Source organism: Candidatus Pantoea soli (assembly GCF_007833795.1).
GTDB classification, from domain to species: Bacteria; Pseudomonadota; Gammaproteobacteria; order Enterobacterales; family Enterobacteriaceae; genus Pantoea; species Pantoea soli.
The window spans coordinates 459,729-516,955 of sequence record NZ_CP032702.1 but is presented as its reverse complement, the minus strand read 5'-3'; the positions used below and the strand labels follow the sequence as shown (position 1 = coordinate 516,955).

Genomic DNA, 57,227 nt, shown 5'->3' with positions numbered 1-57,227 from the left:
TCCGGGCGGCGCGATTACCGCGGCCTGCTTCCTGGCCCGTTTTGCCCGCAAATACAACTGGGCACACCTGGATATCGCCGGCACGGCGTGGCGCTCTGGCAAGGCCAAAGGCGCGACCGGCCGCCCGGTGCCGCTGCTGTCGCAGTTCCTGCTGAACCGTGCCGGACTGAACGGCGACGATTAAGCCCGGCCCCGTAAGTTGCTTCGCAGGCAGACGATAACGCGGTTAACCCGAATCACTGATGCACGTCAGTGATTCGGCAAAACGCCAGCCCGTCAGCGCACCAGCAGTACAAAGTATGACGGGTATGGTGCACAATGCGCCCCACTGCCCTAAATGGAAAGACACCCGCCATGAAAAACGCCACCTTCTATGTGATGGAGTCCGAAAGCGCCAGCGACGGCTTAAGCGCCATCGAAGCGCTGGTGTGCATGCTGGCTGCCGCGCGCTGGCGTGACGGCAAACGCATTCTGATTGCCTGCGAAGATGAAGCGCAGGCAAATCGGCTGGACGAAGCCTTATGGCAGCTGCCGGCAAATGCGTTTGTGCCGCACAATCTGGCCGGTGAAGGCCCGCGCTACGGCGCACCGGTGGAACTGGCGTGGCCGCAGCGCCGGGGCAGTTCGCCGCGCGATCTGCTGATCAGCCTGCTGCCGCAGTTCGCAGATTTTGCTACCGGTTTCCATGAAGTGATAGACTTCGTACCTTATGAAGAATCCCTGAAACAACTGGCGCGTGACCGCTATAAAGCGTATCGCAGCGTTGGTTTCCAATTGAATACGGCGACGCCACCCCCGCCGCAAACGACATAGCAGAAATGGAAAAGACATATAACCCGCAAGATATCGAGCAGCCGCTCTACGAGCACTGGGAACAGCAGGGCTACTTTAAACCGAATGGCGATACCAGCCAGGAAAGCTTTTGCATCATGATCCCGCCGCCGAACGTCACCGGCAGCTTGCATATGGGTCACGCCTTCCAGCAGACAATCATGGACACCATGATTCGCTACCAGCGTATGCAGGGGAAAAATACCCTGTGGCAGGCGGGCACCGACCACGCCGGTATCGCCACGCAGATGGTGGTTGAGCGCAAAATTGCGGCCGAAGAGGGCAAGACGCGTCAGGATTACGGTCGCGAAGCCTTTATCGACAAAATCTGGCAATGGAAAGCGGAATCCGGCGGCACCATTACCCGCCAGATGCGCCGTCTGGGTAACTCGGTTGACTGGGAGCGCGAGCGCTTCACCATGGACGAAGGTCTGTCCAATGCCGTGAAAGAAGTGTTTGTTCGCCTGTATAAAGAGAACCTGATTTACCGCGGCAAGCGCCTGGTGAACTGGGATCCAAAACTGCGCACCGCTATCTCTGACCTCGAAGTGGAAAACCGCGAGAGCAAAGGCTCTATGTGGCACATCCGCTATCCGCTGGCAGACGGCGTGAAAACCGCCGAAGGCAAAGATTACCTGGTGGTTGCTACGACGCGTCCGGAAACCCTGCTGGGCGATACCGGCGTGGCGGTTAACCCGGAAGATCCGCGTTACAAAGATCTGATCGGTAAAGAGGTGCTGCTGCCGCTGGTGAACCGCCGCATTCCGATTGTGGGCGACGAACACGCCGATATGGAAAAAGGCACCGGCTGCGTGAAGATCACCCCGGCGCATGACTTCAACGACTATGAAGTGGGTCGTCGTCACAAGCTGCCCATGATTAACATTCTGACGTTCGACGGTGATATCCGCGAGCGGGCAGAAGTGTTCGACACCAACGGGGAAGTCAGCGACGTCTGCAGCGATGAGATTCCGGCGCAGTTCCGTAACATGGAGCGCTTTGCCGCGCGCAAAGCAATTGTGGCCGCTGTCGACGAACTGGGCCTGCTGGACGAGATCAAACCGCACGATCTGACCGTTCCTTACGGCGACCGTGGCGGTGTGGTGATCGAGCCGATGCTGACCGACCAGTGGTATGTGCGCACCGCACCGCTGGCAAAAGTGGCGGTTGAAGCCGTTGAAAACGGCGACATTCAGTTTGTGCCGAAGCAGTACGAAAACATGTACTTCTCCTGGATGCGCGATATTCAGGACTGGTGTATCTCACGTCAGCTGTGGTGGGGTCACCGCATCCCGGCGTGGTATGACAATAACGGCAACGTCTATGTGGGCCGCACCGAAGACGAAGTGCGTCAGGAAAATCAGCTGGGCGCCGACGTGGCGCTGCGCCAGGACGACGATGTGCTGGACACCTGGTTCTCATCCGGCCTGTGGACCTTCTCTACCCTCGGCTGGCCCGAGAACACCGAAGCGCTGCGTACCTTCCACCCGACCAGCGTGCTGGTAAGCGGCTTCGATATCATTTTCTTCTGGATTGCGCGCATGATCATGCTGACCATGCACTTCATCAAAGATGAAAACGGTAAGCCGCAGGTGCCGTTTAAGACTGTCTACATGACGGGTCTGATCCGCGATGAAGAAGGGCAAAAGATGTCGAAGTCGAAAGGCAACGTCATCGATCCACTGGATATGGTGGACGGCATTTCGCTGGAAGATCTGCTGGAGAAACGCACCGGCAACATGATGCAGCCGCAGCTGGCGGAGAAAATTCGCAAACGCACCGAGAAGCAGTTCCCGGACGGTATTATGCCTTCGGGCACCGATGCACTGCGCTTCACCCTCGCCGCGCTGGCGTCGACCGGTCGCGACATCAACTGGGATATGAAGCGTCTCGACGGCTATCGCAACTTCTGTAACAAGCTTTGGAACGCCAGCCGCTTTGTGCTGATGAACACGGAAGATCAGGATTGTGGCCAGAACGGTGGCGAGCTGAAGCTGTCGCTGGCGGATCGCTGGATTCTGACCGAATTCAACAGCACGGTAAAAGCCTACCGTGAAGCGCTGGATAGCTATCGCTTTGATATTGCCGCTAACATTCTGTATGACTTCACCTGGAACCAGTTCTGTGACTGGTATCTGGAGCTGACCAAGCCAGTGATGAACAGCGGCAGCGAAGCAGAACTGCGCGGCACCCGCCATACACTGGTTACGGTGCTGGAAGCGCTGCTGCGCCTGGCGCACCCGATCATTCCGTTTATCACGGAAACCATCTGGCAGCGCGTGAAAGTGCTGAAGAACATCGATCACGACACCATCATGCTGCAGCCGTTCCCGCAGTATGACGCAGCGAAAGAAGATGCAGCGGCGAAAGCGGATATCGAGTGGATGAAGCAGGCGATCGTTGCCGTACGTAATATCCGTGCGGAAATGAACATCGCGCCAGGTAAACCGCTGGACGTTCTGCTGCGTGATTGCTCTGCTGCGGCGCAGCGTCGCGTGGAAGAGAACCGCAACTTCCTGTCGCGTCTGGCCCGCCTCGAAAGCCTGACCATTCTGCCGGCCGGCGAGAAAGGCCCGGTTTCGGTGACCAAAATTGTCGACGGTGCCGAGCTGCTGATTCCGATGGCGGATCTGGTCAACAAAGAAGCCGAGCTGGAGCGTCTGGCAAAAGAGCTGGTGAAGCTGGATGTGGAAATCGAGAAGATCCAGACCAAGCTGGCTAACGAAGGCTTTGTGTCACGCGCACCGGAAGCCGTGGTCGCGAAAGAGCGCGAGCGCGTGGCGGAACTGGAACAATCGAAAGCAAAACTGATTGAACAGCAGGGCGTGATTGCGGCATTGTAATCGCTTCAGTCCTGATGCTTAACCGAAGCCGGGCTCTGCCCGGCTTTTTTTTACCGGAAGATTACGATGACCACCGTCCTGCCCCTGAACCTGCAGGTGCGCCCGATTACCGCCGCCGATAATCCGCTGATTGCCCGGGTGATCCGCGATGTGTCCGCGGAGTTTGGCCTGACCGCAGACAAAGGCTACACCGTTTCCGATCCCAACCTCGACCGGCTGTTTGAACTCTACAGCGAGGCGAACAGCGCCTACTGGATTGTTGAGCATGAAGGCCGCGTGGTGGGCGGTGGCGGCATCGCGCCGCTGGCGTGCAGCGCGCCGGATATTTGTGAACTGCAGAAGATGTATTTTCTGCCGCAGGTGCGCGGCTTAGGGCTGGCGCGCGGGCTGGCGTTGCAGGCGCTGGACTATGCACGCCAGCAGGGCTTCCGCCGCTGCTATCTGGAAACCACCGCCAGCCTGACGCGCGCCATCAAGCTGTATGAGTCGCTGGGCTTTGTACTGATAGACACAGCGATGGGTTGTACCGGCCACGGCGATTGCGAAGTGCGCATGCTGCGCACGCTGTAACAGGCTGGCCGGCGTCAGAAGGCGGGGACGCCGCTGTGAAAGCGCAGCTCGTTATCCGGCTCGCTGATTAAGCGCCCTTCCGCTTCCCCGATCGCCTGTACGCGCGGTGCGATATCTTTCGGCGAGATCTGCGCCGCCAGCGTCAGGTAATCCTGATAGTGGCGCGCTTCGGAACGCAACAGCGAAATGTAGAACTTCTCCAGCTGTGCATCCAGGTGGGGTGCCAGGCTGGCAAAGCGCTCGCAGGAGCGCGCTTCGATGTAAGCGCCGCAAATCAGCTTGTCCACCAGCGTGTCCGGCTCGTGCGTGGTCACCTCCCGCAGCAGCCCTTTGGCATAGCGGCTGGCGGTGATTTTACGGTACGGCAAGCCACGCGCCTGCATGATCTCCCATACCTGATAGAAATGGTGCAGCTCTTCTTTGATCAGCAGCACCATCTTTTCCACCATCTCATCCGCCCACGGCAGCGCGTTGCGCACGATCACGCTTTTGGTCAGGCCACGGTGCGCGTGGATCACTGCGCTGTCGTGATGCTCGCCAAAGGTGAAATCTTCATAGGGTTTCAGCCACGCCAGAATGGCGTCACCGCTCGGTTTGTCGGCCACGTATTTGCGAATCAGCCATACCGCGGTCTGGGCGGCTTTCAGCTCGCATACCATGTGGTCGGTGAGCAGCAGCGTGAGGTTTTCCGGCTTGCGGGCTTCGTCAATCCACGCCTGTGGCGTGCGGCAGTGCAGAAACTGGTGGATAGGATCTAACAGCGGAGCGTAATTCATCGGGCTTCTTTTATCGGGCAAAATTCACAGGGCGGCGCGTGCCGCCCGTCAGTGCTTAGTGGCGCACACCGTTATCTTCATCGTCGTCGATGTCGTCGCCGTCGTCGTCTTCATCTTCCGCGTCCGGGTCTTCGAAGTAGGTGCCCCAGCCGTCGTAGTCGACGTTGAATTTACCGGCGAGATTAACCAGCTGCTCAACCTGCGCGTCAATCAGCTCAGCGTTCAGTGCGCCCTCGCTCAGGATATCTACGCACATCACCACGCCGCCCTCTTCCAGCTCCAGCTCTTCCGGCTCGCTGACTTCATAACCCAGCTTGAAGGCTTCAACCGCGACTTTTTCCAGCGAGTCGAAATTATTGCAGGAGAGATGGTGTTCAATGGTGTAAAGCGCATCCGGATCGCTGCCGTCTTCCAGTAACTCTTCAATGATCAGGCGCGTCTCTTCGCGCTGTTCTTCCAGCAATGCTTCGTATGCCATGGGCGTGTCCTCAAAATAGTGGCAGTGAATGCAATTATTTTCCCACACTGCCTCGCGCGCCACTACACAAAACAGAAAGTTTCTTAGCGCTGGGGTTGAAAATGCATATTCATACGGTTAGATTGAATTTTAATTCATTATCACTGCTATGCGGAGTGCAGTATGCATCAGCTTTATTCAAGACATTTCCTGAGATTGCTGGATTTCACCCCGGCGGAAATCACCAGTCTGTTAACCCTCGCCAGTGAATTAAAACACGCGAAGAAAAATGCCAGCGAAACCCAATACCTGAAAGGCAAAAACATCGCGCTCATCTTCGAAAAAGACTCGACCCGTACCCGATGCTCTTTCGAAGTTGCCGCTTACGATCAGGGTGCCAACGTCACCTACCTCGGCCCGAGCGGCAGTCAGATTGGCCATAAAGAGTCAATGAAAGACACCGCACGCGTGCTGGGCCGCATGTACGACGGCATTCAGTACCGCGGTTACGGTCAGGCGCTGGTGGAAACGCTGGCAGAATACGCCGGCGTGCCGGTGTGGAATGGCCTGACCACCGAATTTCATCCCACGCAGCTGCTGGCGGACCTGCTAACCATGCAGGAGCATCTGCCAGAGAAAGCGCTGAGCGAGATGACGCTGGTTTACGTGGGCGATGCGCGCAATAACATGGGCAACAGCATGCTGGAGGCCGCCGCGCTGGTGGGGCTGGATCTGCGGCTGGTGGCGCCAAAAGGCTGCTGGCCGGACGAGACGCTGGTGGCGCAGTGCCGCAGCGCCGCGCAGCAGACCGGCGGTAAAATCACCCTGACGGAAGATATCGCTGAAGGCGTACAGGGCGCAGATTTTATCTATACCGACGTCTGGGTTTCTATGGGAGAGGCGAAATCCGTATGGGAAGAGCGTATCGCCCTGCTGCGTCCGTATCAGGTCAACAGCGCCATGCTGGCCCTGACCGGCAATCCGCAGGTGAAGTTCCTGCACTGCCTGCCTGCCTTCCATGACGACCAGACCACGCTGGGCCAGCAGATGGCCGAACAGTACGGCTTGCATGACGGTATGGAAGTCAGCAATGCGGTGTTTGAATCAGCACACAGCATTGTGTTTGATCAGGCAGAAAACCGCATGCACACCATCAAAGCGGTGATGGTGGCGACGCTGGGCCAGCGCTGAATGATCGCCAGGCAAACGTTTACTTTCCGCTTGCTGCCGCGTGGTGAATGCGTATAATGCGCCACAATTTGCCGGAGGAAACATGCAACAGCGCAGCGCACAATTTGACGCTCTTCTTCGCCTGACCGCAGGCGGCGCACCCGTTTCTTTCCGTCAGATATCGATCGCCAGAAAGCCCCTGTAAAGGGGCTTTTTTTTGTCCGCAATCCGGCAGCGCTGAGGAGAGAGCTATGGCCAACCCGCTATATCGTAAGCACATTATTTCCATTAACGATCTCAACCGCGACGAGCTGGAGCAGGTGCTGCACACAGCGGCACGGCTGAAAGCCCAGCCGCAGCCGGAACTGCTGAAACACAATGTGATTGCCAGCTGCTTCTTTGAAGCGTCAACCCGGACGCGCTTATCCTTTGAAACGGCGATGCACCGCCTGGGAGCATCAGTAGTGGGCTTCGCCGACGGCAGCAACACCTCGCTGGGCAAAAAAGGCGAAACCCTTGCGGACACCATTTCTGTGATTGGCACTTACGTGGATGCCATCGTGATGCGTCATCCGCAGGAAGGGGCCGCGCGCCTAGCCACCGAATTTTCCGGCGGCGTCCCCATCCTCAATGCCGGCGATGGCGCGAACCAGCATCCGACGCAGACGCTGCTGGATCTGTTCACAATCCGCGAAACGCAGGAGCGGCTGGATAATCTGAATGTGGCCATGGTCGGTGATCTGAAATATGGCCGCACCGTGCATTCGCTGACCCAGGCGCTGGCCAAGTTCAGCGGCAATCGCTTCTACTTTATCGCCCCGGATGCGCTGGCCATGCCGGCATACATTACCGATATGCTGGATGAACAGAACATTGCGTGGTCGCGCCATGACAGTATTGAAGAGGTGATGCCACAGCTGGATATTCTCTACATGACGCGTGTGCAGAAAGAGCGCCTTGACCCGTCCGAGTACGCGAATGTCAAAGCGCAGTTTATCCTGCGCGCTGCCGATCTGGCGGGCGCCCGCGCCAACATGAAGGTGCTGCACCCGCTGCCGCGCATTGATGAGATCACCACCGACGTGGATAACACGCCACACGCCTGGTATTTCCAGCAGGCGGGCAACGGCATCTTCGCGCGCCAGGCACTGCTGGCGCTGGTACTGAATAGCGAACTGGCACTGTAAGGAGCAGCGTGATGACACAGGATAATAAACTGCAGGTTGAAGCGATCAAACGCGGCACGGTTATTGACCATATTCCGGCGCAGGTCGGCTTCAAATTACTCTCCCTGTTCCGTCTGACAGAAACCGATCAGCGCATTACCATCGGCCTGAATCTGCCGTCGGGCGAAATGGGCCGCAAGGATCTGATCAAAATCGAAAACACCTTCCTGACGGACGATCAGATCAACCAGCTGGCGGTTTATGCGCCACACGCCACGGTGAACCGCATCGACGACTACGAAGTGGTGGCCAAGATCGCTCCGGCCCTGCCGGAGCGCATTGAGCGCGTGCTGACCTGCCCGAACAGCAACTGCATCAGCCGCAGCGAACCGGTGTTCTCCAGCTTTGCGGTGAAACAGCGCGCCGATGACGTACACCTGAAGTGCAAATATTGTGAGAAAGAGTTCGCGCGCCACGTGGTGCTGGGTCACTGGTAATCACCTCTGTCGTCCCTATAATGGAGCGACCATTTTCGCGGCGGGCAGCGGCCTGCCGCGCACTTTTAAGGAGAAATGATGTCTCGCGAAATCAGTACTGAAAAAGCCCCGGCAGCGATTGGCCCTTACGTGCAGGGCGTGGATCTCGGCAGCATGATCATCACCTCCGGCCAGATCCCGGTTGATCCGGCCACCGGGGCAGTGGCAGAGGATGTGGCGGCGCAGGCGCGTCAGTCGCTGGAGAATGTCAAAGCGATTGTTGAAGCCGCCGGTCTCCGCGTGGGTGACATTGTAAAGACCACCGTGTTCGTAAAGGATCTGAACGACTTCGCCACCGTTAACGCCACCTATGAAGCCTTTTTCACTGAACATCAGGCCAGCTTCCCGGCACGCTCCTGCGTGGAAGTTGCGCGCCTGCCAAAAGACGTGAAGATCGAGATCGAAGCGATCGCTGTGCGTCGCTGAACCTGATTCGTTCAGAGGCTGGCGCAGGAAAGTGCGCCAGCCGATAAGGCGTAATGCATGGCGTTGTGAAAATACCGCGCGTACATTGCGCCGCTCTCTGTCCCGCCCTGCTTCTGAGCGACACACACCGCTCCATCGCAGCACGACGGCGGGTGTTGCAGTTTGCGCCGCCTGGCCGTGCGCCTGGCACTATGCTGAGCATCCAATCGTCTCTTTGCTCCCTTACCCCTGCCAGCCCACCGGCGGGCAATTCGCCCGACGTACACCTTTTCGCCGCCTGACAAAAACCCTGCGCCGCACCGTACGGGCTTCCCCGCCGCTGCCTTGCGTCAGGTCAACATCCGGGTGATTAAATCACTCTGAAACACTACATACAGGCATTAAACTGCACCGAAACATCAATATGTAGTATCAGGGAGTGAGTATGGCAACGGTTGTAATTAAACGTGACGGCTGTAGGGTGCCGTTTGACCCCCGGCGTATTGAAGCAGCAATGTGCGCCGCCGCCCGGGCGGCGCAGGTGGATGCGGCGGATGAATGCCTCCGCATGGCTGCGCAGGTCAGCGAACGGTTAGGGACCCGGCCGGAAGTGGATATCCATGAGATTCAGTGCGCCGTCGAAGAGGTGCTGATGGCCGGACGCTGGCCGCAGCTGGCGCGGGCGTATATTGAATACCGTCACGATCGCGATCGGGCCCGCGAGCAGCGCGGCAGGCTGCACCATGCGATCCGCGGGCTGGTGGAGCAGACCGATGCGGCGCTGCTGAACGAAAACGCCAACAAAGACAGTAAAGTGATCCCGACGCAGCGCGATTTGCTGGCCGGGATCGTCGCGAAACATTACGCGCAGCAGCACCTGTTGCCGCAGGATGTGGTGCAGGCGCACGAGCGCGGTGAAATCCATTACCACGACCTCGATTATGCCCCCTTCTTCCCGATGTTTAACTGCATGCTGATTGATCTGCACGGCATGCTGACCCGCGGCTTCAGAATGGGCAATGCCGACATTGCGCCCCCCAGGTCGATCGCCACCGCTGCCGCCGTGACGGCACAGATCATCGCCCAGGTGGCCAGTCACATTTATGGCGGCACTACCCTTAACCGTATTGATGAAGTGCTGGCACCGTTTGTGAATCTCAGCCTGGCGCGGCATCGCCGCATTGCCGCGGAGTGGCAGATTGCCGATGCCGAAGGCTATGCCCGGGCGCGCACCGAAAAAGAGTGCTACGACGCTTTTCAGTCGCTGGAGTATGAGGTCAATACGCTGCATACCGCCAACGGACAGACGCCGTTTGTTACCTTCGGCTTTGGTCTGGGCACCGACTGGGCATCGCGGCTGGTGCAGCAATCCATTCTGCGTAACCGGATAGCGGGTCTGGGCACCCGACATAAAACCGCCGTCTTCCCCAAACTGGTGTTTGCCATCCGTGACGGCGTGAACCGCCGCCCGGGCGACATCAATTACGATATCAAGCAACTGGCGCTGCGCTGCGCCAGTCAGCGTATGTACCCGGATATCCTTAACTACGACAAAGTGGTAGAGGTCACTGGCTCGTTTAAAACGCCAATGGGCTGCCGCAGTTTTCTGGGCGTGTATGAAGAGAATGGCCAGCAGATTCACGACGGGCGCAATAACATTGGCGTGGTGAGCCTGAATCTGCCACGCATTGCGCTGGAGGCCGGCGGCGATGACACCCGCTTTATGGCGCTGCTGGATGCGCGTCTGGCGCTGGCGAAGCGGGCGCTGATGACGCGTATCGCCCGGCTGGAAAAAACCAAAGCGCGCGTGGCACCGATTCTGTATATGGAAGGGGCCTGCGGCGTCAGGCTGCAGGCGGAGGAGGAAATCGGGCCGATTTTCCGCAACGGTCGCGCCTCCATCTCCCTCGGCTTTATCGGCCTGCATGAAACCCTTATTGCCCTCAGCGGCAATGCGGTGCATCCCTATGACGATGCGCAGCTGCGGGCAAAAGGCGTGGCGATTGTCACGCATATGCGCCGCGCCACAGACCAGTGGAAAGCCGAGACCGGTTACGGTTTCAGCCTCTACAGTACGCCAAGTGAAAATCTGTGCGATCGCTTCTGTCGTCTGGATGCCGCCCGGTTTGGCGTGGTGCCTGGCGTTACCGATAAAGGCTATTACACCAACAGCTTCCATCTCGACGTGGAAAAACACGTTAATCCCTACGATAAAATCGACTTTGAGGCGCCTTACCCGGCCCTGGCGAACGGCGGATTTATCTGTTACGGCGAGTACCCTTCGCTGCAGCATAACCTGCGGGCGCTGGAGGATGTGTGGGATTACAGCTATGATCGCGTGCCCTATTACGGCACCAACACGCCGATTGATGAGTGTTACGACTGCGGCTTCCGCGGCGAATTTCACTGTACCAGCAAAGGCTTTACCTGCCCGCAGTGCGGCAATCATGACGCCGCCCGGGTCTCGGTAACGCGCCGCGTGTGTGGCTATCTGGGCAGCCCGGATGCGCGTCCGTTTAACGCCGGGAAGCAGGAGGAGGTACGGCGGCGCGTCAAACATCTCCGGGTGGGGCCAGCACGATGAACATCCAGCGTTACTATGCCGTCGATGTGGTGAATGGCCCCGGCACGCGCTGCACGCTCTTTGTCAGCGGTTGCGAACATCAGTGCCGCGGCTGCTATAACCAGAGCACCTGGCGGCCTGACGCCGGCGTGCCTTTTACGCTTGCCATGGAAGAGCAGCTGATTGCCGATCTCAACGATCGGCGGATTCCGCGTCAGGGCTTGTCGCTGAGCGGCGGCGATCCGCTGCACCCGCGCAACGTCCCGCACATACGCCGCCTGGTAAAACGCGTCCGCCGTGAATGCCCGGATAAAGATATCTGGCTGTGGACCGGTTATCAGCGGGCGGAGCTGAATGCGGCGCAGCGCGCCGTAGTGGCTGAGATTGACGTGCTGATTGACGGGCGCTTTATCGAAGCGGAAAAAGATGCGCGGCTGCCCTGGCGCGGCAGCCGCAATCAGCAGATCTGGTATTTACGCCAGCCACAGGGCGAGCGCGCCGAGAGCGATACCGCTGAACATCACGCCGAAGAGTGCGATGCCCAGCGCCCGCGCCGGGAAAGCCCGGTGCAGCATCAGCAGCGAGGGCACGCTGACCGCGGGTAAGGTAACCAGCAGAGCCAGCGCCGGTGCCATGCCCATGCCGGCCAGCAGCAGCGTCTGCACAATGGGGATTTCCGCGGCGGTCGGGATGACAAACAAACAGCCGGCAATTGCCATCATCATTACCCAGAACAGCGTGTTGCCAACCGCGCCTTCGGCATGGGGGAACAGCCAGACGCGTGCGGCCCCCAGCAGCAGCACCGCCACGATATATAACGGAATAGTGTTCCAGAACAGCTGCCACATCACGCGCAGCCAGCGGGACGGAAAGCCTTGCGCGTCGGCCGGCGGCAGGGCCGGTGCCGGTGCCACCGCTGCCGGGACGCTGCGCTGCACCAGCGAGGCAATCCCGGTGACCATAACGATGCCGGCCACCAGCCGGATGGCCGCAAACGGCCAGCCCAGCACAAAGCCCATAAAAATCAGCGTCGCCGGGTTCAGCAGTGGGTTTGCCAGCCAGAACGCCATTGCCGCACCGGCGGAGACCTGCGCCTGACGCAGCCCGGCGGTCACCGGCGCGGCGCAGCAGCTGCACATCATGCCCGGCAGGCCCAGCGCGGTGCCCGTCAGCGTGGCGCGCGCCCCCGGACGGCCCATCAGCCGCTGCAGCCAGCGACGCGGAATCAGCACCTGTACCAGCGATCCCAGCACCACGCCCAGCACCGCCGCCTTCCATACCGCAAGGAAATAGACCATCGCGTAATCCAGCGCGGCGCGCCACGGGGAGTCCGCCGCCTGCGCAATGATCGACTGGCCAATCGAGTGCGTTTCCGCAGCGGTAAACGCTTTGCCATAGTAGGGCTGCCATTTGACGTACCACAGGCCCGTCACCACCACCGCAAGGAATAACAGCGGTTTCCAGCGGGCGATGCGCAGCGCGGACGGAGAGGAGGCGAATTGAGTCATCACAGGTTCCGTATTCAACTGAATAACGCAGGCCGCATCGGGTGCAGCCGGGACAGCGCATTGTTATGCAGTGCCGCCTTTTCCACCAGATCAGAAGCGGTGAAACTTGATCTGCACCCGGAATTATCTGGATAGCGATCACAAAACTGCGCCTGGCTTGCGTTTCCGCGCGCAGCGTCCAGACTTGTCAGGTCAGACGTGAATACGCGTCAGGTTTGTAACCCGCAAGGAGGAGAAAGATGAGTAAGAAAATCGCGGTACTGATTACCGATGAGTTTGAGGACTCAGAGTTTACCTCTCCGGCCGAAGCATACAGCAAGGCTGGCCATGAAGTGGTCACCATTGAGATGCAGGCCGGCAAGATCGTGAAAGGTAAACAGGGAAAAGCAGAAGTCAAAATCGATAAAGATATTGATCACGTCAGCCCGGCAGAATTTGATGCGCTGCTGCTGCCCGGCGGCCACTCGCCGGATTCACTGCGCGGCGACGATCGCTTCGTCAACTTCACTAAAGAGTTTGTCGCCAGCGGCAAACCGATTTTTGCTATCTGCCACGGTCCGCAGCTGCTGATCAGCGCCAATGGCGTGCGCGGCCGCAAAATGACCTGCGTGAAAGCCATTGCTATCGACCTGCGCAATGCCGGGGCCGATTTTTACGATAAAGAAGTGGTGGTGGACGATGACAAACTGGTCACCAGCCGCACCCCTGACGATCTGCCCGCTTTTAACCGCGAATCGCTGCGGATTCTGAACGCGGCATAATGCTGCTGGTCGCCCTGCCGGGCGGCCTGCGGTCAGCCCGGTGTGTCACTATGATGTTCACGCCGGGTTCAGCGCTGCCAGGTAATCTTTGTGCCAAAGCCCAGCGCGTTATCCGTCATCTTCAGCTCATCAATCACGATCTCCCACAGCGGTGCGGTAACCTTCTTTGCCACCGGAAAACGCTTCTGATAAGCCTGACGCGCCCTCGCCTCGTCAGTCAGCTGAATGCGTCCGCGATACTGCACGCCCTTGATCAGCAGCACCGATTTCGGCTGACCGTTAATGCTGCCGGCAACCTGCGGATTGTGCTGCATTAATGCCCCGTGCCGGGTAGCCGGTTCGGTCATCAGCCAGAACGCCATGCGCGTTTCATCAAACACATAAAAACAGCTGGCACACCACATATCGTCGCCGTGGTGAGCGCACAATGACAGCACGTGCTGCTTTTTCAGATAGCGAATCAGATGGGAAAGATCGGACAAGGGTCACTCCGTGCAAAAATAGCGACAGCCGCGCGGGCGCGCTACACTGCCCGCCAGCCATTTAACGAGGTCAGACAGATGGAAGAGCGCTGGCAGCTGTATATGCTGCAAACCGCCGCCGGTATGCTGTATACCGGCATTACGACGGATGTTAACCGCCGCCTGCAGCAACATCAACAGGGCCGTGGCGCACGCGCGCTGCGTGGCAAAGGCCCGCTGACGCTGGTGTTTTACTGTGACGCAGGCGATCGGGCAGCCGCGTCACGGCTGGAGTACCGGGTTAAACAGCTGAGCCGTGCGCAGAAGCTGCTGCTGGTTGCCCGGCAGCCTGCCTGTCTGCATACGTGGTTCACTCAGACCGGTTAAAGGGCGCGGCGAACGCGATCAGCCCTTCTGCACCGTCGAAGGCATCCGGGGCCAGCTTATACACCTGGAAAGCGGCTTCGCTGCCCGGCCAGCGACAGTGCAGACCGTGCCGTGCCGCCGGCTCAAAACCCAGCGGGTTGTAAAAGGCGGGATCGCCCAGCACGACCACGGCGCTGTAGCTGAACTCGTTCAGTGAATCCAGCCCTTCATACACCAGCTGCCGCGCGATACCCTGCTGGCGTACCGAAGCATCCACCGCCAGCGGTGCCAGCGCCACCCAGTTGCGATCTTCCCCCTGCAGCGTAACCGGACTAAAAGCCGCATAGCCCAATACCTGACCTTCGTCGTCGGTCGCCACCACGCCCAGCGTCAGCAGCCCGTCTTCACGCAGCTGCTGCACCAGTTCGGCTTCTGCCGCGGTAGGAAAACTGCGCTTCAGCAGGCTATCAATACCTGCGGCATCCACACCAATTTCAGTACGAATTAACATGAGTTCCCTGCGCGTGCCTCAGCGGCCTTCGCGTCCTGTGTCATTCCAGCCTCAATAAAGGCAGCCAGCTGCTGCAACCCGGTGCGCAACGGCGTTGGCAGGGTTTCTGGTTCAATCGCATCCATCAGATTCTTCACCTCCAGTCCCAGTTCCGTATCGCCTTCAATCAGCAGTCGTCGCTGAAAGAACAACATATCGGGGTCGGCTCTGCCTGCTGCCACCCGCAACAGATCGTTTGCTTCGCCGCGAAACCAGACGTCTGCTTCGGCATCGCGCGAAACGCTCAGGCGCCCCTGCTGCAGCGTGGTGATCCAGCGCAGATTGATATCGGCGATCTCGATCCCCAGGGTGCGCCCCTGCAGAAAGTCTAACTCACCTTCAGCCAAAGCATGACGAAATTGCCAGTTTAGGAGTTGTTGCAAAGCGGCTTTTTTCACTGCAAACGGGGTAAGCGAAACCGGTAACGCAAGAAATTCAGGGCCTTTATCCACGATCAGGCCGCGTAAGCGCGCAAACATGCACTGCACTCCCTTCAGAAAATTTTACCTATATTGCCACATCGCGGCGCGTTCGCCTCAACCGGGATCAAGGAATCCACGGTCTTACGGGTAAAAATCCCCCCTGCGCTGCACCATTGCCGTTTTCTCTGCCCTAAATCAACATGCGCGCGGTTTGCCGCGCCTACACTCGACGGCGTTCAGATTCCGGAGAGGAGAGGATATGGAACTGCTGTGTCCGGCGGGGAATTTGCCTGCGCTGAAAGCGGCGGTGGAGCATGGCGCAGACGCGGTATACGTCGGCCTGAAAGATGACACCAACGCCCGCCACTTTGCTGGCCTTAATTTTACCGATAAGAAACTGGCAGAAGGCGCGCGCTTTCTGCATCAGCATCGCCGCAAACTGCATGTGGCGATCAACACCTTTGCGCATCCGGACGGTATCCGTCGCTGGCAGTCAGCCATTGACGTTGCCGCGCAAAACGGCGCGGATGCGCTGATTCTGGCGGACATCGCGATGCTGGAGTATGCCACCCGGCACTATCCGCAGGTGGAGCGCCATCTGTCGGTACAGGCTTCGGCCACCAATAGTGAAGCCATTCACTTCTACCACCGTCATTTCCGGCTTAGCCGCGTGGTGCTGCCGCGGGTGCTCTCGCTGCACCAGGTCAAACAGATTGCCCGGGACACACCGGTGCCGCTGGAAGTGTTCGCCTTTGGCAGCCTGTGCATCATGGCGGAGGGGCGCTGTTATCTGTCATCGTGGCTGACCGGTGAATCCCCCAACAGCGCCGGTGCCTGCTCACCGGCAAAGTTTGTACGCTGGCAGCAGACGCCGCAGGGCATGGAGTCACGCCTGAACGAGGTGCTGATTGACCGCTATCCGGCCGGTGAAAGTGCTGGCTACCCCACGCTGTGTAAAGGCCGCTATGAAGTGGACCACCAGCGCTATCACGTGCTGGAAGAGCCCACCAGCCTGAACACGTTATCACTGCTGCCGGCGCTGCTGAAAGCCGGTATCGCCTCAGTCAAAATTGAAGGACGGCAGCGCAGCCCGGCCTATGTGGCACAGGTGACCCGGGTGTGGCGTCAGGCCATTGATCGCTGCAAAGCCGGGCCGCAGCAGTTTGCAGTGCAGGCAGCCTGGATGCACGCACTGGGCGAACTTTCCGAAGGCAGCCAGACCACGCTGGGCGCCTATCACCGTGACTGGCAGTAAGGAGATCCCATGAAATACGCTCTCGGTCCGGTACTGTGGTACTGGCCTGCCGCTACGCTGGCGCAGTTTTACCAGCAGGTAGCGGCCAGCAGCGCAGACATTGTCTACCTCGGCGAAGCCGTCTGCAGCAAGCGGCGCGCGACCGCCTTCGCGCAGTGGATGGAGATGGCCCGCGCGCTGGCAGGCAGCGGCAAACAGGTGGTGCTCAGCACGCTGGCGCTGCTGCAGTCGCCGTCAGAGGTAAAAGAACTGCGGCGGTACGTGGAAAACGGTGAATTTCTGCTGGAAGCCAGCGACATGGGCACGGTCAATATGGCCGCCGCGCGGCGGCTGCCGTTTGTCGCCGGCCCGCAGCTCAACGTATATAACGCACAAACCCTGCGTCTACTGGTGAAAGAGGGCATGACGCGCTGGTGCCTGCCGGTGGAGATGTCGCGCGACTGGCTGATTAGCCTGCTGCAGCAGTGTGAGGAGGTACGCGAACGCTTTGAAGTGGAGGTGCTGGGCTACGGCCATCTGCCGCTGGCGCTGTCAGCGCGCTGCTTTACCGCGCGCGCGGAAAACCGGGCCAAAGATGACTGCCAGACCTGCTGCATCCGCTATCCGCAGGGGCGCCGGGTCCGCTCGCAGGAGGGCCAGCAGGTGTTTGTCCTGAACGGAATTCAGACCCTGAGCGGTTACTGCTATAACCTCGGCAACGATCTCGCCGGCATGCGCGGCTGGATCGACATTGTGCGGCTTTCTCCGCAGGATCAACAGACGCTGGCGCTGATCGATCGCTTCCGCGCCAATGAAACCGGGCTCGCTCCGCTTATGCTGGCACACGGCAGTGACAGCAACGGTTACTGGCATCGTCTGGCAGGCATGGCGCTGGAAAACCGCCAGTAATGGCACGTTCCGGCTATAAGCCTGCCCTTATTAGCAGTTTTAATATGGGGAATGATGCGTAATACTGACTGGTGCAGGTTTACTTTTCACCTGCGCCATCTTTATCTGGAGCACCCATGTCTGAGAAAAAAACTGTTCGTCTGTCCGTACTGGATCTGGCGCCGATTCCACAAGGTTCGACCGCGCGCGATGCCTTCCATAATTCGCTGGCGCTGGCGCGGCAGGCTGAAGCCCTTGGTTTTCACCGTTACTGGCTGGCTGAGCACCACAATATGACCGGCATTGCCAGCGCCGCGACCTCGGTGCTGATTGGCTATCTTGCTGCGAATACGGAAACCCTGCGTCTGGGTTCCGGTGGGATTATGCTGCCTAACCATGCGCCGCTGGTGATCGCCGAACAGTTTGGTACGCTCGAATCGCTCTACCCAGGCCGTATCGATCTCGGCCTGGGCCGTGCGCCTGGTTCAGACCAGCGCACCATGCTGGCACTGCGCCGTCACCTTTCCAGCGCACAGGCGGACAGCTTCCCGGAAGACGTGGCTGAACTGATTCGCTGGTTTGATGCTGAAGCCGGCGAACAGCCGGCAGTACAGCCGGTGCCGGGCCTGGGCCTGAAGATCCCGGTCTGGCTGCTGGGTTCCAGTCTTTACAGTGCGCAGCTGGCGGCCCGTCTGGGCCTGCCGTTTGCTTTTGCCTCCCACTTTGCGCCCGATCTGCTGTTCCAGGCGCTGCACCTGTACCGCGAGAAATTCCAGCCGTCAGCGCGGCTGGAGAAGCCCTATGCGATGGTGTGCGTGAACGTGGTGGCCGCCGACAGCGAACGCGACGCGCGCTTCCTGTTTACCTCCATGCAGCAGCAGTTCATTAATCTGCGCCGGGGCAAACCGGGCCCGCTGCCTGCGCCGGTAGAGAACATGGATAACCTGTGGTCACCTTCGGAGCAGTACGGCGTGCAGCAGGCGCTGAGTATGTCGATTGTGGGTGACAGTGAGAAAGTACGCAGTGGCCTGGCAGCGCTGCAGCGCGAGACGCAGGCGGATGAAATCATGGTTAACGGCCAGATTTTTGATACCCAGGCGCGTCTGCGCTCGTTTGCGCTGGCGATGGAAGCCGCGCGTTCACTGTAAGTTCTACTGCGGTGGGGACAGACTGTCTGCTCCCACCGCCATCATGCGCACGTCACGCGCGGGTGACTGCCCGTAAAACCGGCTGTATTCGCGGCTGAACTGTGAAGCGCTCTGATAGCCAACGCGGTAGCCCGCTGTCCCGGCATCCAGTTTCTCAATCACCATCAGCCGCCGCGCCTCGTTCAGGCGCAGCTGCTTTTGATACTGCATCGGCGTCATGGCGGTGACCGCTTTGAAATGGTGATGCAGCGAAGAGATGCTCATCCCTACGCTGCTGGCCAGCTGGTCCATCTTCAGCGGCTGATGAAAATTCTCGCGCAGCCAGCGCACTGCGCGTGCCACTTTGTTGCCCGGCCGTTCCGCCAGCGCCATATTCAGGATGCGCGGCCCTTCCGGCCCGGTCAGCAGGCGGTAAAAGATCTCTTTTTCAATCAGCGGTGCCAGCGCCGCAATATCCTGCGGCTGATCGAGCAACTCAATCAGCCGGATTAGGGCGTCCACCAGCGCGGGAGCCACCTTATGCACCGTGATACCGCGCTCGCTGGCTGCGGCGCAGCCGAGCTGCTGCAGCGGAAAATGTTCCAGATAGCGCAGCAGACGGGTTTCATTGATGGTGATGCCGACGCCAAGGTTGGGTTTTTCCGGCGTGGCCTGCACTACGCAGGATTGTACCGCCATATCCAGCGTGACCAGCAGCAGATCGCCCGGCCCGTAGTACATGACGTCGTCCCCCATGCGCAGCACTTTCTGCCCCTGTGCCACCAGCGCAAAACCGGCCCAGGTGGAAAGCTGTGACAGGCTGGTCGGTCTGGCGCTGCGGCCAAATGAGAGGAAATCGATGGCGCTGTGATTACGCCCTTCCGCCTGTGCATGACGCGCAATCAGCGCGACTAATTTCTGCCACTGCTCCTGATGAATCATGCGTTACACGCCCCGCGGTGAAAAATGACTCAGCGCGCATTCTCGCCTGGCGCTGCACAGTCGCCTAGCCCCCGCCGGACAGATTTGCAGGATCGTGCAAAAAGCTTGCAGGATTGCGCTACCGGCTCCGGCCTGCACGGCGCATGCTTTACACACCCGAAATCTCAGGTGGAGAGACACAATGAAAGCACTTGAAGGCAAAATTGCACTGGTGACGGGCGCGTCGAAAGGGATTGGCGCAGCCATCGCCATGACTTTCGCCGCGGCCGGTGCCCGGGTCGTGGTCAATTACCGACAGGATGAAGCGGGCGCGGCAGATGTGGTTACTGACATCCGCGCGCTGGGCAGCGACGCGATTGCCGTTCAGGCGGATATTGCCCGTGAGGCTGACGTGGTGCGCCTGTTTGCCCGCAGCCAGGCGGAACTGGGTGCGCCCGATATTGTCGTCAATAACGCCGGCATTTTTCATCACGGTGATTTTACAACGCTGAGCGTCGCTGACATGCAGCAGCAGCTCAGCGTCAATCTGCTGGGCACCCTGCTGGTTTGTCAGCAGGCGGCGAAACACTTTCCGTCGCGCGGCGGCTGCATTATTAACCTCAGCGCGCTGAACAGCCAGCGCAGCATGCCGGGATCGGTGCTGTGGTCCGCGACCAAAGGCGCGATTGATACCCTGACGCAGGGACTGGCCCGTGAACTGGGGCCGCGCAATATCCGCGTTAACGCGCTGGCACCGGGCATTATTCTGACGGAGGGGTTGCTGGCGGCGAAGAAGATGCATCCGGCGCTGCGGGCGCAGCTGATTGCCGCAACGCCGCTCGGGCGCTTCGGTCTGCCGGAAGATGTGGCTCAGGTGGCGCTGTTTCTGGCATCAGAAGAGTCAGCCTATGTCACCGGCGAGCGCGTGCTGATTGCCGGCGGCGTGTAGCCGCAGAAACGCAGCAATAAAAAAATTGCCGCAACGCCACTCGGGCGCTTCGGTCTGCCGGAAGATGTGGCTCAGGTAGCGCTGTTTCTGGCATCAGAAGAGTCAGCCTATGTCACCGGCGAGCGCGTGCTGATTGCCGGCGGCGTGTAATCGCAGACATGCAGCAATAAAAAGCTTGCCGCAACGCCGCAACGCCGCCCGGGCGCTTCGGTCTGCCGGAAGATGTGGCTCAGGTGGCGCTGTTTCTGGCATCGGAAGAGTCAGCCTGTGTCACCGGCGAGCGCGTGCTGATTGCCGGCGGCGTGTAGCCGCAGAAACGCAGCAATAAAAAAAGGACGCCGGAGCGTCCTTTTTTATGCTTAAGCGCTGATCACTCAGGCATCACGGCGACGGGAAACGGCACCCTCTTCGCGACGCGGACCACGGCTACCTTCACGGCTGAAGCGTCCGCCTTCGCGGCCACCTTCACGACGCTCAGAGAAGCGACGCGGTGCGCCTTCGCCACGTGGTGCGCCATCACGGCTACCGCGACGCTCGCCACCGAAGTCACGACCACCGCCACGGCGCTCAGTGCGCTCGTGCGGCTGTGCATCACCCAGCAGCTGCATATTCATCGGCTTGTTCAGAATACGCGTGCGCGTAAAGTGCTGCAGGACTTCACCCGGCATGCCTTTTGGCAGCTCGATAGTGGAGTGCGTACCGAACAGCTTGATGTTACCGATGTAACGGCTGCTGATGTCGCCTTCGTTGGCAATAGCGCCCACGATGTGACGGACTTCAACGCCATCGTCACGGCCCACTTCAATGCGGTACAGCTGCATTTCACCAACGTCACGACGCTCGCGACGCGGACGATCGCCATCACGGCTATCGCGGCTGTCACGGTCACGACGTGGACGATCGCCACGCTCATCACGGTCACGGAACTCACGACGCTGTGGACGTGGTGCATCCGGTGGCAGAATCAGTGGACGTTCACCCTGTGCCATTTTCAGCAGGGCTGCGGCCAGCGTTTCCATATCCAGCTCTTCTTCCGGCTGCATTTTGCTCAGCAGTGCACGGTACTGATCCAGATCGCTGCTTTCCAGCTGCTGCTGGACTTTGGCAGCGAACTGCGCCAGACGGCGCTGGCTCAGGAGCTCTGCGTTTGGCAGTTCCACTTCCGGAATCGTCAGCTTCATGGTGCGTTCAATGTTACGCAGCAGGCGACGCTCGCGGTTCTCAACGAACAGCAGGGCGCGACCGGCACGGCCCGCACGACCGGTACGGCCGATACGGTGAACGTAAGATTCCGCATCCATTGGGATGTCGTAGTTAACGACCAGGCTGATACGCTCAACGTCCAGACCACGAGCCGCAACGTCCGTCGCGATCAGAATGTCCAGGCGACCGTCTTTCAGGCGCTCCAGCGTCTGCTCACGCAGAGCCTGGTTCATGTCGCCGTTCAGTGCGGCGCTGTTGTAACCGTTGCGCTCCAGCGTTTCAGCCACTTCCAGCGTTGCGTTTTTGGTGCGCACGAAGATGATCGCCGCATCAAAATCTTCGGCTTCCAGGAAGCGCACCAGAGCATCTGATTTGCGACCGTAAGCTGTCCAGTAAGACTGCGAAATGTCCGGACGCGTCGTGATGCTGGACTGAATGCGTACTTCCTGCGGATCGCGCATGAAACGCTTGGTAATGCGGCGAATCGCTTCCGGCATGGTGGCAGAGAACAGGGCCGTCTGATGGCCTTCCGGAATCTGCGCCATGATCGTTTCGACGTCTTCGATGAAGCCCATACGCAGCATTTCATCGGCTTCGTCCAGTACCAGACCACGCAGGTTAGAGAGGTCCAGGGTGCCGCGCTTCAGGTGGTCCAGCAGACGACCTGGGGTACCGACCACGATCTGTGGTCCCTGACGCAGTGCGCGCAGCTGCACGTCATAACGCTGGCCACCGTACAGGGCCACCACGTTCACGCCGCGCATGTGTTTAGAGAATTCTGTCATCGCTTCAGCGACCTGTACCGCCAGTTCGCGGGTTGGGGCCAGCACCAGGATTTGTGGTGCGCGGACAGAAGGATCAACGTTGTTCAGCAGCGGCAGAGAGAAGGCTGCTGTTTTACCACTACCGGTCTGCGCCATACCCAGTACGTCACGGCCCGCCAGCAGGTGAGGAATACACTCAGCCTGGATTGGCGAAGGCTTCACATAGCCCATACCGTTCAGTGATTCAAGGATGTCGGCGTTCAGGCCCAGATCTGCAAAAGTGGTTTGAATATCAGTCATGTAGTACACGTGCCTCTTAGATTGCGGCGGCCAGTCTACATAACTCGTCGTGAAAACTTTCAGTCATTTTCATCAAAAAGTGTGAACCGGCTCAAATTAGAAGTTTTGACGAACAGAAAAGCCCTCACCTCTGCAGGTGATGACTTTACAGGTAAAACAGGCAATAAAAGTTCGTCAGCTATTGCTGGTCAGATTCTGATAAATCGTCTTGTGTCTGGCCGAGTTGCGCCAGTTCCAACAATGCGTATCGGTGTTCAACAAAGTTATTCACGTTGTTGGCGACCGCCAGTTTGAACAACGCTTTCGCGTCGTCCTTCTCCCCCAGACTTAGGTAGTACTTACCTAAATAGAAGTTGGTTTCACTGAGATGTTCAGCGAGCGAGGTGTTATCCGTTGCGTCCGCCTTGAGACGTTCCATCAATGTTTTCTCACTGATGTCGCCCAGGTAGAACTCGACAATATTCCATCCCCATTGGTCCTTAGCCGCTTTTTCGTAACGCTGTCTGAGCGTCACTTTTGCCTTGTCGGCGTCCATATCGCTTTCGACGAGATAGAGCCAGAGGCTGCGGAACGGATCGTTAGGATCGTCTTGATAAAACGCCAGCAGATCATCTTGCGCTAACTTGTATCGACCGCCGTAATAGAGGGCGATACCACGGTTTAAATGCGCATAGTTGTAAGTTGGATCAAGCTCAAGTACAGAATCAAACGCTTCATAGGCAGCATCAAAGTTGCCTGCCTGCGTTAAATATATGCCGAGATAGTTAAACACTTCCGGCATATCCGGTCTGATAGACAACGCTTGCGAGAAATCGTTTCGCGCTAATGCCCGCAGACCCAAACTATCATACAACACTCCGCGCTCATATAACAGCTGTGCGCGTTCATCATCGGTCAGGGCTCGACTGGCAAGAATTTGTTCCATTCGCGCCAGAATCACTTCCTGCTGCAGTGTGGGCTGCAAAGGTACTGCCAGAACTTCGTTCTTACGCCAATTGGAGTTGCTGCATCCTGCCAGCGTGAGAGCTGTCGCAACAAAACACCAGCGCAAAAAAGGCTTCATTTCCCACTCCCGAATACAAACATTGGGATAACCATCCTGTCATCCGCCTGCTGTGCACAAGGATTCCCGCCCTCGCGATGATCCAAACACCTCTCCCTGCAACGCAGGGAGAGGCTAATCAGGTGATGCTTACTCAGCCTGAGGCGCATCAGTTGCAGCAGCTGCTTCTTCCGCTGGCTTCTGCTCTGTGGCTTCTTTGATGCTGAGACGGACGCGGCCCTGACGGTCCACTTCCATCACTTTCACCGGTACTTCCTGGCCCATCTGCAGGTAATCGGTCACTTTCTCTACGCGCTTATCAGCGATCTGAGAGATGTGTACCAGACCTTCTTTGCCACCACCGATGGCAACGAACGCGCCGAAGTCAACGATGCGGGTAACTTTACCTGCGTAAATGCGGCCCACTTCGATTTCTGCGGTGATCTCTTCGATGCGGCGAATCGCTTCTTTCGCTTTCAGGCCGTCGGTCGCAGCGATTTTCACGGTGCCATCATCTTCGATTTCGATGGTGGTGCCGGTCTCTTCGGTCAGCGCACGGATAACTGAACCGCCTTTACCAATAACATCTTTGATCTTGTCGGAATTGATCTTGATGGTGTAAATGCGCGGCGCAAATTCGGAGATCTCCTGACGCGGCGTGCTGATAGCCTGTTCCATCACGCTCAGGATGTGCAGACGCGCACCTTTCGCCTGGTTCAGTGCCACCTGCATGATTTCGCGGGTGATGCCTTCGATTTTGATGTCCATCTGCAGCGCAGTAATACCTTCACGGCTACCGGCTACTTTGAAGTCCATATCGCCCAGGTGGTCTTCATCGCCCAGGATGTCAGACAGTACGACAAACTTCTCGTCTTCTTTGACCAGACCCATCGCGATACCGGCAACTGCGGCTTTGATCGGTACACCCGCATCCATCAGCGCCAGTGACGCACCACAGACGGAGGCCATGGAAGAGGAACCGTTGGATTCGGTAATTTCAGATACCACACGTACGGTGTACGGGAACGCGTCCTGCTTAGGCATAACTGCCAGCACGCCACGCTTCGCCAGTCGGCCGTGACCAATTTCACGACGCTTCGGTGAACCGACCATGCCGGTTTCACCCACCGAGTACGGAGGGAAGTTGTAGTGGAACAGGAAGCTGTCGGTGCGCTCACCCATCAGCTCATCCAGGCTCTGCGCATCACGCGCGGTACCCAGTGTAGCGGCAACCAGTGCCTGCGTTTCACCACGGGTGAACAGCGCAGAACCGTGGGTACGTGGCAGTACGCCAGTGCGCACGTCCAGACCACGGATCATATCTTTTTCACGACCATCAATACGCGGTTCGCCGTTCAGGATACGGGTACGGACCACGTTCTTTTCCAGGCTGTGCACGATATCGCCGATTTCGGCTTCATCCAGCGTGTCATCCTCTGCCAGCAGCGCAGCAATGGTTTCGTCTTTGATGACGCCAACCTGTGCGTAACGCTCCTGCTTGTCAGTGATGCGGTAAGCATCGCTGATGCGCGCTTCAGCAAATGCCGCTACGCGTGCAATCAGCGCGTCGTTAGCCGGCTCCGGCTGCCAGTCCCAGCGAGGTTTGCCAGCTTCAGCAACCAGCGCATTGATGTTTTCAATTACCACCTGCTGCTGATCGTGGCCAAAGACCACCGCACCCAGCATTTGATCTTCAGTCAGGATATCCGCTTCAGATTCCACCATCAGTACGGCGTTCTGGGTACCGGCAACCACCAGATCCAGGCGCGACTGTTTGATCTCATCAGCAGTCGGGTTCAGTACGTACTGGTCGTTGATGTAACCCACGCGCGCTGCGCCGATTGGGCCATTAAACGGAATACCTGACAGTGACAGCGCGGCAGACGCGCCGATCATCGCCACGATATCCGGGTTAACCTGCGGGTTAACAGAAACGACGGTAGCAATGACCTGCACTTCGTTGACGAAGCCTTCCGGGAACAGCGGGCGAACCGGGCGGTCAATCAGACGCGCAATCAGGGTTTCGCCTTCGCTTGGACGGCCTTCACGACGGAAGAAGCTGCCCGGGATACGGCCAGCAGCGTAGGTACGCTCCTGGTAGTTGACGGTCAGCGGGAAGAAGTCCTGACCAGGTTTTGCTTTTTTCTGGCCAACAACGGTAACGAATACCGCGGTGTCGTCCATGCTTACCATTACGGCGGCAGTGGCCTGGCGTGCCATCATGCCGGTTTCCAGCGTGACGGTATGCTGACCATATTGGAATTTGCGTACGATCGGGTTCAGCAAAATTTAAGTCCTTAAATTCGGGGCAAAGCCTCATCGGCCCGCCGGGGATTACCGATCTTTAGTTGCATCCTCGCGACTAATGACAACCCTTAACCGCCCCTGCGGTAAAGCCTCTCATTAGCCGCGCGAACCTCTGCAAGCAAAGATCACTCTCAGCAACAATACATGAGTTTGGTCCGGATTGCTGCCGATTGCTCGAAAAAAGGGGCCTTAAAGGCCCCCTTTTCGCGAAACTCGCACAAATCTGATCGCCAGATGCGCCTTTTTGCATACTGCATACGCTACATCGTTGATCAGATTCTTCAGACTTAGCGACGCAGACCCAGGCTTTCGATCAGGCTGGTGTAGCGAGCAACGTCTTTACGCTTCAGGTAGTCCAGCAGCTTACGACGCTGGGATACCATGCGCAGCAGACCGCGACGGCTGTGGTGGTCTTTCTTGTGCTCAGAGAAGTGACCCTGCAGGTGGTTAATCTGAGCAGTCAGCAGAGCAACCTGAACTTCAGTTGAACCGCTGTCGTTAGCGCCACGACCGTATTTGGCAACGATCTCTGCTTTAGCTTCTACGCTTAGAGACATAATAAACTCCAGTAAAAAAATGAATGTATGGGTGCCGATCTCTAATTCAGCAGCCCGCTTTTAAAGCCGCGCTATTCTACTCTTCGCCCGATAGCAACGCAAATGCGCCGTGGCGGCCAGGACGGGCTTTTGATCAGGCGGGAAACTCCACCACCAGTCGACGCGGCGCCACACGCCCGTCGCCGGCGATTTCCGCCATCCCAATGAAGTTTGCCGCGTCACCTTCCGTGACGCGCACCAGTCCGCTTGCCGGCGCTTCTGCCGCCTTTACCGGCATCCCCTGTTTAAACAGGGCAGCGGTGGCTGCCGGCAGATTCACCACCGGAAAAGCAGCGGCCGGGCTGTCCATCGGCAGCAGCAAAGCGTCCAGCGGCGCGTAGTCCGGCGTTTCTGCCGCGTTAACCTGCTCAGCCAGCGTCTGCAGCTGCGCTAATGTCATCATCCGCGCAACCGGATAACGCGCCACCTGCAACCGGCGCAGCATGATCACGTGTGCCCCGCAGCCCAGCTTTTCACCTAAATCGTCAATGATGGTGCGAATATAGGTGCCTTTGGATACGTGGATTTCCAGCTCCAGCTCATTGCCTTCCCAGCGGATGAACTGCAGCTCAAACACGGTAATCGGGCGCGCTTCGCGCGGTACGGTGATGCCTTCACGCGCATATTCATATAACTTGCGGCCCTGGTACTTCAGCGCGGAAAACATCGTCGGCACCTGCAGGGTGTCGCCACGAAAACTTTCCAGTGCGGCATCCAGTTCCTGCTGGCTGAAGCTGACCGGACGCGTTTCGACAAGGTTGCCATCGGCGTCAGACGTGTCTGTACGCTCGCCCAGCCGGGCGATCACCCGATAACGCTTGTCAGCGTCCAGCAGATACTGCGAAAACTTGGTGGCTTCGCCGAGGCAGATCGGCAGCATGCCGGTCGCCAGCGGATCCAGCGCGCCGGTGTGGCCCGCTTTATTGGCATGAAACAGGCGCTTTACCTTTTGCAGCACATCGTTGGAGGATGCGCCCTGGTGTTTATCCAGCAGGAAAACACCGTGTACGTCGCGACCGCGACGACGAGGACGACTCATCAGTCCTCCTTGTCATCTTCCGCCGGGCTTTCACCACGACGCTCAGCGTCATTCCTGATCACATTGGAGACCAGATTCGACATGCGCATCCCTTCAATCAGCGAGTTGTCGTAGAAGAAGGTCAGCTCCGGTACGATACGCAGACGCATGGCTTTGCCAAGCAGAATACGAATGTAGCCGGACGCTTCTTTCAGCGCCTTCAGGCCGTTTTTTACTGCTTCTTCATCTTTGTCGTTGAGGAAGGTCACGAACACTTTGGCATACGCCAGGTCGCGTGAGACTTCCACGCCAGAGACGGTGACCATCATGCCGAGACGCGGGTCTTTGATTTCACGCTGCAGAATAATTGCGATCTCTTTCTGCAACTCCTGCGCGACGCGCTGCGGGCGGCCAAACTCTTTCGCCATAATGATTTCTCCCAAATAATTCGGGAGGCCAGAGGCCTCCCAAATTGCATCACATCGACTTACGATTACTCGATGGTGCGTTTAACTTCAATCACTTCGAACACTTCGATCATATCGCCAACGCGAACGTCGTTGTAGTTCTTCACGCCGATACCACACTCCATGCCGTTACGCACTTCGTTGACGTCATCTTTAAAGCGACGCAGGGATTCCAGCTCGCCTTCGTAGATCACCACGTTGTCGCGCAGGACGCGGATCGGGTTGTGACGTTTGATGTTGCCTTCGGTCACCATACAGCCGGCAATCGCGCCAAACTTCGGTGACTTGAACACATCACGCACTTCGGCCAGACCGATGATCTGCTGTTTGAACTCCGGTGCCAGCATACCGCTCATCGCCGCTTTCACTTCGTCAATCAGGTTATAGATGACGGAGTAGTAGCGCAGGTCCACGTTTTCCGCGTCAATGACGCGACGGGCAGAGGCATCTGCACGTACGTTAAAGCCGAGGATGATGGCGTTGGACGCCGCAGCCAGCGTGGCGTCGGTTTCGGTGATACCACCCACGCCGGAACCGATAATCTTCACCTTCACTTCGTCGGTGGAGAGTTTCAGCAGCGAGTCGGAGATCGCTTCCACAGAGCCCTGTACGTCGGACTTCAGTACGATGTTCAGCTCGGACACTTCGCCTTCAGTCATGTTGGCAAACATGTTTTCCAGCTTGGACTTCTGCTGACGCGCCAGTTTCACTTCGCGGAATTTACCCTGACGGTACAGCGCCACTTCACGCGCTTTCTTCTCGTCACGTACTACAGTCGCTTCATCACCCGCTGCCGGCACACCGGACAGGCCAAGGATTTCCACCGGAATGGACGGACCCGCTTCCAGCACTTCGCGACCCAGCTCATCACGCATCGCACGCACGCGGCCGTATTCGAAGCCACACAGCACGATGTCGCCTTTGTTCAGCGTACCTTCGCGTACCAGCACGGTAGCAACCGGACCACGTCCTTTATCCAGGAACGATTCGATTACCACACCGCTCGCCATACCCTGACGGATAGCGGTCAGTTCCAGCACTTCCGCCTGCAGCAGGATAGCGTTCAGCAGATCGTCGATACCGGTACCGGCTTTGGCCGACACGTTGACGAACATGTTCTCGCCGCCCCACTCTTCCGGGATGATGCCGTACTGCGTCAGCTCGTTCTTCACGCGGTCCGGATCGGCTTCTGGCTTATCAATCTTGTTCACGGCAACCACAACCGGCACACCGGCCGCTTTCGCGTGCTGGATAGCTTCGATGGTCTGCGGCATCACGCCGTCGTCCGCCGCCACAACCAGGATAACGATATCCGTTGCCTGCGCACCACGGGCACGCATGGCGGTAAACGCGGCGTGGCCTGGGGTGTCGAGGAAGGTGATCATGCCGTTGTCAGTTTCAACGTGGTAAGCACCGATATGCTGGGTAATGCCGCCCGCTTCGCCAGAGGCGACCTTGGTGGAACGGATGTAGTCCAGCAGAGAGGTTTTACCGTGGTCAACGTGACCCATGATGGTAACGACCGGTGCACGGCTTTCCTGTGCTGCATCGGTATCACGATCGTCCATTACCGCTTCTTCCAGCTCGTTTTCGCGGCGCAGGATCACTTTATGACCCATCTCTTCCGCGACCAGCTGTGCCGTTTCCTGGTCAATTACCTGGTTGATGGTGGCCATGGCCCCCATCTTCATCATCGCTTTGATGACCAGTGAGCCTTTCACCGCCATTTTGTTGGCCAGTTCGGCTACGGTGATGGTTTCACCGATGATCACGTCACGGTTAACGGCCTGGGCTGGCTTGTTGAAGCCCTGCTGCAGTGAGCTTGGCTTACGGTGTTTGCCACCTTTACCACCACGCACCTGCGCACGCGCTTCTTCACGATCGGTTTTGGCTTCCGCGTGCTTGTTGCCTTTTTTCGCCGGACGCGCAGCTTTGGTGCTACGGGTACGGCCACGACCGCCTTCAACTTCGCGATCGTTCTCGTCTTCCGCCTGACGGGCGTGAGTCGAAGTGGTGACGTGATAGTCGCCTTTATCTTCTTCTTCCGGTTTTTCCCATTCAGCCGCTTTTTCTTCGGCCAGACGGCGGGCTTCTTCAGCCACGCGGCGCGCATTTTCTTCAAGCTTACGGCGGGCTTCTTCTTCTGCTTTACGCTTCAGTTCAGCCGCTTCGGCTTCACGACGGGCTTTGTCAGATTGCGCAGCCTTGGTCATTTCGTCGGTAGGTTGATTAGTCACTTTCTCATTTTCCGCTGCTTCACGCTTAGCCTTTTCAGCGGCTTCGCGCTTGGCTTTCTCTTCGGCTTCACGTTGCGCTTTTTGTTCAGCTTCGCGACGGGCCTGTTCTTCTGCCTCGCGACGCGCCTGCTCTTCCGCTTCACGCTGCGCCTGGGCTTCTGCTTCTGCCTGAGCTTGCTCAGCCTCAGCATCGCCTTTCACGTATGTGCGCTTTTTGCGGACTTCGATTTGCACCGATTTACTTTTACCCCCGGTGCCTGGAATATTCAAGGTGCTGCGCGTCTTGCGCTGCAACGTCAGTTTACCTGAACCGGTCTGACCGTGTTCACGATTCAGGTGGGACAGTAAGGTCTCTTTCTCTTGCTGGGATACCGCATCGTTCTCAGACTTACGGATCCCCGCATCAGCAAATTGCTGTACCAGGCGATCGACCGGAGTCTGAATTTCGGCGGCCAGCGATTTTACGGTTACATCTGTCATGCTGTTCCTTCCTGTTATTACGCGTCATCGCCGAACCAGCAGATATTACGTGCAGCCATAATCAGCGCACCGGCCTTCTCATCATCCAGCCCTTCAATATCTGTCAGATCGTCAACACCTTGCTCAGCGAGATCTTCCAGCGTGCAAACGCCTTTCGACGCCAGGCGATACGCCAGCGCACGATCCAGGCCCTCGAGATTCAGCAGGTCTTCAGCAGGTTCCTGATTACCAAGGCTCTCTTCTTTCGCTAATGCCAGGGTGGTTAACGCATTTTTTGCTCGTTCACGCAGGGCTTCAATGGTCTCTTCATCGAGGCCGTCGATTTCCAGCAGCTCGTTGATTGGCACATAAGCCAATTCTTCCAGCGAAGAGAAGCCCTCTTCCACCAGAACGGTGGCGAACTCTTCGTCGATGTCGAGATGTTTAGTGAACATATCGATTGCTGCATGGGCTTCAGCCTGATGCTTCGCCTGCAGATCATCGACGGTCATCACGTTCAGCTCCCAGCCGCTCAGCTGGGAAGCCAGACGCACGTTTTGGCCGTTACGGCCGATCGCCTGAGCCAGATTGCCGGCTTCAACAGCGATATCCATGGTGTGATTATCTTCATCCACCACAATTGACGCCACATCGGCAGGTGCCATGGCGTTAATCACGAACTGTGCCGGGTTATCATCCCACAGCACGATATCGATACGCTCGCCGCCCAGTTCACTGGAAACCGCCTGAACGCGCGCACCGCGCATACCGACGCAGGCACCAACCGGGTCGATACGTTTGTCGTTGGTTTTCACCGCGATTTTGGCACGTGAACCCGGATCGCGCGCTGCCGCTTTGATCTCGATAACTTCTTCGCCGATTTCCGGTACCTCAATGCGGAACAGTTCGATCAGCATTTCCGGCTTGGAACGGGTCACGAACAGCTGCGCACCGCGCGCTTCCGGACGTACGGCGTACAGGACGCCGCGAATGCGGTCGCCCGGACGGAAGTTTTCACGCGGCAGCATATCTTCACGCACGATAACCGCTTCAGCGTTGTTGCCAAGGTCCAGCGTGATGTTGTCGCGGTTTACCTTTTTCACCACACCGGTGATGATGTCGCCTTCCTGCTCGCGGAACTGATCGACCACCATGGCGCGCTCGGCTTCACGCACTTTCTGCACGATAACCTGCTTGGCCGTTTGAGTGGTGATGCGGTCGAAGGTGACAGATTCGATCTGATCTTCGACGAAATCGCCCAGATTGAAGGCTTCATCTTCAAAGCGTGCTGCTTCCAGCGTGATCTCGCGCGTCGGCTGCGTGACTTCTTCTACGACCTGCCAGCGACGGAAGGTATCGAAATCTCCGCTGCGACGATCAATGCTGACGCGCACGTCGATTTCCTGCTCATACTTCTTCTTTGTCGCAGTGGCCAAAGCGCTCTCCAGCGCTTCGAAGATTTTCTCACGCGGCAGGGCTTTTTCGTTAGAAACGGCTTCTACTACAGCTAAGATCTCTTTGTTCATCCTGGTTAGCCTCAATCCGGACTTTTAAAAGTGGGGGACCAGGTTCGCTTTCTGAATGTTGCTCAGCGCGAACACTTCATCGTTGCCCTCAACGGTTACCGTGATCATCTCGCCTTCAACAGACTTAATGATGCCCTGCCATTTGCGGCGGTTCTGCACGGCCATACGCAGTACCAGACTCACCTCTTCACCGGCGAAACGCGCATAGTGTTCAGCAGTGAAGAGAGGACGATCGAGACCCGGTGAGGACACTTCAAGGTTGTAAGCCACCGTAATCGGATCTTCCACATCCATCACAGCGCTCACCTGGTGGCTGACATCGGCGCAATCATCAACATTGATACCCTCTTCACTATCAATATAGATGCGCAAGGTTGATGTGCGACCACGAACGAACTCGATACCGACCAGCTCGTAGCCAAGCGCTTCTACCGGAGCAGAGATCAACTCTGTCAATTTTTGCTCTAATGTGGACAAGCCCACCCCCAAGACATAAAAAAAGGGCCTATAGCCCAGTGTTACGATTTCCTGATAACAAAAAACCCCGAAAATTCGGGGCTTTTTGTGACTGGACCCTGTATGCCGCAGTGCGGCTTCGGCACACCATCCAGAAGAATTTTTTTCAAAAACTCACTGATGATGCGTCCGTCGATGCATACAGTATATTTGAAAAAGAACTCTTAGGGAAAGTGGTTGCGGGGGCCGGATTTGAACCGACGACCTTCGGGTTATGAGCCCGACGAGCTACCAGGCTGCTCCACCCCGCGTCCGAAAACGTGGCGAATATTACGCCGATCTTGCGAAAATTGCAAGTTATACTGAGAATTGGTACCGAGGACGGGACTTGAACCCGTAAGCCCTTTCGAGCACTACCACCTCAAGGTAGCGTGTCTACCAATTTCACCACCTCGGTACTGCACTGACTGCGACGATGCGTTGTCGCTTAAGCGTTGACGATCTTACTGCGGGATGTCATTGCCCGGCGTGGCCGGTTTAGCTGGCTGCGTCTGCTGTTCAGACTGCGCCGGCGCAGTGAGGTTTTCCCACTCGCTTCCTTTGGAAGATTTATTACTGTTCAGGTTGCCCAGAATCAGACTGATAATGAAGAACAGCGTTGCCAGTACTGCAGTCATACGAGTCATGAAGTTACCTGACCCGGTTGAACCGAACAGCGTGCCTGACGCGCCTGCACCGAATGAGGCTCCCATATCAGCGCCTTTGCCCTGCTGCAGCATGATCAGACCTACGAGGCCAATCGCTACAATAAGGAAAACAACCAACAGAGCTTCGTACATAATCAACCTGTTTCCTTGCGCGTTATCCGCACAGTTAAAGCTTCAACCAATATTGACGGGGAGTATCGTCATCACCCATCAGAAGCGGGTGTGAATACTAACCAAAGGCGCAAACCTCTGCAAGTGCAATTTTCGCGAAGCATTTCAATTGCAGAAAAAAACGCCATCGCGGTGATTTTACAGGCGGAACGCGGCAAAACGTCCCGCCTGAAAATCGCGTTATACCGCTTTTACCGCTTCGGCAATCTGATGCGCCAGCGTGTTCACCTGCGCCTCATCTTCACCTTCCACCATCACGCGAATCAGCGGTTCTGTCCCGGATTTACGCAGCAGCACGCGACCGCGGCCCGCCAGGATTTTTTCCGCTTCCGCCGCAGCGTTTTTTACCGCTTCACTTTCCAGCGGATCGTGGCTGCCGCTGAAGCGGACGTTCACCAGCACCTGCGGCAGCATCTTCATGCCGCTGCACAGATCGTGCAGGCTCATGTGATTACGCACAATGGCAGTGAGCACTTGCAAACTTGCAACAATGCCGTCACCGGTGCTGATTTTATCCAGCAGGATAACATGGCCCGAATTTTCAGCGCCCATGCGCCAGCCTTTTTCCTGCATTTTCTCCAGCACGTAGCGGTCGCCCACTTTGGCGCGGGTGAAAGGAATACCCAGCTGTTTCAGCGCCAGCTCCAGCCCCATGTTGCTCATCAGCGTACCGACCACGCCGCCACGCAGCTGGCCCTGGCGCAGGGCTTCACGGGCGATGATATAGAGAATCTGGTCGCCATCGACCTTCTGCCCCAGATGATCCACCATCATGATGCGATCGCCATCGCCGTCGTAGGCCAGACCCAGATCCGCCTGCTCATCCAGCACGCGCTGCTGCAGCTGACGCAGGTCCGTCGCACCACAGGCTTTGTTGATGTTCATGCCGTCCGGCTGCACGCCGATGGCGATAACCCGCGCACCCAGCTCACGCAACACGTTGGGCGCAATGTGGTAGGTCGCCCCGTTGGCGCAGTCTACAACAATTTTCAGGCCGTTCAGGCTCAGCTCACTCGGGAATGTGCCTTTGCAGAACTCAATGTAGCGACCGGCGGCATCCACGATGCGGCTGGCACGGCCCAGCTCAGCGGATTCCACGCAGGTGAGCGGTTTTTCCAGCTCCAGCTCAATCGCGGCTTCAACGTCGTCAGGCAGTTTGGTGCCTTCGGCGGAGAAAAACTTGATACCGTTATCGTCAAACGGGTTATGCGAAGCTGAAATCACGATACCGGCTTCGGCGCGGAAAGTGCGGGTCAGATAGGCAATCGCCGGCGTGGGCATCGGGCCGGTAAACGCAGCGGATAAGCCGGCTGCCGCCAGGCCTGCTTCCAGCGCCGACTCCAGCATATAACCTGAAATGCGGGTATCCTTGCCAATCAGGACCTTACGCGAGCCCGAACGCGCCAGCACTTTTCCGGCAGCAAAGCCCAGTTTGAGAACAAAATCCGGTGTGATAGGCGCTTCACCTACTTTGCCGCGGATACCATCTGTCCCGAAATATTTACGCTCACTCATGCCTTTATCCTTTTGCTCTCCGTGTTGCTTCAACAATGCGCATCGCCTCAACGGTTTCTTTCACATCGTGCACACGAATAATCTGCGCGCCCTGCATTGCCGCAATGACGGCGCAGCTCAGGCTGCCCGTCAGGCGCTGCGAAGGGCCTACGTTTAGCAGCTGGCCAATCATGGATTTCCGTGACATGCCTGCCAGCAGCGGCAGACCATAATGGTGAAAATGGCTGAGATGGGCCAGCAGCTCATAATTGTGGCTGAGATTCTTACCGAAACCGAAGCCCGGGTCGAGCAGCAGATGCTCTTTTTTAATGCCGGCCGATTCACAACGGGCGATCTGCGCCGCGAAGTAAGCATCCACTTCTTTCACAATATCCTGATAGGCCGGTGCCTGCTGCATCGTCCGCGGCTCGCCCTGCATATGCATCAGACACACCGGCAGGCCGCATTCGGCGGCCGCTTCAAGGGCGCCAGGTTCGGACAGAGAACGCACATCATTAATAATATGCGCCCCCACTCGCGCGGCTTCACGTATCACTGCGGCTTTTGAGGTATCAACAGAAATCCACACTTCAAAACGCTGCGCAATCGCCTCTACCACTGGAATAACGCGCGCCAGCTCCTCGTCCACGCTGACTTCGTCCGCGCCCGGCCGCGTCGACTCACCGCCAACATCAATGATGGTGGCGCCGGCATTGACCATTTCATTGGTGTGCGTCAGCGCATCCACCAGCGTGTTGTGGCTGCCGCCATCTGAGAAGGAGTCCGGCGTGACATTCAGAATGCCCATCACATGGGGAAAAGAGAGATCGAGATGGGAATCACGGGCGTACAACTTCATGGCGGAAATCTCCTTCGGAATAACAGAATCGCTGAATGTAAAAAACCCCGGACCGGCCGGGGTTTTTGCTGAGGCGCGGGCCTCTTATTTGTCGAACTGCTCTGACATGGTGTTGCCAGGGTTCGGCGTACGCGGTTCATCAACCGGACGTGGCGCCTTTGGCGTACCGTTGCTGTCAGAGTTGCTGCTGCCCGGGTCTTCCCAGCCAGCTGGCGGACGCACTTCGCGGCGCGCCATCAGATCGTCAATCTGAGGAGCATCAATGGTTTCATACTTCATCAGCGCGTCTTTCATCGCGTGAAGGATGTCCATGTTTTCACCCAGAATACGGCGTGCACGCTGATAGTTGCTGTCGATCAGATGCTTCACTTCCTGGTCGATGATGCGTGCCGTTTCATCGGACATGTGCTTGGCTTTTGCGACTGAACGGCCAAGGAACACTTCCCCGTCTTCTTCTGCATACAGAAGCGGACCGAGTTTTTCCGAGAAGCCCCACTGGGTCACCATGTTACGTGCCAGGTTGGTCGCCACTTTAATGTCATTAGAGGCACCAGTCGACACGTGTTCCGCACCGTAGATGATCTCTTCTGCCAGACGGCCGCCGTACAGCGTGGAAATCTGGCTTTCCAGTTTCTGACGGCTGGCGCTGATCGCGTCGCCCTCAGGCAGGAAGAAGGTCACACCCAGCGCGCGACCGCGCGGGATAATCGTCACTTTATGCACCGGATCGTGTTCCGGCACCAGGCGACCAATAATGGCGTGACCCGCTTCGTGGTACGCGGTGGACTCTTTCTGGGCTTCGGTCATCACCATGGAGCGGCGTTCCGCACCCATCATGATTTTGTCTTTGGCTTTTTCGAACTCAACCATCGACACGACGCGTTTGTTGCCGCGGGCAGCAAACAGCGCCGCTTCGTTGACCAGGTTTGCCAGGTCCGCGCCCGAGAAGCCAGGCGTACCGCGTGCGATGATCGCAGCATCAATGTCAGTGGCCAGCGGCACGCGGCGCATATGCACTTTCAGGATCTGCTCACGACCACGCACGTCTGGCAGTCCAACCACTACCTGACGGTCGAAACGGCCTGGACGCAGCAGCGCCGGGTCCAGCACATCCGGACGGTTAGTTGCGGCGATAACGATGATGCCTTCATTACCTTCAAAGCCATCCATCTCAACCAGCATCTGGTTCAGGGTCTGCTCACGTTCGTCGTGACCGCCGCCTAAACCGGCACCACGCTGACGGCCTACCGCATCGATCTCATCAATAAAGATGATGCACGGCGCCGCTTTTTTCGCCTGTTCGAACATGTCACGCACGCGCGATGCACCGACACCGACGAACATTTCCACGAAGTCCGAACCAGAAATGGTAAAGAACGGCACTTTTGCTTCGCCGGCAATCGCTTTTGCCAGCAGCGTTTTACCGGTACCCGGCGGGCCCACCATCAGCACGCCTTTGGGAATTTTACCCCCCAGTTTCTGGAAGCGGCTTGGTTCACGCAGGTACTCAACCAGCTCACCCACCTCTTCTTTCGCTTCATCACAGCCAGCGACATCAGCAAAGGTGGTTTTGATCTGATCTTCGGTCAGCATGCGGGCTTTGCTTTTGCCGAAGGACATCGCGCCCTTGCCGCCGCCGCCCTGCATCTGCCGCATAAAGAAGATCCAGACGCCAATCAACAGCAGCATCGGGAACCAGGAGATGAAGATAGAAGCCAGCAGGCTCGGTTCTTCCGGTGGTTCGCCAACCACTTTGACGTTTTTGGTCAACAGGTTATCGAGTAACTTGGGATCATTGACAGGAATGTAGGTCGTATATTTATTACTGTCTTTTTTAGTTACGTTAATCTCACGCCCGTTAATACGTGCCTCGCGGACCTGATCCTGGTTCACTTCCGACAGGAAGGTTGAATAATCAACCCTACGGCCATTCGACTCGCTGGGCCCAAAGCTCTGGAAGACAGACATCAGCACGACCGCGATGACTAACCAGAGAATCAGGTTTTTCGCCATGTCACTCAAGGGATTAACCTCATATTACAACGGTGTTAACAGACAGCGTAGGGTACTATATATCCTTCATACCTGGAATCGCGTCGCGGCTGAATTTGCTGCTTTACCCTGAAACTCAGAATCTGACATCAGAATAAACGCACTCTTACCTTGTTTTGATCCCGATACTAAGGGCTACAGTTTGCGCCCTGTCGCCACAATGTACACTTCGCGCGAACGTAATCGCGAAGCGTCCGGCTTACGAATTTTCACTTTCGTAAACAGGGAGCGAATTTCCCGCAGGTATTCATCGAAGCCATCTCCCTGAAACACTTTCACAACAAAACTGCCGCCCGGTGCCAGTACATCCCGACACATTTCCAGCGCCAGTTCAACCAAATACATTGAACGCGGAATATCTACCGCTGGCGTTCCGCTCATGTTCGGGGCCATGTCAGACATTACCACCTGAACTTTCTGATCGCCCACCCGCTCCAGCAGCGCTTTCAGCACGGCCTCATCACGGAAATCGCCCTGCAGAAAATCGACGCCGACAATCGGGTCCATCGGCAGCAAATCACAGGCGATGATACGGCCATTTGCGCCAATCTGTTGTACCACATATTGCGACCAGCCGCCGGGGGCAGCACCCAAATCAACGACAGTCATGCCGGGTTTGAAAAGCTTGTCACCCTGCTGAATTTCTTCAAGTTTAAACCAGGCGCGCGAACGCAACCCTTTTTTCTGTGCCTGTTGCACATATTTATCGCTAAAGTGTTCCTGAAGCCAGCGACTGGAACTGGCCGAACGCTTTTTACCCGTCATAATATTTCCAGTTAAATCGTCATCGTAGCGATAAATCAGCACGCATGGGGTCGCGTTGATTTGGCGATACACTCGAGATGGCGGTAGAATGAACCGTTTTCAATCCCTGAGTAAGCAAATAATACGATGAATCTGAGTACCAAACAAAAACAGCACCTGAAAGCCCTTGCCCATCCGCTGAAACCTGTCGTGATGATTGGCGGTAACGGCCTGACCGAAGGCGTGCTCGCCGAGATCGAACTGGCGCTCAACCATCACGAATTGATCAAGGTAAAAATTGCCGCGGAAGATCGTGAAACCAAACAGCTGATCGTTGAAGCCATCGTGCGTGAGACCAAAGCAAGCAATGTGCAGGTTATCGGCAATGTGCTGGTGCTGTATCGCCCTGCCCAGGAGCGCAAAATTACTCTGCCACGTTAAGCGAACCGCGCAAGCGGTGATAACGGGCAGAGAAAGTGCCATGCTCCGGCATGGGATAAAAGGCCGCAGCGCGGCCTTTTTCCTTTCTTTACAATATGCCGCTACGCATTTCAAAGCGTAGCAACATCTTAGATGTATTCCACCTTCAGCACTTCATATTCCACATCGCCGCCCGGGGTTTTCACAATGGCAACGTCGTCCGCCTCTTTCCCCACCAGGCCACGTGCCATCGGCGAGTTCACGGAAATCAGGTTCTGCTTAAAGTCCGCTTCGTCGTCGCCCACAATGCGGTAAGTGAACTCTTCGTCGGTATCAAGATTGAGTACAGTTACCGTCGCGCCAAAAATCACGCGGCCGGTTTTTGGCATCGTGGTGACATCAATCACCTGCGCATTGGAGAGTTTGGCTTCAATCTCCTGAATACGCCCTTCGCAGAACCCCTGCTCCTCGCGTGCCGCGTGGTACTCCGCATTCTCTTTCAGGTCGCCGTGCTCGCGGGCTTCGGCAATGGAAGCGATGATGCGTGGACGCTTAACGGTTTTCAGTTCGTTCAGCTCTTCACGCAGCTTCTCAGCGCCTTTTAACGTCATCGGAATCTGATTCATTTTGGCTCCTCGTCATCTATCCTGGGTAACGGCGTCATCCTGACCGGTGACAGCAGAAAACAGCTTCTGCGGCGCGTAACCTCTTTTCACAAGCAAAAGAAGCCTGACCCGGAAAGCTTTCCGGGTCAGGATCGGTTTTGCATTTTGATACGTATTTTACCCCAGAGTTCCCTGTGGGTCATCGTTTACTTTGCACCGTCCGGGGACGTAGTATTGACGCCTTCACCCGTCAGTTACCGCGAGATTATGCGATTTTCACGACTTGTTACCGGATTAACCTGTGCGTTTATGCTGCAGGCACAAGCAGCTCCCGTTGATGAATACATGCAGTATTTACCAGACGGCGCAAACCTGGCGCTGATGGTACAAAAAGTGGGCGCATCCACCCCGATAATCGATTATCACGGCAAACAGATGGCCCTGCCGGCCAGTACCATGAAGGTCGTTACCGCGCTGGCGGCCCTGCTGGAGCTGGGGCCGGACTTCCATTTTCAGACCACGCTGGAGACCAAAGGCGCTATCAATGATGGCACGCTGAATGGCGATCTGGTGGCGCGTTTTGGCGGTGATCCGACACTGACGCGTCAGGATCTGCGGAATATGGTGGCGGCCCTGAAAAAACAGGGGATCACGCATATCAAAGGCAATCTGGTGATCGATACCTCGGTGTTTGCCAGCCATGATATGGCACCGGGCTGGCCGTGGAACGATCTCACGCAGTGCTTCAGCGCGCCGCCGGGGGCCGCTATCGTTGATAAGAACTGCTTCTCCGTTTCCCTCTACAGCGCTGCCACGCCGGGTGAAAACGCCTTTGTGCGCATTGCCTCTTACTATCCGGCACACATGTTCAGTCAGGTGCGCACCATCGGCCGCAATAGCGGCGAAGGGCAATACTGCGAGCTGGACGTAGTACCCGGCGAGCTGAACCGCTATACGCTCACCGGCTGCATGCGTCAGCGCGCCGAGCCGCTGCCGCTGGCCTTTGCCGTGCAGGACGGCGCCGCCTGGGCGGGCGAAATCCTCAAAGCCCAGCTGCGTGACGCCGATATTGATTACAGCGGTCATCTGGTGCGTCAGTCACAGGTGACTTCGCCCGGCACCGTGCTGGCATCCACCCAGTCTGCACCGCTGCATACCCTGCTGCACACCATGCTGAAGAAATCGGACAATATGATTGCCGATACCGTCTTCCGCACCATTGGTCATCACTACTTCAACGTGCCGGGCACCTTCCGCGCTGGTTCGGATGCGGTGCGCCGTATTCTGCGCGAAAAAGCCGGCGTTGACCTCGGTAACAGCATTCAGGTTGACGGCTCCGGCCTGTCGCGCCATGACCTGATTGCCCCGGATACCATGATGCAGGTACTGCAATACATTGCGAAAAACGACGCTACGCTGAATTATATTTCTATGCTGCCGCTGGCCGGCTACGACGGCACGCTGCAATACCGCGGCGGTCTGCATGAAGCCGGACTGGATGGCAAGGTCTCAGCAAAAACCGGCTCTCTGCAGGGCGTCTATAATCTGGCTGGATTCATTACCACTTCCAGCGGCGCACGCGTGGCATTCGTGCAGTTCCTGTCCGGCTATGCCGTGCCACCGGAAGATCAGAAAACGCGCCGCATTCCGCTGGTGCGCTTTGAAAGCCGCCTCTATACGGACATTAACAGGAATAATTAATGAAACTGTTGATCGTTGAAGATGATGCGCTGTTGCAGTCCGGCCTGGCGCAGGCGCTGAGCGGTCAGGGCTATGCCGTCGACTGCGCCGGCACCGCAGCAGAGAGCAATGCCCTGCTGCGCAGCGGTCAGTACAGTCTCATTGTGCTGGACCTCGGCCTGCCCGATCGCGATGGCGCGACGCTGCTGCGCCAGTGGCGGCGCGACGGCATGACGATCCCGGTGCTGATCCTCACAGCGCGCGATGCGCTGGAGGATCGCGTAGACGGGCTGGATGCTGGCGCGGATGATTATCTGGTAAAGCCGTTTGCGCTGGCCGAACTGCAGGCGCGCGTTCGTGCGCTGATCCGCCGCTATCAGGGCCACAGCGATAACCTGCTGCAGCAGGGCGATCTGACGCTCAACCTCGGCTCACAGCAGGTACTGCTGGAGAACCGCCCGCTGGAGATTACGCCAAAAGAGTTTGCGCTGCTGACGCGCCTGCTGATGCGCGTGGGCCAGAATGTGCATCGCGAAACCCTGCAGCAGGATCTCTACAGCTGGAACGACGATCCCGGTTCCAACACCTTAGAAGTTCACATCCACAACCTGCGGCGCAAGCTGGGCAAAGATCGTATCAAAACCGTGCGCGGCGTAGGTTATCGACTGGAACTGCGCGAATGAACAGCATGCGTCAGCGGTTACTGATTATGCTGGCGCTGATCCTCCTCACCTGCCAGGTGATGAGCGCCATCTGGCTGTGGCACGAGAGCCGCGAGCAGATCAGTTTTCTGGTGAATGAAACCCTCTCTGCGCAGGCGCGCAACGATCGCGTGGAAGATGAAATCCGTGAAGCGATCGCCTCACTGCTGCTGCCATCTCTGGTGATGATCTGCCTGACGCTGCTGCTGTCGTTCTGGGCAATTAACTGGATTATCCGCCCGCTGCGCGCGCTGCAGGATAGTCTGGCGCACCGTTCCGCCGATAACCTCACCCCGCTGCCGGTCTATTCAGAAATGGACGAGATCGTGGCGGTGACCTCCTCGATCAACCAGCTGTTTTCCCGGCTTGACCATACGCTGCAGCAGGAGCGCCTGTTCACTGCCGATGCCGCTCACGAGCTGCGCACGCCGCTGGCTGGCCTGCGTCTGCACCTTGAGCTGCTGCACCAGCAGCAGGTGCCGCAAAGCGCCATGCTGATTGAGCGCATCGATCAGCTGATGCACACCGTAGAGCAGTTGCTGATGCTGTCGCGTGCCGGGCAGGCGCTGGCCGGGGGTCACTATCAGCAATTACAGTGGCAGCAGGACATCATGCAGCCGCTGGCACCAGAGATGGCTGAGCTTTACGCGCAGCGGCAGCAAAGGCTGCACTGGCCTGCCGGCGAAGACGTGCCGCAACAGGGCGAAGCCGTACTGCTGCGTCTGATGCTGCGCAACCTGCTGGAGAATGCCTCACGCTACAGCCCGGAAGGCAGCGAGGTTACGGTGAAACTGCTGCAGGACAAACAGCAGGTAACAGTGGAAGTGTGGGATCAGGGGCCGGGGATTGATGCCGATGCGGCAGAGGAGTTAACCCAGGCTTTCCGCCGCCGCGATCAGCGCTACGGCGGCAGCGGGCTGGGTTTGAATATCGTGCTGCGTATTGTGCAGATGCACCGCGGTACGCTGACGCTGGTAAACCGCGAAGATCGCAGCGGACTGATCGCCCGCTGCGTTTTACCGCATCATCTGATTGGCTGAAACGTCAGAAATGCGTGTTCAGGCTCATAAACCAGGTGCGACCGGATTCGTTGTAGGTATTGGCTCCGGCTCCATAAAGATACGCGCCAGTGGTGGTGTTGCCGGTGGTCTGCGCGTTGCCCGCCCGGAAGTGACGCTTATCGAACAGGTTGTCGATACCCAGCGTAACGCTGGCGTAGCGGTTGATCGCGTAGGTGCCGCTCAGGCCAAGAACAGAATAAGGCGCCACTTTATCACGTGCGCTGCCGGTCACCGGCTGACCTTTGTAGTCATACTTTTTCGGTGTCTGCGTGCCGTACCACGTCAGGGTGGTTTGCAGCGACAAATCCTGGGTCGCCTGCCAGCTCAGCGCCGTATTCAGCGTATAGGCCGGAATAATTGACAGCCGATCGCCCGTCTCCTTATTTTTGCTTTGCAGCATGTAGGTGAAGTTGTTGTTCCACATCACGCTGTCAGCAAGCGGCAGATTAACGGTGCCTTCCAGCCCTTCCACCACCGCTTTCGGCACATTTTCCCATTTATAGATATCCGTGCGGCCATTGGACGCTTTGCTGACCGGACTGTAACCCGCTTCAATCTTGTTGCGATAATCGTTGCGGAACCAGGTCAGGCCGGCCTGATAGCCTGCGTGTTTCCACTCCAGGCCCACCTCTTTATTGATGCTGTTTTCCGCTTTCAGATCGCTATTGCCCTGCAGGTAACAGGCACCGGTGCTGGCAGCGCAGCCCTGGCCGTTGCTGTACAGCAGATAGTTCGGGTTGGTCTGATACAGGCTCGGGGCTTTATACGCGCGGCCAATGCCCATCTTCAGCGTGAGATCATCGCCCAGCCCCTGCGACAGATTCAGCGACGGGCTCCAGTTATCCCCGACAATGGAGTGATGATCAAACCGCAGCCCCGGCGTCAGCATCGTGCTGTCGGTCAGCTCCATATTGTCTTCGGCAAACAGCGAAAAGATTTCCGCCCGGGCATAGGGACTGCGGCCGGTACTGGCGATGCCCGGCACCGCGCCATTGCTGGCGGCCTGAGTTGTTGAAGAAGGATCTTTCATCCGCTGCTGATTCCATTCACTGCCCAGCGTGGCGGTCTGGTTCACACCGAATTCAAACGGCAGACTCACTTCACTGTGCAGCAGCAGGTCGTCCAGCTGAATGGTGCTGAAGCCACTGTCAGAGAAGATGCCTTCCGTGCCGCCCGCCAGCCCTTCATTGATACGGCTGTTACGGGTCTTCTCATAGCGTGCGTAAGTGTTGGTGCTGATCCCGTTATCCCATGCGCCGCTCCATTTCAGCGACAGCGTCTGGCGATAAAGCCGGTTGGTCTCCTCACCGTACAGCCGTTTTACCAGCGCGCTGGTGTTGGTATTCTGCGTATCGCCAGCGTACAGATTCCCCTGCCGGCTGTATCCGCCCTGTAGCTCCAGGGTTTGCATCGGCGCAAAAGCCCAGCTCAGCAACGCGTTAATATCTTTATTAACGGCACCTTCCCGCCCGGCCGGATAACTGCCGGCATAGCTGCCGGTACGTGCCGCCGCATGGCCGGCGTTGATATCGTAGGCATCGGCCTGCGTTTTCGCTAAACCGCCGTACAGCCGGAAATTCACCTCATCACCCAGCGGCCCTTCAAGGCTGAAACTGGTGCGACGGGTCGCCCCTTCCGCTTTATGTTCCGGCACGTTGTAGTAGGCGTTCCACGAACCGTGCCACTGCGCATCGCCGGACTTTTTCGTGATGATATTGACGACCCCGCCCGCCGCGCCATTGCCGTAGCGCACCGCGGCGGGACCACGAATGATATCGATGTGATCGATCATCTCCGGCGGCACCCAGTTCGTGTCGCCGCGCGTATCACGCTCACCGCGCCAGCCCAGACGCACTGAATTGCGGCTGGTTACCGGCATGCCATCGACCATAATCAGGGTGTTTTCCGGCCCCATGCCGCGAATGTCGATCTGACGGTTATTGCCGCGCTGGCCGCTGGTGGAGTTGCCGGTCAGGTTGACGCCTGGCATGGTGCGGATGATTTCCGACAGGTCGCGCGCGGGCGGATGCTTTTTGATTTCGTCAGCGGAAATGGTCGACACGCCGGGCGCCTGCAGCGTCTGCTGCTGCGCCGTCACCATCAGCGTCCCGCCGTTCACGGCAGCCGCCTCGGGCGCGGTCGGGTGAGAGGTATCGGCATTGTCGGCGGCGCAGACGCTGGCAGAGAGCAGCGTGGCGCTGAGCCCCAGTTCAAGCCAGCCGGTGAAGGTTAAACGCACACTATTTTTCATTGTTTTCAATCCTGGATGACCAGAAAACGCTGCAGCCGTTTTGCTGGCGAGCCGGTAAGAAGGTCCCTGTTCTGATACCGCAACGCTTCACACCTGGCCGTGCCTTCCTTAGCGCAAACCCGGCGGGTGCCGGCTGGCAGGCGAAACGTGCGCGCTCTGGGCGAGCGCTGCCACACTATTGCAAATGCAAATAATTATCAATAGTATTAACAATTAATGTTTCGCAAGGTTGCCGTATGGGCAATGACTGGCAGGATTGATGAGCGGGCGACATAACAATACCGGCAGTGAAGCCTGGTGGCAGGCACAACGTGCTCTGGGGATCCCCCGTATTGAGCCGCAACAGGATGGCACCTGCCGGGTGACCTTTTTCTGGCGCGATCCGCAGGGCGATGAAACCACGTCCGCCACGCAGCGCGTGTGGATCAACATCACCGGCGTGACCGATCACCATCAGCACCAGCCGCCGCCCTCGCTGCTGCGCGTAGCGCGCAGTGATGTGTGGTACTGGCAAACCTGCCTGCCCGCAACCTGGCGCGGCAGCTACTGCCTGATGCCGGATACCCGGGCAAGCGATTTCAGCGGCGAGATCACGCTGCAGGCGCTGCGTGACTGGTGGCGTCAGCGCTTTGTCAGCGCCACGGCCGATCCGCTCAATCCGCTGCGCGGCTGGTCCGGCGGGCGCGGCATGCCGGTTTCGCCGCTGCACCTGCCGCAGGCGCCCGGCCAGCCGGAGTGGCAGGCGGTAGATAATGGCACCGCCCCGCTCATTCCCCTGACATCGCTGCAGTGGGACAGCACACTGCTCGGCAACCGCCGGCGCGTCTGGCTCTATGCCACCGGTGAAGCCGCACCTGAACAGCGTCCGCTGGCTATCCTGCTTGATGGTCGGTTCTGGGCAGAGCAAATGCCGGTTGCCGGCCCGCTGCAGCAGCTGACGGACGCGGGGGCGCTGCCGCCCGCAGTCTATCTGTTTATCGATAGTATCGATACGGCCTGCCGCAGCCACGAGCTGCCCTGTAATACACGTTTCTGGCAGGCCGTGCAGCAGGAGCTGCTGCCGCAGATAAGCCGCGTGATGCCGTGGCGGCAGCAGGCTGACAGCACGGTGATCGCCGGCCAGAGCTTTGGCGGGCTGGCAGCGGTGTTTGCGGCCCTGCACTTCCCGCATACCTTTGGCAACGCCCTGAGCCTCTCCGGCTCGTTCTGGTGGCCGGATCGGGGCAGTCCGCATGGCTGGCTGCTGCAGGCGCTGAAAAACGGCCTCGCCCCCGCCCGGCCGCTGCGTTTCTGGCTGGAAGCAGGCAGGCGCGAACACCTGATCCTGCAGGCCAATCAGCAATTACAACAACAACTGACCGCAGCGGGTTATCCGGTGCACTACCAGACGGCCGAAGGCGGACACGACGCGCTGTGCTGGCGCGGTGGCCTGCTTAACGGTCTGCAAGCTTTGTGGCGCAATCCGACTTTCTCCCTCACGCCCGGCGTGATCCCTGACGACAGCGGAATCTCCGATGAACGACACCCCGATTGATCAGCAAACTCTGCCGCTGGTGGCGGCTCAGCCCGGTATCTGGATGGCCGACCAGCTCTCCCCGTGGCACAACGCCTATGCCGTGGCGCACGTTACCGAACTGCATGGCGCGATAGATATCCCGCTGTTGCAGCAGGCTATTGTGGCTGGCATGCAGGAAGCCGACACGCTGAACATGGCTTTTGGTGAAATCGACGGCGAGCCACGACAGTGGCCGCAGCCGCAGCACTTCACGGCGCCCGACGTGGTGGATTTACGCCATGAGGCCAGTCCTGCCGCCGCGGCGCAGGCGCTGATGCGCAACGATCTGCAGAGCGATTTGCGCGTGCTGAGCGGTGCGCCGTTATGGCATCACCGGCTGTTTCGCCTCGGCGATCGCCACTGGTTCTGGTATCAGCGCTATCACCATCTGGTGCTTGATGGCTTCAGCTTTACCGCGCTGACACGCCGCATTGCCAGCCTCTACAGCGCGGCCGTGCAGCAGCAGCCCGCCGCGCCAGCGCCTTTTATCCCGTTTCGTGAGGTAGTGGCGGAGTATCAGCGTTATCAGGCATCTGCCGCATGGCAACGCGACGCGGCGTTCTGGCGCGAAAAAGGCCAGACGCTGCCGCCACCGGCTTCGCTTTCGCCACTGCCGCTGGCCGGTGCGTCTCCCGCGGCGGATCTGCTGCGCCATAGCGTGACGCTCGATCGCGCTGCGTTCTGCGCCCTGACGCATCAGCATCCGCAGCTCAGCGCCGCCGATCTGGCCGTGGCGCTGGTGGCGCTCTGGCTGGCGCGCCTGAGCGGTCAGACAGCATTTACGACCGGTTTTATCTTTATGCGCCGTATCGGTTCGGTCGCGCTGAGCGCCACCGGCCCGGTGATCAATGTGCTGCCGGTGGCGGTGCATTACGACCCCGCTCAGCCATTACAGGATCTGGCCGTTCAGCTGGCTGCAGAGGTGAAAACGGTGCGGCGCCACCAGCGCTACGATGCGGAACAGGTGCAGCGCGATCTGGGCCGCGCCGGCGATGGCGATCCGCTTTATAGTCCGGTGATCAATCTGAAGATGTTTGACTACCAGCTGGATTTTGCCGGTATTGCGGGCACGACCCATGCGCTGGCCTCCGGGCCGGTGCGCGACCTGGAAATTGCCCTTTACCTGGGCGAACAGGGTGAGCTGACGCTGGAGCTGCTGGCCAATGCGGCGCGCTATCAGCCGGCAACGCTGCAGCAGCACGCCAGCCGGTTTGCGCTGCTGCTTGCGCAGCTGGCGGCGGCTCCCCGGCAGGCGCTGGGTGAGCTCAGTCTGCTGACGCCGGAAGATCAGCAGCTGCTGGCTACGGTTAATCAGACCGCGCACCCGCTGCCGGCTGAGACGCTGGCTTCGCTGCTGGCGCGCCAGGCGGCGCGTACCCCGGCGGCCCCGGCGCTGGCGGACGCCGCGCATCAGCTCAGCTATCGCCAGATGCAGCAGCAGGTGTTTGCGCTGGCTGACGACCTCCGCACCGCCGGTGTGCAGCGCGGCGATATTGTCGCCGTGGCGCTGCCGCGATCGGTGCAGCTCTCGCTGGCGCTGCAGGCGATTGTGGCGCTGGGGGCGATCTATCTGCCGCTGGATACTGGCTATCCGGATGAACGGCTGCAGCTGATGCTGGAGGATGCCGCCGCGGCGCTGCTGATCACCTGCACGCCGCTGAGCGCACGCTTCGCCGCCATTTCCCCGGTGTCACAACGCCTGTTTGACCGGCTATATACCCGTGACGATGCCCCGGCGCCCGCCACGGCACCTGAGCCGCAGGACGGCGCCTATGTGATTTATACCTCCGGCTCCACCGGCCGGCCGAAGGGCGTGCTGGTGGGGCATGAAGCCATCGTTAATCGCCTGCTGTGGATGCAGGACCGCTATCCGCTGCAGGCTGACGACGTGGTGCTGCAGAAAACGCCCAGCAGCTTTGACGTCTCCGTGTGGGAGTTTTTCTGGCCGCTGCTGAGCGGCGCACAGCTGGTGATGGCTCCGCCGGATGCGCACCGCGATCCCCATGCACTGCAGCAGCTGTTTGCCCGCTATAACGTCACCGTCACCCATTTCGTCCCGTCTATGCTGGCTGCCTTTGTCGCCGCGCTGGACACACCGCAGGCGCTGGCCTGCTGCCGCAGCCTGCGGCAGGTGTTCTGCAGCGGCGAAGCGTTACCTGCCGATCTGGCGCGCGCGTGGGAAAAACTGACGCAGGTGCCGCTGCATAATCTGTATGGCCCGACCGAAGCCGCAGTGGATGTCAGTGCTTATCCGGCTTTTGGCGCGGCGCTGGCGGCGTTGACCGGACCGGACGTGCCGATTGGTTTTCCCGTCTGGAATACCGGCCTGCGCATTCTGGATGCGCAGATGCAGCCGGTGCCGCCGGGCGTGGCGGGCGATCTCTACCTCACCGGTATTCAGCTGGCGCACGGGTATCTGCACCGACCTGATCTGACCGCCAGCCGCTTTATCGCCGACCCGTTCGTCCCCGGCGAACGCATGTATCTCACCGGTGACATTGCTCGCTGGCTGGATAACGGTGCCGTGGAGTATCTGGGGCGCAGCGACGATCAGCTTAAAATCCGCGGCCAGCGCATTGAGCTGAAAGAGATCGATCACGCGCTCTGCGCGCTGCCGGGAATCGGGCAGGCCGTCACCCATGCGGTGGTGCTGGGCGCGGCCACCGGCGGGGGCGATGCGCGCCAGCTGGTAAGCTATGTGATCGCCAGCCAGCCGGCAGAGAGCGAAGCGGTGCGTGCGGCGCTGGCGCAGCAGCTGCCGGCGCACATGGTGCCGGTCGCGATTGTGCAGCTGGCGGCTTTCCCGCTCAGCAGCAACGGGAAGCTGGATCGCAAAGCGCTGCCGCTGCCGCAGGCCACGCCGGCCAGCTGCGGACGTGCCCCGCGACCGGGGCTGGAAACCCGGCTGGCCGCCGCGTTTTGCCATCTTCTGGGCTGCGACACGCTCACGGCACAGGATGACTTTTTTGCGCTGGGCGGCCACTCGCTGCTGGCGATGCGGTTAGCCGCGCAGCTGCGCCGGGAACTGCAGCAGCCGGTGTCGGTCGGGCAGATTATGGTGGCCTCCACGGTGGAAAAACTGGCGGCACTGCTTGATGACAGCCAGCCGCATCAGCAGGCCGGATTTGAAGCGGTGCTGCCGCTGCGCCAGGGCAGCGGGCCGACGCTCTTTTGCTTCCATCCGGCCTCCGGATTTGCCTGGCAATTCAGCATTCTGCAACGCTATCTGGATCCGCGCTGGTCGCTGGTGGGGATTCAGTCGCCCGATCGCGCCGGCCCGCTGAACCAGAGTCAGCATCTGGATGAGGTGTGCGAGGCGCATCTGCGCACGCTGCGAGAGGTGCAACCGCACGGACCTTACTATTTCCTGGGCTATTCGCTTGGCGGCACGCTGGCGCAGGGCATTGCTGCCCGCCTGACGGCAGCCGGTGAAGACGTGGCCTTTCTCGGGCTGCTGGACACCTGGCCGCCGGAAACGCAGAACTGGGACGAGAAGCGCGGAGAAAATGTCCCCGATCCGGCAGTACTCGCCGAGGTCAATCGCGAGCGCGAGCAGTTTATTGCCGCGCAGCGTCATCAGGCGGGGGAAGAGATGCAGGCGATGTTTGACAGCATTGAAGCCAACTACGCCAGCGCAGTGCGGCTGCTGGCCACCGCACGCAGCGCGCGGTTTGCCGGACGCGCCACGCTGTTTCTGGCCACGCAGACGCAGCAGCCTGGTCTGGACGCCCGCCGCGCCTGGGCACCTTATGTTGAGGAGCTGACCGTCTATCCGCTGGCGTGTACGCATGCAGAGATCATTTCTCCACCGCTGTTTGCGCAGATCGGGCCGCTGTTGCAGCAGCTGCTGGCGTAGCGCTCAGCGTTTGCCGGCTCCCGCCCGACCGGACAGGCCGCGCCACCGCGCGTAGCGTGTCTGTCCGGCGAAAAGGCGCCTGCGCGGGCACCTTTCCCCGCCCGCTGCAGGCGGAGGCGTTACCGGCCCCGGCCCAGCGGCACAATCATCGGCGTATGCGCCACCGGATCGTCGACGATAACGCAGCGTAAACCGTATACCTGTTCGATCAGCGCGGGGGTGACAATCTGCGCCGGTTTCCCTTCGGCGATGATGCTGCCGTCGCGCATGGCAATAAGATGGGTTGCATAACGGCAGGCGTGATTGAGGTCGTGCAGCACCACCACCAGCGTCCGGCCATGCTGCTGGTTGAGGGTTTGCATCAGCTCCAGCAGCTCAATCTGGTGCGTGATATCCAGCCAGGTGGTTGGCTCATCCAGCAGCAGCAGCGGCGTCTGCTGCGCCAGCACCATGGCAATCCACACGCGCTGCCGCTGACCGCCGGACAGCGTATCCACCGCCTGCTGCGCCAGATCGGCCACGCCGGTTGCCTGCATCGCCTGCTGCACGGCGGCTTCATCTTCCGCACGCCAGCGGCCAAACAGCGACTGATGCGGATACCGCCCGCGCGCCACCAGTTCGCTGACGCTGATGCCAGCGGGGGTGCCCGCGCTTTGCGGCAGCAGCCCCAGGCGGCGCGCCACCTCTTTGGTGGGATAGCGGGCAATGGCTTCCCCGTCCAGCAGTACCTCGCCTTTCAGCGGCGTTTGCAGCCGGCTGAGTGCACGCAGCAGCGTGGATTTTCCGCAGGCGTTGGGCCCGATAATCACCGTCAGTTCACCCGCCGGGATGGTCACCGACAGATTTTCCGCCACTACTTTTTTATCATAACCCAGCGTCAGCCCGGTGCCGCGCAGCCGGGAAGCGATCTCTGTCATGGGCGTCGTGCCTCCCGCACCAGTAACGTAATCAGATAAAGTCCGCCCAGGCTGACGGTGATGACGCCAGCCGGCACCTGATAAGGCAGAAACAGATGCTGCGCGGCATAGTCGGCAGCCAGCAGCAGCAGCGCGCCGCACAGCGCGGCCAGCGTCAGAGCCCCTTTTTCACCGCCGCTCAGCCGCCGGGCTATCTGCGGTGCCAGCAGCGCCACAAAAGAGATAGGCCCGGCCAGCGCGGTGGACGCCGCCGTCAGCAGTACCCCTGCCAGCATCAGCCATAGCCGGCTGCGCTCCACCGGCACACCCAGCGCGCAGGCAATATCCTCTCCCATCGCCAGCAGCCGCATACGGCGCGCTGCCAGCGCCACCAGTAGCAGCGAAGCCAGCAGCACGGCGATGACCGGCGGGGTTTTCGCCCAGCTGATTCCGTTGAGCGATCCGGCGCTCCACAGACCGGCGCTAAGCGCCGCATCCAGCGACGCGCTGATAATCAGCCAGCTATTAAGCGCCATCAGCAGCGCACGCACGCTGATACCGACCATAATCAGACGAAACGTCTGCACGCCGTTGCGCCAGGCAAGCAGGTACACCAGCGCGGCGGTGGTCAGCCCGCCGGTGAGCGCTGCGCCGGTAATTGCCGCCATGTTCTGGCTGAACAGCACCAGCGCCGCCAGCACGCCGCTATAGGCACCGGTGTTGAAACCGAGAATATCCGGGCTACCCAGCGGATTACGCAGCAGCGACTGAAAAATGGCGCCGCTGACCCCGAGCGCCGCGCCGATCAGTAACGCCATCAGCACGCGCGGCAGACGCCACTCCAGCACGATGAGCCGCACATTTGCCGCACCGCCACCGCACAACACCTGCCACAGCTGTTCTGCGCTGAGCGGTAAGGCGCCGCGCGTCAGCGCCAGCCCGGCAAACAGCATACAGGCCAGCACCAGCCAGCTGCCGTGCAACCCGATGCGGCGCGTCATACGGCCTGCCGCCCGAAGGTACGGCGCACCAGCACGATCAACAGCGGAGCGCCAAGAATGGCGGTGACAATCGAAACGCGCAGTTCGCCGGTTACCAGCACGCGCCCCAGAATATCGGCTGTCAGCAGTAGCACCGGGGTGATCAGCGCGGTCAGCGGTAACCGCCAGCGGTGATCGTTGCCGGCCAGCCAGCGGGCAATGTGCGGTGTCATCAGCCCGACAAAGGCAATCGGCCCGGTGACGGCCGTGGCCGCTCCACTTAACAGGGCAATTGCCAGCAGTCCCAGCAGCTGCGTGCGCCTGACGTGCGTACCCAGCGCGGCCGCCATGTCACCGCCCATGCTCAGGCTGTTCAGCCCCTGCGCGAGGCTCAGCGCGACGATACTTCCCGCCAGCACCGCAGGCCACAGCGTGCTCAGTGCGGTAAAGCCGCGCAGATCCAGCGAGCCGCTTTGCCAGAAACGCAGGTGATCGTAAATATCCGGATTCAGCAGCGCCAGGCCAGATGTCAATCCTTCCAGCACCGCCGCCAGCGCCACCCCCGCCAGGGTTAAGCGCACCGGGTTAACGCGGCCTCCACCCAGCGCGCCGATCAGACCGATCAACAGCGAAGCCAGCAGCGCGCCACAAAACGCCAGCCCCAGCCATGCCAGCGGCGTATCAGCGCCATACAGCGCAATGCCAAGCACAATGGCGAAACCGGCACCGGCATTGACGCCAAGCAGGCCAGGATCGGCCAGCGGGTTACGTGTCAGGCTCTGCATCAGCGCGCCGGCCAGCCCCAGCGCCACACCGGCCAGCAAGCCGGCCAGGGTGCGCGGCAGGCGCGCATCGTGCACGATAATGCAGGTGCTGCGGGCGCAGCCGCTGGTCAGCGCCTGGTACACCTCGGCGGGCGGTATCGGTTTCGCCCCCAGCATCAGGCTGAGTAAGGTGAGAAGCATAAGCAGTATGGCTGAGCCGGCTAAGGCAAATATCGGGCGCATCGCGTTTGAACCTGCACTGCACAGCCGGGTGCCGCACAGCTAAATTGATAATGATATTGGTTATCGTTATTACTCGCGTTTGGTTATGTTACCATGACTCGCGCCGCGGACAAGGCGGAAAATTGGTGCAGACAGGTAACCCCATGACGCTCTCCTCGCATTTTATTGATCTTTCCCTGCTCAGAACGCATCCGGCGTTTCGGGCAGTCTTCGTGGCGCGATTTATTTCGATTGTGGCGCTGGGCATGCTGACTGTTGCGGTGCCGGTGCAGATTCAGCAGCTGACACACTCGCCGCTGCGGGTGGGGCTGGCGGTCACCGGCGCGGCCGTGGCGATGTTCATCGGGCTGCTGCTGGGCGGCGTGCTGGCCGATCGCTATGAGCGGAAGAGGCTGATTTTGTGTGCCCGCAGCACCTGTGGTCTCGGTTTTCTCGCGCTGGCTGTCAATGCTGCCCTGCCTGCGCCTTCACTGCCCGCCATCTATCTGCTGGGGATGTGGGATGGCTTTTTTGGCGCGCTGGGCGTCACCGCGCTGCTGGCCGCAACCCCGGCGCTGGTCGGGCGTGAAAATCTGCTGCAGGCCGGTGCCATTTCCCTGCTCGCCGTGCGCTTCGGCTCGATTCTTTCGCCCGCGCTGGCGGGCGTCGCCATCGCCCACGGCGGCGTCATGTGGAATTACGGGCTGGCAGCGCTGGGTACGCTGCTGACGGTGCTTACCCTGCTGCGGTTGCCGGTGCTGCCGCCACCGGCGCAGACGCGCGAGCCTCCGCTGATGGCGCTGGCGGCTGGCGTGCGGTTTCTGTTCGCCTGTCCGCTGGTGGGGATGGTCGCGCTGACGGGCGCGCTGGTGACGCTGATCAGCGCGGTGCGCGTGCTGTTTCCGGCGCTGGCGCCGCGCTGGTCAGTCAGTGCGGAACAACTCGGCCTGCTGTATGCCGCTGTGCCGCTGGGTGCGGCAGTCGGTGCGCTGACCAGCGGTAAACTGAAACAGGTTGCGCGTCCCGGTCAGCTGCTGCTGGGCAGCGCTATCGCCGCCTTTCTTGCCATGGGCCTGTTCAGCCTGATGCCCGATTTGCGTCTGGCGCTGGCCTGCCTGGTCGCGTTTGGCTACTGCAGCGCCATCAACAGCCTGGTGCAATACGCGATGATTCAGCAGCTGACGCCCGATCACCTGCTGGGCAGGATCAACGGCCTGTGGACGGCACAAAATGTCACCGGTGACGCCATCGGTGCAGCGCTGCTGGGCGCGCTGGGCAGCTGGCTGGCGCCGCCACAGGCGGCCGCCATCGCGGGCTTTACCGCCGCGCTGACAGGCGGCCTGCTGTGGCTGACGATGCGGCAGCTGCGTCGTTATCGGACAGCCCTGCCGTCCTCATAACGGTTTAACGAACAGTTTTTCCAGCCGCGTCAGGAGATTGCTGGCGCTGTAGTAATCCAGGCGGAAAGTATCGGTGCCCAGCGCCCACACCTGCCTGCCGGTAACCGCTGCATGCTGCGCAAAAAACGGGTTGTTCAGCACCGAACGGGCGGTGTTGTCATCGCCTGCGAACAGCAGGAAAGTGTGGCCGGTCAGATCGCTGGCGAGGTTTTCGCCTGACAGCTGAATAATGTCTTTGCGCTGGCCCATGCTGTGTCCCTGCTGCGCATCAGCGGGCGGCAGCGCGAGGGTAAATCCCAGCTGTTCCAGCAGCCGGCCCTGCGCGGATTCACCGGTCCAGACATTAACCGCGCGGCCCTCGCCATTCCAGACCAGCGCCGAGACCGGCTGCGGCGGCAGCGTTATCGCCTGCTTCAGTGCCGCTTCACGCGCGTTAAACTCACTGATGCGCCGGGCAGCCTGCGCTTCGTGACCGGTGACGCGTCCCAGCAGCGTCACCACCTCCTGCCAGCTTTTATCGTCGTAGTTCACCACCAGCGTCGGTGCAATCGCCGACAGCTGGCTGGCCAGCTTCAGCGCCGAATCGTTGCCGGTGGCGCTGACCAGAATCAGGTCCGGCGCCTCTGCCGCGATCGCTTCCGCACCTGGCTCGCCAATGTACAGACGCTTCACGTGACGCTGCCGGGCAATATCGCCCCACTGGCGAAAGAATCCCTGCGCATCAGCCAGCCGGCTGTTCGGTGCGGTGGCACCAGAGGCAATAACCGGTGCGTCAATCGCCAGCAGAGAGCCGGTCAGCGTGACGCTGGTAGAGACGATCCGCTGCGGCGGCTGGCTGAGCGTCACGTCACCGCCCGCCCCGGCAACCGTGCGCGGCCACGCGCTGCTGGCCTGCGCCGTGCCGCTGATCAGCAGGCATAACAGCAGCACCCTGCCCCACAATCCGCCTTTTTTCATCGTCTTCTCTCCTCTGCTCACGGTTAACCGGTCAGATCCTGGCGTCCGGCAGACGCCGTTACGCAACCAAAATCCCGCGAATGAATTGACTCTTTCCGCTAATCGACGTAGGTTACAGGACAATAATAAAAATGATAATCATTCTTACTATACTTATCATTTGTAGAGAGAGGATTATGGTGGAAACCCCGACCTTTGAAAATGCCTGCTTGCAGGATTTTTCTGCGCTATGCCGCGGCTTTTTGTTTACCTCGCCGTGGCGCAGCCTGGCCACGCAGGGATGCTATACCACCATCGATACGCCGGTGCAGGATGCCGCGCAGCCGCAGGGCGCGTTTCAGCAACAGCTGCGCCGCCACTTTGCTGATGCCAGCAAACAGGGTATCGCCCACCCGATTGTGGCCGGTGCAATTCCGTTTGACGTCAGCCAGCCGGCAGCGCTGTTTATCCCGGAATCCCATCACCTCTTCCATCGCACCGATTTGCAACGCACGCTGGCCTCACCTGCTGAGCCGCTGCCGCAGGTGCGCCGCCGGGCAGCCGTGCCGGATCACGCCGGCTTTACGCGCATGGTCGCCGATGCCGTCAGCGCTATCCGGCAGGGCGATCCGCAAAAAGTGGTGCTGTCGCGCCTGCTGGATATCGTGACTGAACAGCCGGTGGATAGCGCAGCGCTGATGCAGCGCGTGATCGCACAAAATCCGGACAGCTACCATTTCCACCTGCCGCTGCCGGAAGGCGGCGCGCTGGTGGGTGCCAGCCCGGAGTTGCTGGTGCGTAAGCAGGGACGTGATTTCCATACCTGCCCGCTGGCCGGATCGGCGCGTCGTCATCCACAGGATGTGCAGCAGGATCGGGCCGCGGGTGAAGCGCTGATGCAGTCCGCCAAAGACCGGCATGAACATCAGCTGGTCACCGATGCGATGCGCGCTACGCTGCAGCCCCGCAGCCGTCTGCTGTCGGTGCCCGCCGT

General features: G+C 59.1%; 52 protein-coding genes, 2 tRNA genes and 2 pseudogenes (2 of these 56 cut by a window edge). 26 read left to right on the top strand and 30 right to left on the bottom strand.

Features of this window, described 5'->3' with window-relative positions:
* The 4 genes from pepA to D8B20_RS02335 all read left to right on the top strand — a co-directional run.
* A protein-coding gene (pepA, locus tag D8B20_RS02350; RefSeq protein ID WP_145886775.1) for a leucyl aminopeptidase crosses the window boundary here: on the top strand, positions 1-184 show its end. 1,328 nt of this gene lie to the left of the window's left edge; the window shows 184 of its 1,512 coding nt (coding positions 1,329-1,512); the start codon falls outside the window, past its left edge; the stop codon is at positions 182-184.
* Positions 185-354: 170 nt separating this feature from the next.
* Positions 355-813: a DNA polymerase III subunit chi gene (locus tag D8B20_RS02345; RefSeq protein WP_145886773.1), complete on the top strand. Its 459-nt coding sequence runs from the start codon at positions 355-357 to the stop codon at positions 811-813.
* Between the two features lie 5 nt (positions 814-818).
* Positions 819-3,674 carry a valine--tRNA ligase gene (locus D8B20_RS02340; RefSeq protein WP_145886771.1) on the top strand — a complete coding sequence of 952 codons (2,856 nt, stop codon included), beginning with the start codon at positions 819-821 and terminating at the stop codon, positions 3,672-3,674.
* A 66-nt stretch (positions 3,675-3,740) separates the two neighbouring features.
* Positions 3,741-4,244: a GNAT family N-acetyltransferase gene (locus D8B20_RS02335; protein WP_145886769.1), complete on the top strand. Its 504-nt coding sequence runs from the start codon at positions 3,741-3,743 to the stop codon at positions 4,242-4,244.
* Positions 4,245-4,258: 14 nt separating this feature from the next.
* On the opposite strand, the gene miaE is transcribed toward D8B20_RS02335, so the two are convergent.
* Positions 4,259-5,020, bottom strand: coding sequence for a tRNA isopentenyl-2-thiomethyl-A-37 hydroxylase MiaE (miaE, locus tag D8B20_RS02330; protein WP_145886767.1), 762 nt, complete (start codon positions 5,018-5,020; stop codon positions 4,259-4,261).
* 55 nt (positions 5,021-5,075) lie between these two features.
* Entirely contained in the window at positions 5,076-5,498 is a 423-nt protein-coding gene (gene rraB / locus D8B20_RS02325; protein ID WP_145886765.1) for a ribonuclease E inhibitor RraB, read from the bottom strand.
* A gap of 162 nt (positions 5,499-5,660) precedes the next feature.
* Here rraB and argF point away from each other — a divergent pair, with 162 nt between their 5' ends.
* The 6 genes and pseudogenes from argF to nrdG form a co-directional block, all read left to right on the top strand.
* A complete protein-coding gene (gene argF / locus D8B20_RS02320; protein ID WP_145886764.1) occupies positions 5,661-6,668 on the top strand; it encodes an ornithine carbamoyltransferase in 1,008 nt (335 codons plus the stop codon).
* 230 nt (positions 6,669-6,898) lie between these two features.
* On the top strand, positions 6,899-7,834 hold the full coding sequence (gene pyrB / locus D8B20_RS02315; RefSeq protein ID WP_145886762.1) for an aspartate carbamoyltransferase: 936 nt from the start codon (positions 6,899-6,901) through the stop codon (positions 7,832-7,834).
* A gap of 11 nt (positions 7,835-7,845) precedes the next feature.
* Positions 7,846-8,310 (top strand): aspartate carbamoyltransferase regulatory subunit, encoded by a 465-nt coding sequence (pyrI, locus tag D8B20_RS02310; RefSeq protein ID WP_145886760.1) that lies wholly within the window; start codon positions 7,846-7,848, stop codon positions 8,308-8,310.
* 78 nt (positions 8,311-8,388) lie between these two features.
* Positions 8,389-8,775 (top strand): 2-iminobutanoate/2-iminopropanoate deaminase, encoded by a 387-nt coding sequence (gene ridA, locus D8B20_RS02305; RefSeq protein WP_145890346.1) that lies wholly within the window; start codon positions 8,389-8,391, stop codon positions 8,773-8,775.
* A 424-nt stretch (positions 8,776-9,199) separates the two neighbouring features.
* Positions 9,200-11,338 carry an anaerobic ribonucleoside-triphosphate reductase gene (nrdD, locus tag D8B20_RS02300; protein WP_145886758.1) on the top strand — a complete coding sequence of 713 codons (2,139 nt, stop codon included), beginning with the start codon at positions 9,200-9,202 and terminating at the stop codon, positions 11,336-11,338.
* A pseudogene (nrdG, locus tag D8B20_RS02295) lies at positions 11,335-11,796 on the top strand (anaerobic ribonucleoside-triphosphate reductase-activating protein); the annotation flags it as partial. The gene nrdD and the pseudogene nrdG, both read left to right, overlap by 4 nt.
* Here the strand turns inward: nrdG and D8B20_RS21760 are convergent.
* A complete protein-coding gene (locus D8B20_RS21760) occupies positions 11,791-12,825 on the bottom strand; it encodes a permease (protein WP_145886754.1) in 1,035 nt (344 codons plus the stop codon). The pseudogene nrdG and the gene D8B20_RS21760 overlap by 6 nt on opposite strands.
* A gap of 239 nt (positions 12,826-13,064) precedes the next feature.
* Here D8B20_RS21760 and D8B20_RS02285 point away from each other — a divergent pair, with 239 nt between their 5' ends.
* Entirely contained in the window at positions 13,065-13,586 is a 522-nt protein-coding gene (locus D8B20_RS02285) for a type 1 glutamine amidotransferase domain-containing protein (protein ID WP_145886752.1), read from the top strand.
* 68 nt (positions 13,587-13,654) lie between these two features.
* Here the strand turns inward: D8B20_RS02285 and D8B20_RS02280 are convergent, their stop codons facing one another.
* Positions 13,655-14,068 (bottom strand): YhbP family protein, encoded by a 414-nt coding sequence (locus D8B20_RS02280; RefSeq protein ID WP_145886750.1) that lies wholly within the window; start codon positions 14,066-14,068, stop codon positions 13,655-13,657.
* A 78-nt stretch (positions 14,069-14,146) separates the two neighbouring features.
* Here D8B20_RS02280 and D8B20_RS02275 point away from each other — a divergent pair, with 78 nt between their 5' ends.
* Positions 14,147-14,434 carry a GIY-YIG nuclease family protein gene (locus D8B20_RS02275; protein ID WP_145886748.1) on the top strand — a complete coding sequence of 96 codons (288 nt, stop codon included), beginning with the start codon at positions 14,147-14,149 and terminating at the stop codon, positions 14,432-14,434.
* On the opposite strand, the gene D8B20_RS02270 is transcribed toward D8B20_RS02275, so the two are convergent.
* Positions 14,418-14,924, bottom strand: a complete 507-nt coding sequence (locus tag D8B20_RS02270; RefSeq protein ID WP_145886747.1) for a GNAT family N-acetyltransferase — start codon at positions 14,922-14,924, stop codon at positions 14,418-14,420. The genes D8B20_RS02275 and D8B20_RS02270 overlap by 17 nt on opposite strands.
* On the bottom strand, positions 14,918-15,442 hold the full coding sequence (gene ubiT / locus D8B20_RS02265) for a ubiquinone anaerobic biosynthesis accessory factor UbiT (protein ID WP_145886745.1): 525 nt from the start codon (positions 15,440-15,442) through the stop codon (positions 14,918-14,920). Before ubiT ends, D8B20_RS02270 begins: the two co-directional genes overlap by 7 nt.
* Positions 15,443-15,644: 202 nt before the next feature.
* On the opposite strand from ubiT, the gene ubiU reads away from it, so the two are divergent.
* From ubiU to D8B20_RS02250, 3 genes are all read left to right on the top strand, one after another.
* Positions 15,645-16,640 (top strand): ubiquinone anaerobic biosynthesis protein UbiU, encoded by a 996-nt coding sequence (gene ubiU, locus D8B20_RS02260; RefSeq protein ID WP_145886744.1) that lies wholly within the window; start codon positions 15,645-15,647, stop codon positions 16,638-16,640.
* Between the two features lie 9 nt (positions 16,641-16,649).
* Positions 16,650-17,528 carry a U32 family peptidase gene (locus D8B20_RS02255; protein ID WP_145886742.1) on the top strand — a complete coding sequence of 293 codons (879 nt, stop codon included), beginning with the start codon at positions 16,650-16,652 and terminating at the stop codon, positions 17,526-17,528.
* A gap of 116 nt (positions 17,529-17,644) precedes the next feature.
* On the top strand, positions 17,645-18,655 hold the full coding sequence (locus D8B20_RS02250) for a luciferase-like monooxygenase (RefSeq protein ID WP_145886740.1): 1,011 nt from the start codon (positions 17,645-17,647) through the stop codon (positions 18,653-18,655).
* A gap of 3 nt (positions 18,656-18,658) precedes the next feature.
* Here D8B20_RS02250 and D8B20_RS02245 read toward each other — a convergent pair whose 3' ends face one another.
* Positions 18,659-19,576 carry an AraC family transcriptional regulator gene (locus tag D8B20_RS02245; protein WP_145886738.1) on the bottom strand — a complete coding sequence of 306 codons (918 nt, stop codon included), beginning with the start codon at positions 19,574-19,576 and terminating at the stop codon, positions 18,659-18,661.
* Between the two features lie 181 nt (positions 19,577-19,757).
* Here D8B20_RS02245 and D8B20_RS02240 point away from each other — a divergent pair, with 181 nt between their 5' ends.
* From D8B20_RS02240 to D8B20_RS02230, 3 genes and pseudogenes are all read left to right on the top strand, one after another.
* Positions 19,758-20,504, top strand: a complete 747-nt coding sequence (locus tag D8B20_RS02240) for an SDR family NAD(P)-dependent oxidoreductase (RefSeq protein WP_145886736.1) — start codon at positions 19,758-19,760, stop codon at positions 20,502-20,504.
* 24 nt (positions 20,505-20,528) lie between these two features.
* A pseudogene (locus tag D8B20_RS02235) lies at positions 20,529-20,654 on the top strand (SDR family oxidoreductase); the annotation flags it as partial.
* Positions 20,655-20,728: 74 nt separating this feature from the next.
* Complete coding sequence (locus D8B20_RS02230) at positions 20,729-20,812, top strand: hypothetical protein (RefSeq protein ID WP_370664124.1); 84 nt, start codon at positions 20,729-20,731, stop codon at positions 20,810-20,812.
* 66 nt (positions 20,813-20,878) lie between these two features.
* Here the strand turns inward: D8B20_RS02230 and D8B20_RS02225 are convergent, their stop codons facing one another.
* From D8B20_RS02225 to rlmE, 17 genes are all read right to left on the bottom strand, one after another.
* Complete coding sequence (locus tag D8B20_RS02225) at positions 20,879-22,771, bottom strand: DEAD/DEAH family ATP-dependent RNA helicase (protein ID WP_145886734.1); 1,893 nt, start codon at positions 22,769-22,771, stop codon at positions 20,879-20,881.
* A gap of 16 nt (positions 22,772-22,787) precedes the next feature.
* Entirely contained in the window at positions 22,788-22,838 is a 51-nt protein-coding gene (gene yrbN / locus D8B20_RS21985) for a protein YrbN (RefSeq protein WP_152689941.1), read from the bottom strand.
* Between the two features lie 111 nt (positions 22,839-22,949).
* Positions 22,950-23,834 (bottom strand): lipoprotein NlpI, encoded by an 885-nt coding sequence (gene nlpI, locus D8B20_RS02215; protein ID WP_145886732.1) that lies wholly within the window; start codon positions 23,832-23,834, stop codon positions 22,950-22,952.
* A 129-nt stretch (positions 23,835-23,963) separates the two neighbouring features.
* Positions 23,964-26,099, bottom strand: a complete 2,136-nt coding sequence (gene pnp / locus D8B20_RS02210; protein WP_145886730.1) for a polyribonucleotide nucleotidyltransferase — start codon at positions 26,097-26,099, stop codon at positions 23,964-23,966.
* Between the two features lie 308 nt (positions 26,100-26,407).
* A complete protein-coding gene (rpsO, locus tag D8B20_RS02205) occupies positions 26,408-26,677 on the bottom strand; it encodes a 30S ribosomal protein S15 (RefSeq protein ID WP_010615981.1) in 270 nt (89 codons plus the stop codon).
* 133 nt (positions 26,678-26,810) lie between these two features.
* Positions 26,811-27,755, bottom strand: coding sequence for a tRNA pseudouridine(55) synthase TruB (gene truB / locus D8B20_RS02200; RefSeq protein WP_145886728.1), 945 nt, complete (start codon positions 27,753-27,755; stop codon positions 26,811-26,813).
* A complete protein-coding gene (gene rbfA, locus D8B20_RS02195) occupies positions 27,755-28,162 on the bottom strand; it encodes a 30S ribosome-binding factor RbfA (RefSeq protein WP_145886726.1) in 408 nt (135 codons plus the stop codon). Before rbfA ends, truB begins: the two co-directional genes overlap by 1 nt.
* Before the next feature lie 65 nt (positions 28,163-28,227).
* A complete protein-coding gene (gene infB / locus D8B20_RS02190; protein ID WP_145886724.1) occupies positions 28,228-30,918 on the bottom strand; it encodes a translation initiation factor IF-2 in 2,691 nt (896 codons plus the stop codon).
* A 17-nt stretch (positions 30,919-30,935) separates the two neighbouring features.
* Positions 30,936-32,423: a transcription termination factor NusA gene (nusA, locus tag D8B20_RS02185; protein WP_145886722.1), complete on the bottom strand. Its 1,488-nt coding sequence runs from the start codon at positions 32,421-32,423 to the stop codon at positions 30,936-30,938.
* Between the two features lie 24 nt (positions 32,424-32,447).
* The gene (gene rimP / locus D8B20_RS02180; RefSeq protein ID WP_039382276.1) at positions 32,448-32,900 is read right to left on the bottom strand and encodes a ribosome maturation factor RimP; all 453 of its coding nucleotides are present in this window, start codon (positions 32,898-32,900) and stop codon (positions 32,448-32,450) included.
* A 213-nt stretch (positions 32,901-33,113) separates the two neighbouring features.
* Positions 33,114-33,190, bottom strand: a tRNA-Met gene (locus tag D8B20_RS02175).
* 59 nt (positions 33,191-33,249) lie between these two features.
* Positions 33,250-33,336 (bottom strand) — tRNA-Leu (locus tag D8B20_RS02170).
* Positions 33,337-33,382: 46 nt separating this feature from the next.
* Positions 33,383-33,718 (bottom strand): preprotein translocase subunit SecG, encoded by a 336-nt coding sequence (gene secG, locus D8B20_RS02165; RefSeq protein ID WP_145886720.1) that lies wholly within the window; start codon positions 33,716-33,718, stop codon positions 33,383-33,385.
* 219 nt (positions 33,719-33,937) lie between these two features.
* Positions 33,938-35,272 (bottom strand): phosphoglucosamine mutase, encoded by a 1,335-nt coding sequence (gene glmM, locus D8B20_RS02160; RefSeq protein WP_145886718.1) that lies wholly within the window; start codon positions 35,270-35,272, stop codon positions 33,938-33,940.
* Positions 35,273-35,276: 4 nt separating this feature from the next.
* Complete coding sequence (gene folP, locus D8B20_RS02155) at positions 35,277-36,110, bottom strand: dihydropteroate synthase (RefSeq protein WP_145886716.1); 834 nt, start codon at positions 36,108-36,110, stop codon at positions 35,277-35,279.
* Between the two features lie 84 nt (positions 36,111-36,194).
* Positions 36,195-38,123: an ATP-dependent zinc metalloprotease FtsH gene (gene ftsH, locus D8B20_RS02150; protein ID WP_145886714.1), complete on the bottom strand. Its 1,929-nt coding sequence runs from the start codon at positions 38,121-38,123 to the stop codon at positions 36,195-36,197.
* A 174-nt stretch (positions 38,124-38,297) separates the two neighbouring features.
* Positions 38,298-38,927, bottom strand: coding sequence for a 23S rRNA (uridine(2552)-2'-O)-methyltransferase RlmE (gene rlmE / locus D8B20_RS02145; RefSeq protein WP_145886712.1), 630 nt, complete (start codon positions 38,925-38,927; stop codon positions 38,298-38,300).
* Positions 38,928-39,053: 126 nt separating this feature from the next.
* Here rlmE and yhbY point away from each other — a divergent pair, with 126 nt between their 5' ends.
* A complete protein-coding gene (gene yhbY, locus D8B20_RS02140) occupies positions 39,054-39,347 on the top strand; it encodes a ribosome assembly RNA-binding protein YhbY (RefSeq protein WP_145886711.1) in 294 nt (97 codons plus the stop codon).
* A gap of 128 nt (positions 39,348-39,475) precedes the next feature.
* Here the strand turns inward: yhbY and greA are convergent, their stop codons facing one another.
* Positions 39,476-39,952 (bottom strand): transcription elongation factor GreA, encoded by a 477-nt coding sequence (greA, locus tag D8B20_RS02135; RefSeq protein WP_145886709.1) that lies wholly within the window; start codon positions 39,950-39,952, stop codon positions 39,476-39,478.
* 246 nt (positions 39,953-40,198) lie between these two features.
* Here greA and dacB point away from each other — a divergent pair, with 246 nt between their 5' ends.
* The 3 genes from dacB to pmrB are packed head-to-tail and all read left to right on the top strand — an operon-like array spanning position 40,199 to position 43,352.
* Positions 40,199-41,632, top strand: coding sequence for a serine-type D-Ala-D-Ala carboxypeptidase (dacB, locus tag D8B20_RS02130; RefSeq protein WP_145886707.1), 1,434 nt, complete (start codon positions 40,199-40,201; stop codon positions 41,630-41,632).
* Positions 41,632-42,294, top strand: coding sequence for a two-component system response regulator PmrA (pmrA, locus tag D8B20_RS02125; RefSeq protein ID WP_145886705.1), 663 nt, complete (start codon positions 41,632-41,634; stop codon positions 42,292-42,294). The genes dacB and pmrA overlap by 1 nt, the downstream gene beginning before the upstream one ends.
* Entirely contained in the window at positions 42,291-43,352 is a 1,062-nt protein-coding gene (pmrB, locus tag D8B20_RS02120) for a two-component system sensor histidine kinase PmrB (protein ID WP_145886703.1), read from the top strand. Before pmrA ends, pmrB begins: the two co-directional genes overlap by 4 nt.
* A gap of 4 nt (positions 43,353-43,356) precedes the next feature.
* Here pmrB and D8B20_RS02115 read toward each other — a convergent pair whose 3' ends face one another.
* Positions 43,357-45,624 (bottom strand): TonB-dependent siderophore receptor, encoded by a 2,268-nt coding sequence (locus D8B20_RS02115; RefSeq protein ID WP_145886701.1) that lies wholly within the window; start codon positions 45,622-45,624, stop codon positions 43,357-43,359.
* A gap of 259 nt (positions 45,625-45,883) precedes the next feature.
* Here D8B20_RS02115 and fes point away from each other — a divergent pair, with 259 nt between their 5' ends.
* Positions 45,884-47,158, top strand: a complete 1,275-nt coding sequence (fes, locus tag D8B20_RS02110; RefSeq protein ID WP_145886699.1) for an enterochelin esterase — start codon at positions 45,884-45,886, stop codon at positions 47,156-47,158.
* The gene (locus D8B20_RS02105) at positions 47,139-51,035 is read left to right on the top strand and encodes an enterobactin synthase subunit F (RefSeq protein ID WP_145886697.1); all 3,897 of its coding nucleotides are present in this window, start codon (positions 47,139-47,141) and stop codon (positions 51,033-51,035) included. The genes fes and D8B20_RS02105 overlap by 20 nt, the downstream gene beginning before the upstream one ends.
* Positions 51,036-51,154: 119 nt before the next feature.
* Here D8B20_RS02105 and D8B20_RS02100 read toward each other — a convergent pair whose 3' ends face one another.
* The 3 genes from D8B20_RS02100 to fepD are packed head-to-tail and all read right to left on the bottom strand — an operon-like array spanning position 51,155 to position 53,918.
* Positions 51,155-51,952, bottom strand: coding sequence for an ATP-binding cassette domain-containing protein (locus tag D8B20_RS02100; RefSeq protein WP_145886695.1), 798 nt, complete (start codon positions 51,950-51,952; stop codon positions 51,155-51,157).
* Positions 51,949-52,932: an iron-enterobactin ABC transporter permease gene (gene fepG, locus D8B20_RS02095; protein WP_145886693.1), complete on the bottom strand. Its 984-nt coding sequence runs from the start codon at positions 52,930-52,932 to the stop codon at positions 51,949-51,951. The genes D8B20_RS02100 and fepG overlap by 4 nt, the downstream gene beginning before the upstream one ends.
* A complete protein-coding gene (fepD, locus tag D8B20_RS02090; protein ID WP_145886692.1) occupies positions 52,929-53,918 on the bottom strand; it encodes a Fe(3+)-siderophore ABC transporter permease in 990 nt (329 codons plus the stop codon). The genes fepG and fepD overlap by 4 nt, the downstream gene beginning before the upstream one ends.
* 143 nt (positions 53,919-54,061) lie before the next feature.
* On the opposite strand from fepD, the gene entS reads away from it, so the two are divergent.
* Positions 54,062-55,297 (top strand): enterobactin transporter EntS, encoded by a 1,236-nt coding sequence (entS, locus tag D8B20_RS02085; RefSeq protein ID WP_145886690.1) that lies wholly within the window; start codon positions 54,062-54,064, stop codon positions 55,295-55,297.
* Here entS and fepB read toward each other — a convergent pair.
* A complete protein-coding gene (gene fepB, locus D8B20_RS02080) occupies positions 55,292-56,254 on the bottom strand; it encodes a Fe2+-enterobactin ABC transporter substrate-binding protein (protein WP_145886688.1) in 963 nt (320 codons plus the stop codon). The genes entS and fepB overlap by 6 nt on opposite strands.
* A 176-nt stretch (positions 56,255-56,430) precedes the next feature.
* On the opposite strand from fepB, the gene D8B20_RS02075 reads away from it, so the two are divergent.
* Positions 56,431-57,227: the 5' portion of an isochorismate synthase gene (locus D8B20_RS02075; RefSeq protein ID WP_145886686.1), read on the top strand. 385 nt of this gene lie beyond the right edge of the window; only the first 797 of its 1,182 coding nucleotides appear in the window; the start codon lies at positions 56,431-56,433; its stop codon lies beyond the right edge, outside the window.

Excerpts from the sequence above, each read along its gene's own strand:
- D8B20_RS02345 (WP_145886773.1), top strand. The coding sequence starts at position 355 with ATGAAAAACGCCACCTTCTATGTGATGGAGTCCGAAAGCGCCAGCGAC.
- D8B20_RS02340 (WP_145886771.1), top strand. The coding sequence starts at position 819 with ATGGAAAAGACATATAACCCGCAAGATATCGAGCAGCCGCTCTACGAG.
- D8B20_RS02335 (WP_145886769.1), top strand. The coding sequence starts at position 3,741 with ATGACCACCGTCCTGCCCCTGAACCTGCAGGTGCGCCCGATTACCGCC.
- miaE (WP_145886767.1), bottom strand. The coding sequence starts at position 5,020 with ATGAATTACGCTCCGCTGTTAGATCCTATCCACCAGTTTCTGCACTGC.
- rraB (WP_145886765.1), bottom strand. The coding sequence starts at position 5,498 with ATGGCATACGAAGCATTGCTGGAAGAACAGCGCGAAGAGACGCGCCTG.
- argF (WP_145886764.1), top strand. The coding sequence starts at position 5,661 with ATGCATCAGCTTTATTCAAGACATTTCCTGAGATTGCTGGATTTCACC.
- pyrB (WP_145886762.1), top strand. The coding sequence starts at position 6,899 with ATGGCCAACCCGCTATATCGTAAGCACATTATTTCCATTAACGATCTC.
- pyrI (WP_145886760.1), top strand. The coding sequence starts at position 7,846 with ATGACACAGGATAATAAACTGCAGGTTGAAGCGATCAAACGCGGCACG.
- ridA (WP_145890346.1), top strand. The coding sequence starts at position 8,389 with ATGTCTCGCGAAATCAGTACTGAAAAAGCCCCGGCAGCGATTGGCCCT.
- nrdD (WP_145886758.1), top strand. The coding sequence starts at position 9,200 with ATGGCAACGGTTGTAATTAAACGTGACGGCTGTAGGGTGCCGTTTGAC.
- D8B20_RS21760 (WP_145886754.1), bottom strand. The coding sequence starts at position 12,825 with ATGACTCAATTCGCCTCCTCTCCGTCCGCGCTGCGCATCGCCCGCTGG.
- D8B20_RS02285 (WP_145886752.1), top strand. The coding sequence starts at position 13,065 with ATGAGTAAGAAAATCGCGGTACTGATTACCGATGAGTTTGAGGACTCA.
- D8B20_RS02275 (WP_145886748.1), top strand. The coding sequence starts at position 14,147 with ATGGAAGAGCGCTGGCAGCTGTATATGCTGCAAACCGCCGCCGGTATG.
- D8B20_RS02270 (WP_145886747.1), bottom strand. The coding sequence starts at position 14,924 with ATGTTAATTCGTACTGAAATTGGTGTGGATGCCGCAGGTATTGATAGC.
- ubiT (WP_145886745.1), bottom strand. The coding sequence starts at position 15,442 with ATGTTTGCGCGCTTACGCGGCCTGATCGTGGATAAAGGCCCTGAATTT.
- ubiU (WP_145886744.1), top strand. The coding sequence starts at position 15,645 with ATGGAACTGCTGTGTCCGGCGGGGAATTTGCCTGCGCTGAAAGCGGCG.
- D8B20_RS02255 (WP_145886742.1), top strand. The coding sequence starts at position 16,650 with ATGAAATACGCTCTCGGTCCGGTACTGTGGTACTGGCCTGCCGCTACG.
- D8B20_RS02250 (WP_145886740.1), top strand. The coding sequence starts at position 17,645 with ATGTCTGAGAAAAAAACTGTTCGTCTGTCCGTACTGGATCTGGCGCCG.
- D8B20_RS02245 (WP_145886738.1), bottom strand. The coding sequence starts at position 19,576 with ATGATTCATCAGGAGCAGTGGCAGAAATTAGTCGCGCTGATTGCGCGT.
- D8B20_RS02240 (WP_145886736.1), top strand. The coding sequence starts at position 19,758 with ATGAAAGCACTTGAAGGCAAAATTGCACTGGTGACGGGCGCGTCGAAA.
- D8B20_RS02225 (WP_145886734.1), bottom strand. The coding sequence starts at position 22,771 with ATGACTGATATTCAAACCACTTTTGCAGATCTGGGCCTGAACGCCGAC.
- nlpI (WP_145886732.1), bottom strand. The coding sequence starts at position 23,834 with ATGAAGCCTTTTTTGCGCTGGTGTTTTGTTGCGACAGCTCTCACGCTG.
- rpsO (WP_010615981.1), bottom strand. The coding sequence starts at position 26,677 with ATGTCTCTAAGCGTAGAAGCTAAAGCAGAGATCGTTGCCAAATACGGT.
- truB (WP_145886728.1), bottom strand. The coding sequence starts at position 27,755 with ATGAGTCGTCCTCGTCGTCGCGGTCGCGACGTACACGGTGTTTTCCTG.
- rbfA (WP_145886726.1), bottom strand. The coding sequence starts at position 28,162 with ATGGCGAAAGAGTTTGGCCGCCCGCAGCGCGTCGCGCAGGAGTTGCAG.
- infB (WP_145886724.1), bottom strand. The coding sequence starts at position 30,918 with ATGACAGATGTAACCGTAAAATCGCTGGCCGCCGAAATTCAGACTCCG.
- nusA (WP_145886722.1), bottom strand. The coding sequence starts at position 32,423 with ATGAACAAAGAGATCTTAGCTGTAGTAGAAGCCGTTTCTAACGAAAAA.
- secG (WP_145886720.1), bottom strand. The coding sequence starts at position 33,718 with ATGTACGAAGCTCTGTTGGTTGTTTTCCTTATTGTAGCGATTGGCCTC.
- glmM (WP_145886718.1), bottom strand. The coding sequence starts at position 35,272 with ATGAGTGAGCGTAAATATTTCGGGACAGATGGTATCCGCGGCAAAGTA.
- folP (WP_145886716.1), bottom strand. The coding sequence starts at position 36,110 with ATGAAGTTGTACGCCCGTGATTCCCATCTCGATCTCTCTTTTCCCCAT.
- ftsH (WP_145886714.1), bottom strand. The coding sequence starts at position 38,123 with ATGGCGAAAAACCTGATTCTCTGGTTAGTCATCGCGGTCGTGCTGATG.
- rlmE (WP_145886712.1), bottom strand. The coding sequence starts at position 38,927 with ATGACGGGTAAAAAGCGTTCGGCCAGTTCCAGTCGCTGGCTTCAGGAA.
- yhbY (WP_145886711.1), top strand. The coding sequence starts at position 39,054 with ATGAATCTGAGTACCAAACAAAAACAGCACCTGAAAGCCCTTGCCCAT.
- greA (WP_145886709.1), bottom strand. The coding sequence starts at position 39,952 with ATGAATCAGATTCCGATGACGTTAAAAGGCGCTGAGAAGCTGCGTGAA.
- dacB (WP_145886707.1), top strand. The coding sequence starts at position 40,199 with ATGCGATTTTCACGACTTGTTACCGGATTAACCTGTGCGTTTATGCTG.
- pmrA (WP_145886705.1), top strand. The coding sequence starts at position 41,632 with ATGAAACTGTTGATCGTTGAAGATGATGCGCTGTTGCAGTCCGGCCTG.
- pmrB (WP_145886703.1), top strand. The coding sequence starts at position 42,291 with ATGAACAGCATGCGTCAGCGGTTACTGATTATGCTGGCGCTGATCCTC.
- D8B20_RS02115 (WP_145886701.1), bottom strand. The coding sequence starts at position 45,624 with ATGAAAAATAGTGTGCGTTTAACCTTCACCGGCTGGCTTGAACTGGGG.
- fes (WP_145886699.1), top strand. The coding sequence starts at position 45,884 with ATGAGCGGGCGACATAACAATACCGGCAGTGAAGCCTGGTGGCAGGCA.
- D8B20_RS02105 (WP_145886697.1), top strand. The coding sequence starts at position 47,139 with ATGAACGACACCCCGATTGATCAGCAAACTCTGCCGCTGGTGGCGGCT.
- D8B20_RS02100 (WP_145886695.1), bottom strand. The coding sequence starts at position 51,952 with ATGACAGAGATCGCTTCCCGGCTGCGCGGCACCGGGCTGACGCTGGGT.
- fepG (WP_145886693.1), bottom strand. The coding sequence starts at position 52,932 with ATGACGCGCCGCATCGGGTTGCACGGCAGCTGGCTGGTGCTGGCCTGT.
- fepD (WP_145886692.1), bottom strand. The coding sequence starts at position 53,918 with ATGCGCCCGATATTTGCCTTAGCCGGCTCAGCCATACTGCTTATGCTT.
- entS (WP_145886690.1), top strand. The coding sequence starts at position 54,062 with ATGACGCTCTCCTCGCATTTTATTGATCTTTCCCTGCTCAGAACGCAT.
- fepB (WP_145886688.1), bottom strand. The coding sequence starts at position 56,254 with ATGAAAAAAGGCGGATTGTGGGGCAGGGTGCTGCTGTTATGCCTGCTG.